The following is a 57671-nucleotide window of genomic DNA, read 5'->3' as shown; positions in this document are numbered from 1 at the left end:
TTGCTGCGGCACGGATGCGGTGTTCACGCGATTCCCCCGAGGCGTGGTAAGTCACTCAGCGAAGAGATGAGTTGACGAGCCATCAGCATAGGGCAACGGTGCGACACCGGCCGGGTTCGCGTACGCACGGGAGCGGCCCCGCTCCGGAGAACCGGAGCGGGGCCGCTCATGCGCACGGCGTCACCGCCGCGGTCGTCCTCAGATGAGGCCGAGACCGCGGACCGCCTCGCGCTCCTCCTCGAGCTCCTTGACGGAGGCGTCGATGCGGGCGCGGGAGAACTCGTTGATGTCCAGGCCCTGGACGATCTCGTACTTGCCGTCCTTGGTGGTGACCGGGAAGGAGGAGATCAGGCCCTCCGGGACGCCGTAGGAGCCGTCCGACGGGATGCCCATGGAGGTCCAGTTGCCCTCTGCGGTGCCGTTGACCCACGTGTACACGTGGTCGATGGCGGCGTTGGCGGCGGAGGCGGCGGACGAGGCGCCACGGGCCTCGATGATCGCGGCGCCGCGCTTGGCGACGGTCGGGATGAAGTCCTCGGCCAGCCACTTCTCGTCGTTCACGACCTCGGCGGCGTTCTTGCCGGCGACCGTGGCGTGGAAGATGTCCGGGTACTGGGTGGCGGAGTGGTTGCCCCAGATGGTCAGGCGCTTGATGTCGGCGACCGTGGTGCCCGTCTTCTTCGCGAGCTGGGTCAGCGCGCGGTTGTGGTCGAGGCGGGTCATCGCGGTGAAGCGCTCGGCCGGTACGTCCGGCGCGGCCGCCTGGGCGATCAGCGCGTTGGTGTTGGCCGGGTTGCCGACGACCAGGACCTTGATGTCGTCCGCGGCGTGGTCGTTGATGGCCTTGCCCTGCGGCTTGAAGATGCCGCCGTTGGCCTCGAGCAGGTCGCCGCGCTCCATGCCCTTGGTGCGGGGGCGGGCACCGACCAGCAGGGCCACGTTGGCGCCGTCGAAGGCGACGTTCGGGTCGTCGCTGATCTCGATGCCCTGGAGGAGCGGGAAGGCGCAGTCGTCCAGCTCCATGGCCGTGCCCTCGGCGGCCTTCAGCGCCGGCGTGATCTCCAGGAGGCGCAGCTTGACCGGCACGTCCGCGCCGAGCAGCTGGCCGGAGGCGATGCGGAAGAGGAGGGCGTAACCGATCTGGCCGGCCGCGCCGGTGACGGTGACGTTCACGGGAGTGCGGGTCATGGCGTTCTCCGTATGACAGCTGGCGGTGGGGCGGCACTGCCCCGGATGATCGATCTCTTGGCGTCAAGAGAATCCAGCGGTCAGGCTATCGCGCATCCGTCATGCGAGACGTCCGGGGCCCTGTGGCCCAGCCCACAAGTCGGGCCGCCGGGTCGCGGGGCGGGGTCACGACGGCACGGGGAGGCGGCCGTCCGTCCGGGAGAGGGGGACGGAGACGGCCGCCGGTGGGGGTGCCGGACTGCCGGACTCCCGTGGGGGTACGGTTCGCGTGCCCGGGATACGGAGGCCCATGCGCCTTGCTCCGGAAATCCACCCGAACGGGTCGTTCCGCTTCCGCACCGGCCGCCGCCCGACCGCCTCCCGCGGCCCGCCACCCTCCGCGACCGGATGCCTCGCGGGGCCCGCTGCCTCGGGGGCAGCCGCCTCGTGAGGCCCGCTGCCTCGTGAGGCCCGCTGCCTCGGGGGGCAGCCGCCTCGTGCGGTCAGCCGCCCCACAGGGTCCGCTACTTCGTGCAGCCCGTCTGTCCGGAGGCGAGGGTCGCGCAGGCCTCGGCGTCGGCCGGGTCCTTCACGGCGACCATCGGCGTGTAGGCGATGGTGTCCCCGGCCGCGGTGATGTCGCCCTTCTGGCGCGCCTTGCCGGCCGAGACCTCGACCTGGTCGCCCGGGACGCCGCCGGTTATCCGTCCCCAGGCCGTGCCGCAGGTCCGGCTGTATCGGACCTCCAGGGTGGTGGCGCCGACGGTGGCCGTCTTCGCGGTGCTCACCAGGCTGCCGCTGCAGCCCATCGCCTCCGCGTCCTTGCCGGTGCAGGCCGCGCCGGCGCACTTGACCCCGGCGGGCAGGCTGGGACGGGTGCTGGCGGCCGGGGAGGGCGCCTTCGCGGCACCCTCGCCCTTGCCGCCGCCCCGGTGCGTGAACAGGAAGACGGCCGCCACGACGACGAGTACGGCGCCGGCACCGGCGAGAAACAACGTCAGCCACCGCCTGCCGCCGGACCCCTGGGCGGAACGGTTGGCCGCGGGGGCCGGCTGCTGCTGAGCGCCGTACGGGGCCGGCGGAACCGGCGGGGTGCCCGCACCGTCCGGCAGCGTCGGGGGACGCGTGCCCGGGCGGCCGCCGGCCCGCGACGGACCCTCGTAGCCCGCGAGGCCCCAGGAGTTGACCTCGGGGGCCGGTGCGCGGCCCGCCGGTTCGCGGTCGTCGGCGTCGGAAGCGGTCGGCTGGGCCGGAACCCGCGGCGGGGCCCCGGCGGGGCCGGCGGCACCCGGGACCGCGGCGGTGCCGGTGCCCCGGTGGGCCGTGCGCGTACCGCCCGCCCCCTGGGCCTCGGCCTCGGCCGCCCCGAACTCCCCGAGCGCGGCGCGTGCCTGGGAGATACGAATCTGCTCCATGGTCCGGTCGTGCCGCATCTCCGCGCGGCTCCAGGCCCGCTCGGCCAGCTCCCACATCGTGGTGAGGTGGACCGGGTGGGTGCCGGTGACCTCGGCGAGCGCAACGATCGCGCCCTTCGGCGCGAGGAGCCGGCCGCCCAGGTAACGCTCCCAGGACGTCTTGCTGTAGCCGGTCCGGTCCGCCAGCGCCGCGATGCTCAGGCCGCTGCGGTCCACGAGCGCCCGCAACTGGCTCGTGAACTCCTTGATCTGCGGATCCAGCTCGTCCGGCAAGGCTTTCCATCGAGGCATCGTGCTTCCCCCTCTTCCCCCCGGTTGGTGCTGTTGGTTCCCTCGCGCCGTTCCCCACGCGTGGCCCTCGCGCCGGTCCGGTCCGTTCCCGGCGCGACATCGTTCTGGCCCACCCACAGGGATGCGCCGACCAAGGATCCCAGTTCCCGGAGCGGGGGCGCACGCGAGCACCGGTTCCACCGGTCGCGCACCCGCCCCCACGGAGCCTTCGTAACGTAGCGCCGATTCCCCGGGGCGGCGACGCGGCCCGCACACATGTGGCAGTGCGCGGACACCGTAGCGGAACGGTCACTTCCGTGCCACAGCGCACGGACAGCCGTTGAACTGGCGGTTCACGGCAGGGAAGGCTTACGTCCTGACGGCGGTCCGTCCTTGCTCGGGGGAGGGGACGGGCCGCCGTTCCACGGCGGCGCCACCGGGCGGCCCGTCAGGGACCGCGCCGAGGACGCTACTTGGCCAGCGTGAAGTGCAATACGTCCTTGAGGAACGGAATGGGTAGCCAGGGGTTGGGCTGCACCGTCATCGCCAGCAGCACGATCGCGAGCCCCAGGACGCCGTAGGTGACGATGTCCGTGAACCGCGAGCGGACGGCGAGCATGCCGACGCTCGGCAGCGCCCAGCGCAGGACGGCCCCCGCCAGCAGGGCGGCGCCGATCAGCAGGGTGCCGTAGCGGAACACGTCGAGCGCGGTCAGCAGCAGACCGAGCGCGACGGTGGACAGCACGACGAGCATCGGCCACTGCCGGGCGGGCGCCGGGGCGTCGCCCGGGGCGGCCCGGCCGCCGCCCTCGGGGCGCGCGGTGTCCCTGGTGAACAGCGGGAAGCGGCGCGTGACGCGCCGCGGGCGCCCCTCGGCGTCGGGGGCGCTGATCGCGTCGCGGGCCGTCGGTCCGGTCACCGTGCGGTCGTCCTCAGCCGGCACTGCGCTCCGCCGCCTCGACCACGTTGACCAGCAGCTGCGCCCGGGTCATGGGACCCACTCCGCCCGGGTTCGGGGAGATCCAGGCGGCCACCCCGGTCACGTCCGGGTGGACGTCGCCGACGATCTTGCCCTCGGCGTTGCGGGAGACACCGACGTCCAGCACGGCCGCGCCCGGCTTGACGTCCTCGGCGCGGATCAGGTGCGGGAAGCCGGCCGCCGCGATGATGATGTCGGCACGCTTGAGGTGGGCGGACAGGTCACGGGTGCCGGTGTGGCACTGGGTCACGGTGGCGTTCTCGCTGCGGCGGGTGAGCAGCAGCGGCATCGGGCGGCCGATGGTCACGCCGCGGCCGACGACCACGACCTCGGCGCCCTTGATCTCGACGCCGTGGGCCCGCAGCAGGCTGATGATGCCGTTGGGGGTGCAGGGCAGCGGCGCCGGCTCGTTCAGCACCAGGCGGCCGAGGTTCATCGGGTGCAGGCCGTCGGCGTCCTTGGCCGGGTCCATCAGCTCGAGGATGCGGTTCTCGTCGATGCCCTTGGGCAGCGGGAGTTGCACGATGTAGCCGGTGCAGGCCGGGTCCTCGTTCAGCTCCCGGACGACCGCCTCGATCTCCTCCTGGGTGGCCGTGGCGGGCAGCTCGCGCTGGATGGAGGCGATGCCGACCTGGGCGCAGTCGCGGTGCTTGCCCGCGACGTACTTCTGGCTGCCGGGGTCCTCCCCCACCAGGATCGTGCCGAGGCCGGGCGTGACGCCCCTCTCCTTCAGCGCCGCCACGCGGGCGGTCAGCTCGGACTTGATCGCGGCTGCGGTGGCCTTGCCATCGAGAATCTGGGCGGTCATGCCCCCATCCTCGCGGATGACCGGCCCCCGGTTCCAATCCGGGTCCCCGCCGTCCGGCAGCTGGGACGGCCCGGGCCGCGGACTCGGATGTCCGGACATGATCGACGATGTTGCACTTGCACAACGCATCGCGAATCCGGCTGGACAAGAACTCGCCTCCCCGACGACGATGAACGGCGCAGTATCGCGGTCCGGTTGGGGGGCAAACCGCTCAGATCCTGACGTACCTCCGTTCCTTCCGCGTCGTCCCCGCAGATACAACGGAGGAAATCCGCCATGAGTTTCGGCTCGCCCAACAACCCCTATGGTCAGCCGCAGGATCCGCAGCAGGGTTACGGTCAGCCGCAGCAGCCGGGCTACCCGCAGGCTCCGCAGGGCGTGCCGCCGCAGCAGGGCTACGGCTACCCCCAGCAGCCCGGCTACCCGCAGGCTCCGCAGGGCGTCCCGCCGCAGCAGGGCTACGGCTACCCCCAGCAGCCCGGCTACCCGGGTTACCCGCAGCAGGGCGGGTACGGGATGCAGCCGCAGTACGCGAACTGGGGCCAGCGGTTCCTCAGCAAGCTGATCGACACGATCATCTACATGGTCGCCTACGTCCCGTTCGCCGTCATCGGCGCCAAGGCGGGTGCCCCGGCGCTGACGCTGGTCGGCTTCCTGCTCGGCATCGGCGTCCTCGTCTGGCAGGTGATCCAGGAGGGCAAGACCGGCCAGACGGTCGGCAAGAAGGCGCTCGGCATCCGCACGCTCAAGGAGGACACCGGCCAGCCGCTCGGCGGCGGCATGGCGTTCGTGCGCCAGCTCGCCCACATCATCGACGGTCTGCCCTGCTACCTCGGCTACCTCTGGCCCGCGTGGGACTCCAAGCGCCAGACGTTCGCCGACAAGATCTGCGGCTCGATCGTGATCCGCAACCCGTGAGCTGAGCGCCCGCACGACGAAGCGGCCTCCGGCCCCCCGCGAAGGGGGCCGGAGGCCGCTTCTCCTAGGGCCTGTCTGACAATTCCCGCCTGCCGCGCGACGCCATGCACGCACTCTCGCCGCACCGGCCCCAGACCCAAGTACGTCCAGTACGCGGCCCTGGAGCCGGCCCGCCGAGAGCACGCACCTGACGCCGCGCGGCCGCCCTTCGGGCGACGACGCGAATTGCCAGACAGGCCCTAGCCCCGCGGGCTCAGTGGAAGAAGTGGCGCGTACCGGTGAAGTACATGGTCACGCCCGCCTTCTTGGCAGCCTCCACGACCTGCTCGTCACGGATCGAGCCGCCCGGCTGGACGATGGCCCGGACGCCGGCGCCGATGAGGATCTCGGGGCCGTCGGGGAAGGGGAAGAAGGCGTCGGAGGCCGCGAAGGCGCCGCGCGCCCGCTCCTCGCCGGCCCGCTCGACCGCCAGCTTGCAGGAGTCGACGCGGTTGACCTGGCCCATGCCGACGCCGACCGAGGCGCCGCCCTTGGCGAGCAGGATCGCGTTGGACTTCACCGCGCGGCAGGCCTTCCAGGCGAAGGCGAGCTCGGCCAGCTCGGCCTCGCTCAGGGCCTCGCCGCTGGCGAGCGTCCAGTTGGCCGGGTCGTCGCCCTCGGCCTGCAGCCGGTCGGTCACCTGGAGCAGCACGCCGCCGTCGACCGCCTTGACCTCGACCGGGTCGGCCGGGCCGTTCGGGGCCTTCAGGACCCGGATGTTCTTCTTCTTGGCGAGGGCCTCCAGGGCCCCCTCCTCGTAGCCGGGCGCGACGATGACCTCGGTGAAGATCTCCGCCACCTGCTCGGCCATCTCCTTGCTGACCGGCCGGTTCACGGCGATCACGCCGCCGTACGCGGAGACCGGGTCGCAGGCGTGCGCCTTGCGGTGGGCCTCGGCGACGTCCGCGCCGACCGCGATGCCGCAGGGGTTGGCGTGCTTGATGATCGCGACGCAGGGCTCGTCGTGGTCGTACGCGGCACGGCGGGCGGCGTCCGTGTCCGTGTAGTTGTTGTACGACATCTCCTTGCCGTGGAGCTGCTCGGCCTGCGCGAGGCCGGCGCCGCCGGCCTCGACGTAGAGGGCGGCCGGCTGGTGCGGGTTCTCGCCGTAGCGCAGGGTGTGCGCGCGCTCCCACGTGGCGCCGAGGAAGTCGGGGAACGACGACTCGTCGACGGGGGCGTAGGAGGAGGCGAACCAGGAGGCGACGGCCACGTCGTAGGCGGCCGTGTGCTGGAAGGCCTCGGCGGCGAGCCGCTTGCGGGTGGCGAGGTCGAAGCCGCCGGCCGAGGCGGCGGCGAGGACGTCGGCGTACCGCTCCGGGCTGGTCACCACGGCCACCGACGGGTGGTTCTTGGCGGCGGCGCGGACCATCGAGGGGCCGCCGATGTCGATCTGCTCCACGCACTCGTCGTCCGAGGCGCCGGAGGCGACGGTCTCGCGGAACGGGTACAGGTTGACGACGACCAGGTCGAACGGCTCCACGCCCAGCTCGGCGAGCTGCTCGCGGTGGCTGTCCAGCCGCAGGTCGGCGAGGATGCCCGCGTGCACCTTGGGGTGCAGCGTCTTCACCCGGCCGTCCAGGCACTCGGGGAAGCCGGTCAGCTCCTCGACCTTGGTGACGGGGACGCCGGCGGCGGCGATACGGCCGGCCGTGGAGCCGGTGGAGACCAGCTCGACACCGGCCTCGTGCAGGCCGCGCGCGAGGTCCTCCAGGCCGGTCTTGTCGTAGACGCTGACGAGCGCCCGGCGAATGGGCCGCTTGGTGCTCTCGGCGGTGGCGGTCACTGGATAACTACCTTTCGTCCCTCAATGCGATAGCCGTTGCGGGCGAGCCGCCCCACGACCTCGACGAGCAGCCTTCGCTCGACTTCCTTGATGCGCTCGTGCAGCGCGCTCTCGTCGTCCTCGTCCCGGACCTCGACCACGCCCTGGGCGATGATCGGTCCGGTGTCGACGCCGTCGTCGACGAAGTGGACGGTGCAGCCGGTGACCCTGGCGCCGTACGCGAGCGCGTCGCGCACGCCGTGGGCCCCGGGAAAACTGGGCAGCAGGGCCGGGTGGGTGTTGACGAACCGCCCGCCGAACCGCGCGAGGAACTCCTTGCCGACGATCTTCATGAAACCGGCGGAGACCACGAGGTCGGGCTGGTGCGCGGCCACGGCCTCGGCGAGGGCCGCGTCCCACTCCTCCCTGGTCGCGTGGTCCTTCACCCGGCACACGAAGGTCGGCAGTCCGGCCCGCTCGGCGCGGGCGAGCCCCTCGACACCGGCGCGGTCGGCCCCGACGGCCACGATCCGCGCCCCGTACTCCTCGGCTCCGGTGCGCTCGATCTCGTCCAGCAGCGCCTGGAGGTTGGTGCCGGATCCGGAGACCAGCACGACGAGGCGCTTGACCGCTCGGCCAGCGGGGGTGGCGGCCACGGCGGGGCCCTTTCTCGGTGAGCGACATGTCCGGCCGGCGGTTTGTGCGTTCGCACCAATGCTTCGCGCCCCGGGATACGGGGAAGTCTACGAAGCGGCCGACCGTCAGCAACGATACCGGCACTCCGGAAGGCCCCCTCGGGACGGGGGCGTGGCCGGAAGGTAGCGTTCGGAGGGAATCACGAAGGAGCAACCCCGGGAACGCGGTCGCCGTGCGGTGCGTTCACGGGGTGGAAGCTCAACGCGGACAGCCGCGCTCACCTAGGGGAAGACGCTCTTTTGATGCCCGATCGCAGCCTGCGACTCCTCACGTTCCCGCCGCTCCGGGCCCAGCGAGGCGAGCGTGCCGGCGTGCTGCTCCGGGAGCGGCCGGCCTCGCCGCCCGAGGCGCCGTCGGGCGGCCGGGACGGCGACGGGCAGGACGGCGGGCGCAAGGACGACAACCCGTTCGCGCCACCCCCGGAGGGCACCCCGGACCAGCCGTGGCGGCCCCGCCGCCCCGAGGGCTCGGACCCGCAGGGCGAGCCCCCGTGGGGCAGTCAGTGGAGCGACCGCCAGCCCGGCCGCTCCCCCGGCGGCTTCGGTGAACGTCCCGGCAGCCGGCCCGAGGGCCCCGGTCCGGGCGGGCCGGCCGGCCCCGGCACGCGCTGGGACCCGACGGACCCGGCCCAGCGCCGCGCGCGCTACGCCCTGCTGTCCGGCATGTGGGCCGTCTTCTTCGCCCTGTTCAGCTGGCCGTACGTGGCGCTGCTGCTGGGTGCGCTGGCCCTGTACTGGGGCATCAGCGCCCTGCGCGCCAGGCCCCGCGACACCGGCCCGGACGCCCCCGCCCCGGGGCCGGGCGCCCGCCCGCAGACCACGGCGGCGATCAGCGGCCTGGTCACGGCGGGCCTGGCCCTGCTCCTGGTGGTCACGACCTTCACGGTCCAGCTCGTCTACAGCGACTACTACACCTGCGTCAGCGACGCCCTGACCCACCAGGCCAAGCAGTCCTGCGACCAGCATCTGCCCAAGGAACTGCGCGGGGTCCTCGGCGTCAGCGACGGCTGAGGCACCCACTGCCGGGCGGTGGCCGGACAATCGTCGCCCGGTGGCTCGGCGGGCCCGGGGTGTCCACCGGCGCCGGTGACATGATCCGGCCTCCGCGAGAGGCGGGCGGCCGCCGGGAGCGGTGCGCGGCTACTCGTCGGCCGGCGGCTCGGTCGGGCCGGGAGGGTCCGGCGGTGTCGCCGGGTGGGGTACGGCCGGCTGGGAGGTTGTCCCGGCGGGCGGCGCCGGTGACGGCGCCGGCTCGTCGGTCCGGGCGGGTGGTTCTTCGGGAGTCGGGTCGCCGGTGGGCCCGGGCGTGTCCGTCGCCGGTGCCGGGGGCGGCAGGGGTGGCCACTCCGTGGCCTGCGGGGGCGTGGCGGCCGCGCGCAGGGCCTCCCACCGGGAGGCCCGGGCGAGGTCGTCGTTCTGCCAGGCCGGCGGGTACGGGCCGTCGGTGGGCAGGAAGTCGTACAGCTCGTCCTCCATCTGCCCCCCACCCGGCGCCTTCGCCGTCTTCACGCCCTTCCCCGACTTCCCCGACTTCCCCGGCTTCCCCGGCTTCCCCGGCCTCGGCGTCGCGTCCTCGGCGGTCTGCTCGGGGGCGCTCTTGGGCGCGGCCTGCGCGAGGGCTCGCCCGGCCCCCGTGTCGTCCGCCGCTCCTCCGGCGGGCTCGGCGTCCCGGACCCGGCCCCTCCACACCCGCCAGGCCCACGAGATCAGCGTCGACGGCAGACCGGTCACCGTGATCCACAGCGCGGCCACCGGACCGCCCTGCCACCACACCGGGCCGAAGTCCGCCAGCGCGGCCGCGCCCAGGCGGCCGCCGGACAGCGCGGCGAGGAGCGCCACGGCCGCCCCGCACAGCAGCGCCGCCAGGACCAGCGCCCCGGCCGTCCGCACGGCGGACCAGGGCGCGGCCCGCCGCCGGGTCTCCCCGGCCCCCGTCCGTCCCCGCTCGCCCGCGGCCGCCCGCGCCAGGAACCAGGCCACCGTCACCCCGGCCGCCACCGGCACCAGGGCGGCGGCCCAGTTCAGCCGCGTCCCGGGGCCGGGATCCGGCACCGCGGCGAGCAGCGGGAACGGGGGCAGGAGCGGGGCGGGGTCGGAGGCGAGGGGGTGCACCAGGTGCCCGGTGCCGAGGACGAAGCCGGGACCGAGGGCGTAGGAGGCCGACCACACCGCCGCGTTCGGGATCAGCGCGATGCCGAGCAGCAGCACGGCGAAGCGGCCGGTCCAGCCCGCCGTGAGCTGGAGGAACGACGCGCGCGCGATGTCGCCGTGCAGCACCAGCGACACCCCGAGCAGCAGCGCCCCGCCCCCGACGAGCACGGCGGTCCCGGCCGCGGCGGCCCGGACCGCCGCGTCCAGCCGGGCCCACGCGTCCGCCCCGGCCAGCAGCCGCCGCACCGGCCCGGGCAGCAGCGGCAGCAGTCCGCGCAGGGGCCCGCGCGGACAGCCGTGCGCCGTCCACACCCCGGCCGCCGCGGGCACCGCGGCGGCCAGTGGCAGGCAGGCCGCCACCCAGCCCCACTGGGGCCGCAGGACGCCGCCGGAGCAGTACAGCGCGGCGGCGACCCCGACCCCGAGGTAGCCGAGCACCACGCCCGTCCACGCCGTACGCGCCGGGACCGGCGGCGGGCCGTCGGGCTCGGGAGAGGCGTCGGTGGCGTCCCGCGCCGCCCGGTACACGAGCCACACCGGGAGCGCGAGGAGGAGCAGCGGGGTCACGCCCACCGGCTGGGGCGCACCGGACAGGGTGTCGGTGCGGACGAGTTCGACGCCGTGTCCCAGCAGCCACAGCGCGGCGGCGACGTGCAGAGCGCCGTCGGGTCCGCTGTCGGGGTACGGCGAGCTGATCCACAGCGCCAGCACGAGTACGGCGAGCGAGCCGAGCCCGAGCGCCGCGGCGACCGCGCCGCCCAGCAGGCCGGCGCCCAGTCCGGGCGATCGGTCGCGCATTCCGTGCAGCAGGGGCGGCAACGACGGTCGGCGATCGGTCATCAGGGTCACGCCCGCCATGCTCCCAACGACACGCGCTTTCCCGTCGTAACAGCAGAACCTCCGATGTGTCGCTCAATATATGTTTATGTACTTTTTCGGCTGAAGGAGTGTTCTGTGACGGAAAGCCCGGCCAGCCAGTTGCCACCACCCAAGGAACGCCGACGCCTGCGGGAGGCCGGATCGCTGACGCAGGCTCAGGTCGCCGAGCGGGTCGGCGTCGCTCGTGCCACGGTCCGCGCCTGGGAGCGCGGCCGCAGCACTCCCGGCGGCCAGGAGGGCGCGGCCTACGCCCGCCTGCTGGCCGCCCTCGCCGGACCCGCCGCCGACCGGACGGACGCGGCCGGCGGGGCGGGATCGCCGTCGGCGCTGACACCCGCTCAGGCCTTCGACGCGCTGTACGCGTTCTGCGCCCCCGCTCTCGCCCGGCAGGCCTACCTGCTCACCGGGCGCCGCGAACTGGCCCGGGAGGCCGTGGAGCACGCCTTCCAGCTCGCCTGGCAGCGCTGGCCCGAAGTGGCCCGCGACCGGGACCCGGCGGGCTGGGTCCGGGCGGTGGCCTACGAGTGGGCCCTCTCCCCCTGGCACCGCTTCCGCCCCCGTCACCGCTCCCCCGAGCCCCCGCCGGCCGACCCCGCCGACCGCGCGCTGCTGACCGCCCTGCTCGAACTGCCGCCGTCCTACCGGCGCACCCTCGTCCTGTACGACGGCGTAGGCCTCGACCTGCCGGAGACGGCGGCGGAGACGGAGGCCAGCACGCCCGCCGCGGCCGGCCGGCTGACCCGCGCCCGGGAGGCCATGGCCGCGCAGGTCCCGCACCTGGCCGACCCGGCCGCACTGCACCGGCGGCTGGTCGAGCTGGCCTCCACGGAGCGGCTGCAGCCGCCGAGACCGACGACGGTACGGACGACCGGCGAACGCCGGAACGTGTTCTGGACCCGCGCGGCCATCGCGTTCACGGTCGCGATCATCGGCTCCACGGCGCTGACCCTGCGCACGGCACCGACCCACTACGAGCCGCCGATCGCCCCGGCCCAGGCGGTGCAGGGGGTGCCGCCACCGGCCGCCCTGGGCCCCTTGTCGCACGAGCAGCAGGCACTGCGCGACAAACTCCGGCACTCCGCGACGAGCGGCCCGGAACGTCTGACGCCCGTGGCCGGATGACCCCGTCGAGCCCTGCGCACGGCCGCGAAAAAGCCGGCAGGCCCGCCCCCGGACGGGGACGGGCCTGCCGGCACTCGGCTACGACGCTCAGGCGCTCAGGATCTCCCGGGCCAGCTTCGCCGTCTCGGTCGGCGTCTTGCCGACCTTGACGCCGGCGGCCTCGAGGGCCTCCTTCTTCGCCTGGGCGGTGCCGGACGAACCGGAGACGATGGCGCCGGCGTGGCCCATGGTCTTGCCCTCGGGCGCGGTGAAGCCCGCGACGTAGCCGACGACCGGCTTGGTCACGTTCTCCGCGATGAACGCGGCCGCGCGCTCCTCGGCGTCGCCACCGATCTCACCGATCATCACGATCAGGTCGGTGTCGGGGTCGTCCTGGAACGCGGCCAGGGCGTCGATGTGGGTGGTGCCGATGATCGGGTCGCCACCGATGCCGACGGCCGTCGAGAAGCCGATGTCACGCAGCTCGTACATCATCTGGTACGTCAGCGTGCCGGACTTCGAGACCAGGCCGATGCGGCCCGGCTTCGTGATGTCGCCCGGGATGATGCCGACGTTCGACTGGCCCGGCGTGATGATGCCGGGGCAGTTCGGGCCGATGATGCGGGTCTTGTTGCCCTTCTTGCCGGCGTACGCCCAGAAGGCGGCCGTGTCGTGCACGGCGATGCCCTCGGTGATCACGACGGCCAGCGGGATCTCGGCGTCGATCGCCTCGACGACCGCGTCCTTGGTGAACTTCTCCGGCACGAAGATGACGGAGACGTCGGCGCCGGTCTTCTCGATGGCTTCCTTGACGGTGCCGAAGACCGGTACCTCGGTGCCTTCGAAGTCCACGGACTGACCCGCCTTGCGCGGGTTCACGCCGCCCACGACGTTGGTGCCGTCCCCGAGCATGAGCTTGGTGTGCTTCATGCCCGTGGAGCCGGTCATGCCCTGGACGATGACCTTGCTGTCCTTGTTGAGCCAGATAGCCATGGTGTGTTGTGTCCTCGTCCTGAGTGCTTACTTGGCGGCGTGGGCCAGCTCGGCGGCCTTGTCGGCCGCGCCGTCCATGGTGTCGACGCGCTGCACCAGCGGGTGGTTGGCGTCGGTGAGGATCTGCCGGCCCAGCTCGGCGTTGTTGCCGTCCAGACGGACGACGAGCGGCTTGCTGACGTTCTCGCCGCGGTCCTCGAGGAGCTTCAGGGCCTGCACGATGCCGTTGGCGACCTCGTCGCAGGCGGTGATGCCGCCGAAGACGTTGACGAAGACCGACTTGACGTCGGGGTCGCCGAGGATGATCTCCAGGCCGTTCGCCATCACCTGGGCGGAGGCGCCACCGCCGATGTCCAGGAAGTTGGCGGGCTTGACGTTGCCGTGCTTCTCACCGGCGTACGCCACGACGTCCAGGGTGCTCATGACGAGACCCGCGCCGTTGCCGATGATGCCGACCTCGCCGTCGAGCTTGACGTAGTTGAGGTTCTTCTCCTTGGCGGCGGCCTCGAGCGGGTTGGCCGCGGCCTTGTCGTGGAGCTCCTCGTACTCGGGGTGGCGGAACTCGGCGTTCTCGTCGAGCGACACCTTGCCGTCGAGGGCGATGACCTCGCCGGAGGCGACCTTCGCCAGCGGGTTGACCTCGACCAGGAGGGCGTCCGACTTGATGAAGGTGTCCCACAGCCTGATGAGGACGTTGACGACCTTGTCCGCGACCTCGGCCGGGAACTTGGCGGCCTCGACGATCTCGCGGGCCTTGGCCTCGTCCACGCCGTCGATGGCGTCGATCGCGATCTTGGCGACGGCCTCCGGGCGGGTGGCCGCGACCTCCTCGATCTCCATGCCGCCCTCGACGGAGGCGATGGAGAGGAAGGTGCGGTTGGCACGGTCGAGGAGGAAGGAGACGTAGTACTCCTCGACGATCTCCGGAGCGGTCTCGGCGATCATGACCTTGTGGACCGTGTGGCCCTTGATGTCCATGCCGAGAATGTCCGTCGCCCGGGCGACGGCCTCGTCCGCGGAGGCGGCCAGCTTGACGCCACCGGCCTTGCCGCGACCACCGACCTTCACCTGCGCCTTGACGACGGACTTGCCGCCCAGCCGCTCGGTGATCTCGCGCGCCGCCTCAGGCGTGTCGATGACTTCACCGGCCAGCACCGGTACATCGTGCTTGGCGAAGAGGTCCCTCGCCTGGTACTCGAACAGGTCCACGCGCTTCCGTCCCTATCAGTGATCTCGCGGTTCGTTGGATGCGTGGGCGTGCCGCGAAGGGCAACGTGACGTCCGCTGTGTCACAAGGGAAGCGCACACGGTGTCCGAGCGCGCGGCATGTCCGTCTCGCAGGTTATCGCCGCTTGCCGGGGGTCCCTAAATCGAGGGTCACACCTGAGCGGTGATACCTGTCACATGATGCCGGTTTTGCTGGCACGGCGTGCCGATGATGAGGGCTTGTGCGGGGTTGTGCGCGGCCTCACCGGGCTGGGGTGAACCCGGTGAGGCCCCCGAACGGGCCGCTGGGGCCCTGGACGGGCGGTCCCCACCCCAATGGGAACCACCCGCCCGGTGCCGTGGAGGGCCGGCCGGACGGGCCGACGGGATTCGGCCGTCCGGGTCCGGTCCGCTCCACGGAGTCGGTCGCGGACCTCAGGCCCGCACGCCGTACTGGTCCGTCAGGTCGTGCGCATACCCCGGAGTGACCGTCTCAGCGGACCGCCCGGCACCGTCCACGGCATGGGCGGCCGGCGGCCCGGCGGTGACCCGCGCGGTCCAGCCGAGGTCCTGGGCGAACGGGCCGACCTGACGCGTGACGGGACCGGCCGCGCCGGCGACGCCGTCCGCGAACGGCACCGCCTCGCCCGCCACACCGTGCGCCAGTCCGCTCGCGCTGCCGCCGACACCGTCGGCGACCGGCCGTACCGCCCCGGTGACCTGGTCCACGACCGGCCGCACGGACCCGGTGACCCCCGCCGCGAACGGCGGCACCTGCCCGGTCACGCCCTGCACGAGGTGACCGGCCTGGCCGGTCACCCCCTGGACGGCCGGCGGCACGGCGCCCACGACACCGGCCGCGAAGGGCGCCACGGCGCCGGTCACCCCGTACGCGAGCGTCCCCGCGTCCGTCACGGCCTGTCCGGCGACCGGCACGACCCCGTGCACGGCGGCACCGGCGACCGGCGGCAGCACGGCGTCCGCGGTGTCGTGGACGACCTGGCCGGCCAGCCCGGTGGCGTACGGCGACACGTCCCCGACGGCACCGCCGGCGACGGGGAGCACGTCGGCCAGGGCACCGGTGGCGGTGCCGTCCACTCCGGCCACGGCGGACCCGGCGGTGCCGTGCACCCCGCCCGCCGCGCCCGTGGCGGTGCCGTCGACGCCGGTCACGGCACCGCCGGTGACGCCGAGCACGCCGGTCGTCGCGTCCGCGGCGAGACCGCGCGCCCGCGCCACGGCGTCCGCCGCCGTGACCCCGACGCCCGCGACCGCGTACCCGGCGGTGGGCAGCACGCCCGACACCGCGCCGGTGGCGGTGCCCCGGACGCCCGTCACCGCGCCCGAGACGGCGCCGTGCACGCCCTCGACCGCGTGCCCGGCGGCCGGTACGGCTCCCGCCACGGCCTGTCCGGCGACCGGCAGCACGCCGTCCACCGCGGCGGAGGCCACCGGCGGGACCGCGGCGGCGGTCGTCTCGTCCACGACCGGCGCGGCCGTCCCCGGCACGGCCCGCACGGTGTCCGTCACTCGCCGCTGGGCGCCGGCGACCGTGCCGGTGACGTGCGCGGGCACTCCGGAGACGGTGGTCCCGGCCCTCAGCCGGGCGTCGGACGCGGTGGTCCTGAGCCCGGTCTGCGCGGCGGCCAGCGCCTCCTCCACCTCGGGGGCGAAGGAGGAGAGCGGGCCGAAGAGGTAGTCGATCTCGCCCTGTGCGGTGGGGGCCGGGAGGGGGGCGGCCACCTCGGCCGCCCTGGCGGGCCGCGCGGTGGTCCCGCCGAGGAGCCCGTCACCCGCCGCCCGCAGGTGCGGGGCGTGCTGGGCGGCCGGCGCGTGCGCCTCGGCCCGGTCCTGTCCGGCGCGGGCCGCCTGTGCGCCCTTGATGGCCTGGTCGCCCCTGATCCGCTTGGCGGCCGGGGTCGCGGTGTCGGCGTCGTGGCGGGCCCGGTCGGCGGTGCCGGTGGCGGTCCCGGCCGTCTTGCGCGCCCCGGCCGCCGTGCCCTGGACGGTGTCGGAGCCCGTGTCGGTGAGCCGGGAGACGGTGCCGGTGACACCGGTGCCGCCGGCGACATCGGTGACGTCGGTGAGGACACCGTCGACGGTGTCGGTGAGCGTGCCGGTCAGGGTGCCGGTGCTGCTGTCGGTGTCCGGTACGGAGACCGAGGGGGACGACAGTTCGTCGGCGCTGGCGGCGGCCGAGCCCAGCGCCCAGGCGCCGGTGACACCGGCGGCGATCACGATGGAACGGCGGATGTTCTTGTTCATTGCGTGCGTCAGTCCTTCGGAAACGGCTGAGGGGTTTCCGTCCGGGATCTCCGAGAGGATCGGGAAGGGGGCCCGGACGGGCGGGCAGACCTGCTGCGCCCCGCGCGACAGGTCGGTGGCGGGGTGGTCGGCCCTGAGCCCTAGCCGGGGAAGAGGGGGATGTCCCGGTGCCGTTCCCGGGTCCCGGGCGCGTCGACGCGCGCGGTGGTGCCGGGCAGGAGCCGCAGCGGCGCCCGGCCGTCGAGGGCGATCGCGTGCGCGTCGCCGTGCCGGGACGCGGTGCCGTCGGTCGCCTGCTTGCCGAGGGCGCCGTCCGGGTCCGCGGGCGGCGTGGGCCGCTGGGCCGGGGCACCGGCCGCGGCGGTGGCACGGCGCGCCGGGACGTGTGCCGGGGCCTGCGCGGCGGCGGGCCCGGCGTCCGGTCCGTAGGTGACCGCCGACGGGCGCGCGGGGGCCGCGGCACGGTGGCCGGGGTGCTTGGCGCTCTCGGCGCCGGGCCGCTCGGCCTGTCCGGCGGCCGGTGCCATGCCGCCGTGCCGGTCCGGCCGGGGTCCCGGCGTGACCGGCGCGGGCGGCTGCTGCACGGGCAGCCGATCGGAGATTCCGGGGAACTGCGGCACGGACAGCGAGGACGATCCGGGCAGCGCCGTGGCCCGTGCCGTGTCGAGGGTGCCGGCCGTCTCGCGCACGACGGTGCGCACCGGGGCGACGACGCGTTCGGTGACCGCCCCCACCGAGGTGACGGCCCGTTCGACGACGGTGCCGTCGGTGACCCCTCGCACGGAGGTGACGGCCCGTTCGGCGACGGGTCCGGCCTCGACGTCCGATGCGATGACGGAACTCGCCGCGGCGGCCGGAGCGGTGACGGACCTCGCCGTGGCGGTGACGGTCCTCGTCGTGGCGGTCGTGGTGCCGGCCGCATCCGCCTCGGTGGTCGGCGCCTTGATGGTCGGCGCCTTACCGATCAGCGCCTTGATGGTCGGCGCCTCGGCGGTCGTCGCGTTCTCGTGCCCGGTCCTGGGTTGTGCCGAACTCACCGGGACCGCGGGCGTGCCCTCCGCCGCGTGGGCCTGCTCCCCGCAGAGGAAGCCGAGAGCGAGCAGTCCGCCGAGCAGCAGCGCCAGTTGGAGCGCACGCCGCCCGGCCGCGGTGCGCAGCGTGCGCACCGCGGTCCCGAACGGAGCTGCTGTCAGGGTCAAGAGGCGAGAGCTTCCTCGGGTCGGTGGGGGGAAGGCGGCGTAGATACTCGCACGCACGGCCCGAGGTAGCGCAAGCCCCCTGTTACCAATGAGTAGCCATGTCCCTTTTTCCCTGCCACGTCAGGCGGTTTCCGGTATCGGCAGCGGCCGTTTCTCGATCGCCGCCGCCATCACCTCCGGGAACAGGTCGGGCGTGCAGGCGAACGCAGGCGCGCCGAGCGCCGCGAGCGCCGCCGCGTGGTCCCGGTCGTACGCCGGCGCCCCTTCGTCCGACAGCGCGAGCAGGGTGACGAACTGGACCCCGGACGCCTTCATCGCGGCGACCCGTTTGAGCATCTCGTCGCGTATGCCGCCCTCGTACAGGTCGCTGATCAGCACCACCACCGTCTCGGCGGGCCGGGTGATCCGCTCCTGGCAGTAGGCGAGCGCCCGGTTGATGTCCGTGCCGCCGCCGAGCTGGGTGCCGAAGAGCACGTCGACCGGGTCGTCGAGCTGGTCGGTGAGGTCCACGACGGCCGTGTCGAACACGACGAGCCGGGTGTCGATGGACCGCATCGAGGCCAGCACCGCCCCGAAGACGGACGCGTAGACGACGGACGCCGCCATCGAGCCCGACTGGTCGATGCAGAGGACGACCTCCTTCTTCACGGACTGCGCGGCCCGCCCGTATCCGATGAGCCGTTCCGGCACGATCGTGCGGTACTCCGGCAGGTAGTGCTTGAGGTTGGCCGCGACGGTGCGGTTCCAGTCGATGTCGTGGTGGCGCGGCCGGGTGACGCGCGCGCTGCGGTCGAGGGCGCCGGTGAGGGTGGCCCGGGTCCGGGCGGCGAGCCGCTTCTCCAGATCCTCGACCACCTTGCGCACCACCGCCCGCGCCGTCTCCTTCGTCGTCTCCGGCATGGCCTTGTTGAGCGAGAGCAGTGTGCCGACGAGGTGCACGTCGGCCTCGACCGCCGCCAGCATCTCCGGCTCCAGCAGCAGGGACGCGAGCCCGAGCCGGTCGATGGCGTCGCGCTGCATGACCTGGACGACGGAGGAGGGGAAGTAGGTGCGGATGTCGCCGAGCCAGCGGGCCACGGAGGGCGCCGAGGCACCCAGGCCCGCCGAACGCTCCCGCCCGCCCTGCGGTCTGTCGCCCTTGCCGTACAGCGCGGCGAGCGTCCCGTCCATCGCCGCGTCCCGGCCGGACAGCGCGCAGCCCGTGCCGTCGGCCTGGTCGCCGCCGAGCACCAGCCGCCAGCGCCGCAGCCGCTCCCGCGCCGGGTCGGCGGTATCCGTCGGCAGGGGTTCGCCGGTCATGCGCCCACTCCTGTCAGGCAGTCGTCGTCGGTCGTCGTGGTCCCGGCCTTCGGGTCCGGGCCGAGGAGCAGCCGCAGCACCGGCAGCACGGCGTCGGCGCGCGCGGTGTCCGGCTCGGCGGCGAAGCCGGGGACGGCCGCCGCCCGGGCCGTCCGGGCGGTGTCCGCTCCGGGGCCGCGCCGCACCAGTTCCCCGAGGGTTCTGCGCACGCCGGGCTCGTACGCCGAGAACGTGCGCCGCAGCAGCGGGAGTACGTCGGTGAAGGCGTCCGCCGGGACCGCGGTCAGCCAGGTGTCGACCAGACCGAGCAGCCGTTCGTCGTGGACCAGCAGCATGCCGCCCCCGCCCCCGGCGAAGCCCTCGATCCAGGCCGCCGCGTCGGCGGGCGGGGTGCCCGGGGAGAGCACCAGGCCCATCAGCCGGGCGGCCTCCCCGGGTTCCAGCTCGCCGTCGTCCAGCAGCAGCCGCACGGCCCGCCCGCGGACGACGCCGGGCACGGTGTCCCGCGTGGCCAGGGTCCGCAGTACGGCCCGCCACCGGGCGCGCAGGTCCCCGTGCCCGGCGGCCGGGGTACCGGCCAGGGTCTCCGCGAGCAGGCCCACGGCCGTGTGCACGGCGTCCACATGGCCGCGCATCTCCTGCGCCGCGTCCGCGTCCAGGGCGGCGCAGGCCGGCGGCAGACCGACGAAGACCCGCTCGGCGAGGCCCGCCGCGACGTCGGACAGGGCTCCGGTGTCGGTACCGCGCACGTCGCCGTAGCGCAGCGAGCGGACCAGGGCCGGCAGGGCCTGGGCGAGGTGGCCGACGTCCGTGTCGAGGGCCGCCCGGTCGGCGAGCACCCGCATCACCACGGGCAGCGCGTCCGGCAGCCCGGCGAGCAGGCAGTGCTCGGCGAGGGCGGTGACGTCGGCGAGGGCCCGCGCGGCGAGCGCGTCGGCCTCGGCCTTCGCCGTGGCCGCGCCGAGCACGGTCGTCCCCCACACCCCCGCCTCGGCGACCCGCACCGACAGCTCCGGCTCCCAGCGCAGCCGCCAGGTCTCCCGGAAGGTCCCGGTGCTCCCCCGGGACTCGGCCGGCTCGCCCCAGCCGACGCCGAGCAGCCGCAGCCGGTGCAGGAGCCTGCCGCGGCCGGCGTCGGTGTCCCTGCGCAGGTCGAGCTCCAGCTCCCGCTCCGGTGCCTCCGGCTTCAGCCGCAGTCTGCGCTGCTCCCGGGCCAGGTCGCGCTGCAGGGGCACCGCGGGCGCCGTCTCCGGCACCTCGCCCAGCAGGTCGCCGACCACCAGCCGGTCGTGCACCAGCGCCAACGGTACGTCGGACCCGTCGCACATCACCGCGCGCACCGCGTCGGTGGTCTCGCTCAGGCCGGGCAGCGGGCGGCCGCGCATCGCCGCGAGGGTGCCGGCGAGCCGGACCGCCTCGATGACGTGCGCGGACGACACCATCCGGTCCTCCGCGCGCAGCAGCCCCGCCACCTTGGTCAGCCAGCGCTCGACCGGTCGGTCCGGCGCCCGGAACAGATGGCCGTACCAGCCGGGCGAGTCGATCCCGGCGCCGTAGCCGCTCGACCGGGCCAGCCGGCGGTGCGTCCACGGCACCCAGGTCAGGTCGGCCCTGATCCTGGGCAGCCCCTTGAGCAGTGCCCGGTCGGCGGTGACGGTGGTCCGCTCGCGCAGCGCGGGCACGTGCCACGCGCCGCACACGACGGCCACCTCGGCGCCGAACTCCTTGCGCGCGGCCCGCACCTGAAGCCGCATATGGGCCTCCCGCACCAGGTCGCGGGGTCTGCCCCCGGCGCCGTACCGCTCCCGCAGCGCGGCCATGGCCTCCTCCAGGGCGGCGAACGGCGCGAAGGGGTCGCTGGGCCCGGCGCCCCGGTGCTCGACGACGTCCTCCCACCAGCGCTCGGGATCGTCGTGACCGGCGGCCCCGGCGAGCGCCGCGAGCGGGTCGACGCGCGGGTCGGTCCCCGGACCCTCCCCGTCGCCGGCACCGGCCGGGGTCTGCGCCTCGGTGTCCCAGGCCAGCGTGTGCGCGGCCGGCAGGTCGATGAAGCGGGCCGGGACGTCGTGCTCCAGGGCCCAGCGGATCGCCACCCACTCGGGGCTGAACTCCGCCATGGGCCAGAAAGAGGAGCGTCCGGGCTCGTCCACGGCGTGGGCGAGCAGGGCGACCGGGGGCCGTAGGCCCGGGTCGGCGGCCAGCGGGATCAGCGGGTCGGCCTCGGGCGGCCCCTCGACGAGCACCGCGCCGGGCCGGGCGGCGTCCAGGGCGGTCCGTACCGCGCGCGCCGAGCCGGGCCCGTGGTGCCGCACGCCCAGCAGCAGCGGCCCGGGGGCGAGGGCGCCGCCCCGGGCGGCGGTGTCGCTCACGCGCTCACCTCCCGGCAGGCCCGGTAGAAGTCCTTCCAGCCGTCCCGCTCGCGCACGACCGTCTCCAGGTACTCCTGCCAGACCACCCGGTCGGCCGCCGGGTCGCGGACCACGGCGCCGAGGATGCCGGCGGCGATGTCGCCGGCGCGCAGCACGCCGTCACCGAAGTGGGCCGCCAGGGCCAGGCCGTTGGTCACGACGGAGATCGCCTCGGCCGTGGAGAGCGTGCCGCTGGGCGACTTCAGCTTGGTGCGGCCGTCGGCGGTCAACCCGTCGCGCAGCTCACGGAAGACGGTCACCACCCGGCGGATCTCGTCGATGCCGTCGGGCGCGGCGGGCAGGTCGAGGGAGCGGCCGATCTGCGCCACGCGCCGGGTGACGATGTCGACCTCGGCGTCGGCGCTCTCCGGCAGCGGCAGCACCACGGTGTTGAAGCGGCGGCGCAGGGCGCTGGAGAGGTCGTTGACGCCGCGGTCGCGGTCGTTGGCGGTGGCGATGAGGTTGAACCCCCGGACCGCCTGCACCTCCTGGCCCAGCTCCGGGATCGGCAGCGTCTTCTCGGACAGGATCGTGATCAGGGTGTCCTGGACGTCGGCCGGGATACGGGTCAGCTCCTCCACCCGGGCCGTCATGCCCTCGGCCATGGCCCGCATGACGGGGCTGGGCACGAGGGCGTCCCGGCTGGGGCCGTGGGCGAGGAGCCGCGCGTAGTTCCAGCCGTAGCGGATCGCCTCCTCCGGCGTGCCCGCCGTGCCCTGCACCAGGAGGGTCGAGTCGCCGCTCACGGCGGCCGCCAGATGCTCCGACACCCAGGTCTTGGCCGTCCCGGGCACGCCGAGCAGGAGCAGGGCGCGGTCGGTGGCGAGGGTGGTGACGGCGACCTCGACGATTCGGCGCGGGCCCACGTACTTGGGCGTGATCACGGTGCCGTCCGGCAGGGTGCCGCCGAGCAGGTAGGTCGCCACCGCCCACGGCGACAGTCTCCAGCGGGCCGGGCGCGGGCGGTCGTCCTGGGCTGCGAGCGCGGCGAGTTCGGCGGCGAAGGCGTGCTCGGCGTGCGGTCGCAACGCCTGCGCGCCCTGGTCTCCGCTCGTGTCTACGGACATCGGTTCCACGGACACAGACATGGCTGAGGCCCCCTCCAGCTCGGCCGGTTCGGATCTGGCACCCACCGTGCACCACACCACTGACAATCGCTCTGACCTGCACGAACGTGCTCGCGAGGCCGATTGTCAGTGGGGGGACCTACCGTCGTTTCCATGACTGAGCAGGGGGTGCGCTGGACCGCGGACCAGGTGCTGGCACTGGCGCCTGACGCCGCGTCACGCAAGGCGGGAAGCAGACTGGGCACGGCCGGGCCGTGGTCCGGCGCGGGGAGCGGAGAGGGGACGGTGTGGGGGCTGTGCAAGGGCAGCGGCAGCAGGCCGTACCAGACGGTGGTGGACCTCGCGGACGCCACCGGCCCCGGCTACAGGTGCAGTTGTCCGAGCCGTAAGTTCCCCTGCAAGCACGCCCTCGGCCTGCTCCTGCTCTGGGCGGAGGGGGACGGCTCGGTACCGGTGGCCGCAGAGCCGCCGGACTGGGCGGGGCAGTGGCTGGCGGGCCGGCGCGAGCGCGCCGAGGGCAGGCGCGACGGGGCCGACGGCGGTGCCGCGTCCGGCTCCCCCGATCCCGAGGCGGCGCGGCGGCGGGCGGAGCGCCGCGCCGAGCGGGTCACGGCGGGCGCGACGGAGCTGGAGCAGCGCCTGGCGGACCTGCTGCGCGGCGGTCTGGCCGCCGCCGAGCAGGCGGGGTACGGGCTGTGGGAGGAGACGGCGGCCCGCATGGTCGACGCGCAGGCGCCGGGACTCGCGGCGCGTGTGCGGGAACTGGGGGCGGTACCGGCCTCCGGTCCGGGCTGGCCGGCCCGGCTGCTGGAGGAGAGCGCCCTGCTGCACCTCCTCGTCCAGGGCTGGCTGCGCCGCGACCGGCTGCCGGACGCCCTCGCGGCCACGGTCCGCTCCCGGCTCGGCCTGCCCGCGACGCCCGACGGACCGCCGCTGCGCGACCGCTGGCTGGTCCTGGCGCAGTACGACACGTCCGACGCGAAACTGACGACGCGCCGCATATGGCTGCACGGCGCGGATTCCGGCCTGACCCGGCTGCTCCTCTCCTACGGCGCGGCCGGCCGGGCCCCGGAGCTGTCGCTGCCGGTCGGTCTCGCGCTGGACGCGGACCTGTCCGTGTTCCCCGGTGCCGGCCAGGTCCGGGCGGCGCTGGGCGAGCAGCACGCCCCGCCCGCGCCCGCCGCGCTGCGCCCGCCCGGTGGGACCACCACCGAGGCCGCGGCGCACTACGGCGAGGCGCTGCGCGGGGACCCCTGGCTGGAGTCGGTCCCGGTCACGCTGGACCGGGTCGTACCCGCCCAGGACGCGGAGGCGGGCGGCGCCTGGCAACTGGCCGACGCGGAGGCCGACTCGGCGCTGCCGCTCACCGAGGCGTTCCGTTCGCGGCCGGGCCTGTGGCGCCTGGTCGCCCTGTCCGGCGGCGCCCCGGTGCGGGTCTTCGGCGAGTGCGGCCACCGCGGCTTCACCCCGCTGACGGCGTGGCCCGAGGGCCCGGGAGATCCGGTGACGCTGTGCTGACCGGACCCGGCCGGCGAGGGAGGAACGGGGCAGCGCGCCCGGCGACGGAAGGAGAAGGGGACGTCATGGACGGAACACCGGCAACGCGCAACGGCGAGGCCTCCTGGGAGGAACTGGTCACCACCGCCCTGCTCGGCACCGGCCGGCGCCCTCCGGCGGCCGCCGTCGGCCGGGAGGCCCCCGTGGCGCTGCTGGACGACGCCGCCGTGGCGACCGTGCGGCGGCGGGCGGGCCTGCGGCCCGGGCGGGCCGCGCGGCGGCCGGAGCCCGCCCCCGGGGACCCGCGTCCGACGCTGCCCGCGGCCGCGGCCCGCAGACTCGCCACGTTGCTGGCCGACCGCTCCGGCGGCACGGGCGGCGGCCGGCGGGGCAGCTCGCCGGACCTCATGGAGCTGCTCCCGCAGTGGCTGGCGGCGGCGGACGCCCATGGCTACGCCGCGCCCGCCCAGGCGCTGCCCGCACTGCTGGACGCCGCCCGGGGCCGTACCGATCTGCGGCCGGCTGCGCTGGCGTTCGCCGGGCCGCGGGCGCTGTGGCTGGCCCGGCTCAACCCCGACTGGCGGTTCGCCCTGCGCGCGGCGCCCGGCGGCGGCGCGGCACTGCCCGACGCCGGGGACGACGAGGCGGTGCGACGGCTGTGGCAGGAGGGGCTGTTCGCCGAGCGGGTCGCGCTGCTGGGCGCGCTGCGGGCCGGCGCGCCCGCCGTCGCACGGGAACTGCTGGAGGGGACCTGGCCGACGGAGCGGGCGGAGGACCGTCTGATGTTCCTGGACTCGCTGCGCGCGGGTCTGTCGGCCGATGACGAGCCGTTCCTGGAGCAGGCGTTGGGCGACCGCAGCCGCAACGTCCGGGCGACGGCGGCGGAACTGCTCTCGTCGCTGCCCGGTTCGGCGCTCGCCGGGCGCATGGCGGGGCGGGCCGCGGCCTGCGTGGCCGTGGACCGGACTGCGGCCTCGCCCACGCTCGTCGTGGAGGCGCCGCACGAGTGCGACCCGGGCATGGAACGGGACGGTGTGGCGGCCAAGCCGCTTACCGGCAGAGGGGAACGGTCCTGGTGGCTGGCCCAGTTGGTGGAGGCGGCACCGCTGCGGACCTGGCCGGGTCGGCTCGGTGGGCGCACCCCGGAGCAGATCGTGGCGCTGCCGGTGGCCGACGGCTGGCAGGGCGAGCTGCATGCCGCGTGGTGCCGGGCGGCGGTGCGGCAGCGGGACGCCGAGTGGTCGAAGGTGCTGCTCGGCTCGCCGTCGGCGCCCGAGGCCGGCGGGCCCGGGGCGGTGTCCCTGGCGGAGCGGGCGAAGCTGCTGGCGGCGCTCGACGCCGGCGAACGGGCCGACTGGGTCGCGGGTTTCATCGCGACACACGGTCTGTCGGAGGCCTTCCAGCTGCTCGGGGTGTGCGCGGTCCCCTGGGCCGCCCCGCTCGGCCGGGCCGTGGTGGACGCCCTCGACATCGCGCGGGACGCGGGCAGTTACCCCTGGAGCTTCAGCGGGGTGATGGGACTGGCCGAACGGTGCCTGGATCCGGCGGAGGCCGCCCGCCTGGACGGCCTGCTGGCGATACCCGACGAGCGGGAGGACGCCTCACCGGGCGCCGGGGGGTACTGGGCGGAGGCGTTCCAGCGGCTCGTCACCACCCTGCGGCTGCGGGCGGCGATGGCCGCGGAGCTGGCCCCGGACACGGCTCCCGGCCCGTCCGGAGCCTGAGAAAGGGAGCCGTTTACGTGCGAAAGGCTCCGGGGCGAAGGCCTTGGAGCCGTACGGCACCCGCGTCCGCGGAGGTCCGGGTTCAGGAAGCGGCCGGCTGGCGCACGTTCTCCCGTACCCACTCCACGATCTCCACGGTCGTCGCTCCCGGTGTGAAGATGCCCGCGACGCCCTTCTCCTTCAGCGGCGCGATGTCCTCCTCCGGGATGATCCCGCCGCCGAAGACGATGATGTCCTCGGCGTCGCGCTCCTTGAGGAGATCGATGACGGCGGCGAAGAGGGTGTTGTGGGCACCCGAGAGGATCGACAGGCCGATCGCGTCGGCGTCCTCCTGGATCGCCGTGTCGACGATCTGCTCCGGCGTCTGGTGGAGCCCGGTGTAGATGACCTCCATGCCGGCGTCGCGCAGCGCACGCGCGATGACCTTGGCCCCGCGATCGTGGCCGTCGAGCCCCGGCTTGGCCACAACCACGCGGATCGGACCGGCTGCCACACCCATCACTGCCTCCATCAGACGACCCCGGAAGCGATCGCTTCCGTCCGTAAACGACAAGTACCGCACTTTTGGCGCGTCCCGCCACCCGTCGCGAAGTGAACGAACGTTATCTCCAGCATCCCGCAACCGGCAGTTTTACGGCGCGCGGGGAGGGGGAAATCACATGATGGGACATGAGGGCACGCGGGGGACCGAGCCGCCCCCCACGTGCCGACTGGAGGTCGGCCAATGAAGGTCACCGGGGTACTGCCGCTCGTCCTCCCGCTCTACCGGCGCCTGTGGCCCGGCAGACTGGTCGATCTCTCGATGACCCTGCTCAAGGCGACCGCACTGGAAGCGGCGATCCTGGCCGGGCACCTGCTGCTGTACCCGACCGGCCTCACCCAGGAGCGCCGCGGCCCCGCGTCCTCCGCCCAGGACCAGGACGGCACCACCCGGCTGCCGGACAGGCCCGGGCCGCCGGTCGTGCTGCTGCACGGCTTCATCGACAACCGCTCGGTCTTCGTCCTGCTGCGCCGCAGCCTCGCGCGCAGCGGAAGGCAGCGCGTGGAGTCACTCAACTACTCTCCGTTGACCTGCGACATACGCATCGCCGCCGAACTGCTGGGCCGGCACGTCGAGGAGATCTGCGAGCGCACCGGCAGTACCCAGGTGGACATCGTGGGTCACAGCCTCGGCGGCCTCATCGCGCGCTACTACACACAGTGTCTGGGCGGCGACCTCAGGGTGCGCACGCTCGTCACCCTCGGCACCCCGCACTCCGGCACCCGGGCGGTGCCCCTGGCGAGCGCGCACCCGATCGTGCGGCAGATGCGGCCCGGCTCCGAGGTGATCGAGGAGCTGACGAGGCCGGCACCCGGCTGCCGTACGCGGTTCGTCAGCTTCTGGAGCGACCTGGACTCCGTGATGGACCCGCTGGAATCGGCCTGTATCGACCATCCCGACCTGGAGGTGCGCAACGTCCGGGTGACGGGTATCGGGCACCTCGCCCTGCCGGTGCATCCCGCCGTGGCGTCCGGGATACGCGAGGCCCTCGAGGACACGCCCGCGGTGACCCCGCTCGCCGACGGCGTGACGGTGGCGTGAAACGGACGGCCTTCCGAGGGGTGGGCCGGGGCCGCACACGGGCGTGACACAGTCGGTCCGCAGATGACACAGCGTCATCCGAGATCGAACATTTCTCGAACACAAAGCCAAGCTCGCGTTCACGGTCCCCCGAATCACGGGCGAATGCCCGTTTCCGGCCCACACGAAACCGGCCGACGATTGTCGTGCCCGTGTACCGCCGGGTACAGTCGCCGCACTGCTCTGGCAGCCACCGTTGTCGAGGCGAAAGAGAAGTTGGTGAACGACCGTCACCCGTCGGGGATCATGACCACCCCGGCCCCGGCTTCCGACGCCTCCACCGGGCACCACGCGTACGGAACGCAGGAAGCCCAGTACGACGACCTCACCACGTACGGCGGATACGACGCCACCGGTTTCACGGCCGGCACCGGCGGTACCGGCGCCTTCGCCGCCGACCCGCTCTTCGGCAGCCTCCCGGGCGACGAGCAGCACACGGGCGCCTACGACAGCACGCAGTGGCAGACCGGTACGGGCCAGTTCACGCAGTACGACCCGTACACGGCCCAGCACCACACGGCCTACGACACGGGCGCGTACGACACGACCGCCTGGACGGTTCCGGCGCAGGCCACGGGCAACGACGTCAGCGGCCAGTGGGACGCGAACGCCTGGCTGCGGCACGACCAGTCCGCCGGCGCCGACCCCACCCAGCAGTGGCAGTGGGGCACCCAGACCTATGACACCGGCGTGTACGACGCCACGCAGTGGAACTCCGACGGCACGCCCGTCCAGCACGACCAGCTCGCGGCGCAGCACGACCAGCTCGCCGAGCCGTTCGACCAGGTCGCCGAGGGTGTCGAGTACACCGAGGCCGGCGAGTACGCGGACACCGGCGAGTACCCAGGTGCCCCGGACTTCGCCGACTACGCCGAGACCGGTGAATTCGGTGAGCACGCCGAGGCCGGTGAGTTCACGGAAGCGGTCGCCGGGGACGTCGAGCCGGGCGACACGGGCGAACTGCCCGCCGTACCGGCACTGCTCGACGACCAGGAGGAGTCCGCTCCGGTCCCGGCTCCCCGCGCGGGCTCCCGCAGCGCGTCGCGTTCACGCCGCCGTACGCCCCCGAAGCGCTCCGCGCTGCTGACCATCGCCGTGCCCTCGGCCTGTGTGATGGGGGTCGCCGGCATCGCCGCCGCCTCCGTCGGCGGCCTGACCGACGACGGCAAGGAGACCTCGGCCGCCGCCTCGGACGCGCAGACGGTGAAGCCGTCCATCGCCAACAGCAAGCTGGACACACAGCTCAAGACGCTCTCCGCCGGAGCCGACGACTTCGCCGACCGGGCCAGCCGTACGCAGGAACGCATCGACCTCAGGAACCAGCAGGAACTGCAGAAGAAGAAGGCCGCCGCCGAGGCCGCGCTCAAGGAGCGGCTGCGGCCCAAGTTCGCGATCCCGGTGACCCAGAAGGGGCTCAGCGCCTACTTCGGCCAGGCCGGCGTGAACTGGATGTCCGTGCACACGGGCATCGACTTCCCGGTCTCGTACGGCACCACGGTGATGGCCGCGACCGACGGCGTCGTCTCCACCAAGTGGAACAGCGCCTACGGCAACATGATGATCATCACGGCGAAGGACGGCACGGAGACCTGGTACTGCCACCTCTCCAGCTACCGCGTCGCCTCCGGTACGGCCGTCAAGGCCGGCCAGCCGGTCGCCTACTCCGGCAACTCCGGCAACTCCACCGGCCCGCACCTGCACTTCGAGGTCCGGCCGGCCGGCGGGGCGGCCATAGACCCGCTGCCGTGGCTGCGCAGCCACGGGCTGGACCCCAGCTGAACCCCACGGAAACCCACGAATGACGCGAGCCCCGCCGGATCCGGCGGGGCTCCTGTCGTCCGGGGCTGCCCGGCGGTCGTCTAGAGCTTCTCGACGGGCGCGTACCGCAGCAGCAGCCGCTTCGGCTTGGCGTCCCCGAAGTCGATGGTCGCCTCGGCGTTGTCACCGGTGCCCTTGACCCCGACGACCGTGCCGAGACCGAACTGGTCGTGCGTGACCCGGTCCCCGACGGTCAGGGCGACCACCGGTTTCCCGGTCGAGCGCCGGGTGGCGAACCCGGACGCGCCCGATGCCGCGGAGCGGGAACGGGAGGAGGACAGGGACGCGGCGACCCCGGCGGCCGGTCCGGAGGACACCGGCGCGGTCCTTCCGGTCCGCTTCCACTCCATGTGGGCGGCCGGGATCTCCTCCAGGAAGCGGGAGGGCGGGTTGTACGACGGCTGGCCCCAGGCGCTGCGCATCGCGGACCGGGTGAGGTACAGCCGCTCCCGCGCGCGGGTGATGCCCACGTACGCCAGCCGCCGTTCCTCCTCCAGTTCCTTGTTCTGGCCGAGGGCGCGCATGTGCGGGAAGACACCGTCCTCCATGCCGGTCAGGAAGACCACCGGGAACTCGAGGCCCTTGGCGGTGTGCAGGGTCATCAGGGTGATGACGCCGTCGCCGTCCTCCTCGTCCGGGATCTGGTCGGAGTCGGCGACCAGCGCGACCTGCTCCAGGAAGTCGGCGAGCGTGCCCGCCTCCCCTTCCGCGCGCTCCTGCTCGAACTCCAGGGCCACCGCCGCGAGTTCCTGGAGGTTCTCGATGCGGGTCTCGTCCTGCGGGTCGGTGGAGTTCTGCAACTCGGCCAGGTAGCCGGTGCGTTCGAGTATGGCCTCCAGCACGGTCGCCGGTCCGGCGCCGGACTCCACGATGGTCCGCAGGTCCTCCATCAGCGTGTTGAACCGCTTGACCGCGTTGGTGGAGCGCGCGGCCATGCCGTAGGCCTCGTCCACCCGCTTGAGCGCCTGCGGGAAGCTGATCTTCTCGCGCTGGGAGAGGGCGTCGATCATCGCCTCGGCCCGGTCGCCGATACCGCGCTTGGGCACGTTGAGGATGCGGCGCAGCGGCACCGAGTCCTCGGGGTTGGCGAGGACACGCAGGTAGGCCAGGACGTCCCGGACCTCCTTGCGCTCGTAGAAGCGGACGCCGCCGACGACCTTGTACGGCAGGCCGACGCGGATGAAGATCTCCTCGAAGACACGGGACTGGGCGTTGGTGCGGTAGAAGACGGCGACGTCCCCGGCCTTCGCCTCGCCCGCGTCGGTGAGGCGGTCTATCTCCTCGGCGACGAACTGTGCCTCGTCGTGCTCGGTGTCGGCGACGTAGCCGGTGATCCGCGCACCCTGGCCGGCGTTGGTCCACAGGTTCTTCGGGCGGCGGGACTCGTTGCGCTCGATGACCGCGTTGGCGGCGGACAGGATGGTCTGCGTGGAGCGGTAGTTCTGCTCCAGCAGGATCGTCGTCGCGTTCGGGTAGTCCTCCTCGAACTGGAGGATGTTGCGGATCGTCGCACCCCGGAAGGCGTAGATCGACTGGTCCGCGTCACCGACCACGCAGAGTTCGGCGGGCGGCAGGTCGAACTCGCCGGGCGGTACGTCCTCGTCGTGCTGCCCGGTGCCCACCAGTTCCCGCACCAGGGCGTACTGGGCGTGGTTCGTGTCCTGGTACTCGTCGACCATGACGTGCCGGAAGCGGCGGCGGTAGTGCTCGGAGACGTCCGGGAAGGCGCGCAGCAGGTTGACCGTCGTCATGATCAGGTCGTCGAAGTCCAGCGCGTTGGCCTCGCGCAGCCGTGACTGGTAGAGCGCGTAGGCCTGGGCGAGGGTCTTCTCGAAGCCGTCGGTGGCCTGGGCGGCGAAGTCCTCCTCGTCGATCAGCTCGTTCTTCAGGTTGCTGATCTTGGCGCTGAAGGACTTCGGCGGGAAGCGTTTGGGGTCGAGGTCGAGGTCGCGGCAGACCAGGGCCATCAGGCGCTTGGAGTCGGCGGCGTCGTAGATCGAGAAGGACGACGTGAAGCCGAGCCTCTTGGACTCGCGCCGCAGGATGCGCACGCACGCGCTGTGGAAGGTCATCACCCACATCGCGCCGGCGCGCGGGCCGACGAGCTGCTCGACCCGCTCCTTCATCTCGCCCGCGGCCTTGTTGGTGAAGGTGATCGCGAGGATCTGGCCCGGGTGCACGTTCCGCGCGGCGAGCAGGTGGGCGATGCGGTGGGTGAGCACGCGCGTCTTGCCGGAGCCCGCGCCGGCCACGATGAGCAGCGGCGAGCCGGCGTGGACGACCGCGGCGCGCTGGTTGTCGTTCAGCCCCCGCAGCAGCGCGTCCGGGTCGATCACGGGACGCGGGGCGCCGTCACGGTAGTGGGTGTCCCGGTCCGGCGGCACGTCGAACTTCCCGCCGAACAGATCGTCCGGGAGGGGCTCCGGAGCGTGATCGTCCTCGGGCGGCGGCGGGGGCTCCTCCGCGTGCCCGCGAGGGGCCTGGAGGTCCGCCAGGAAGCTGTCGTCAAAGAGGCTGCTCATCGCTCTACGAGTCTAGGGGGCCGCACCGACAACCGGTCCCGGCAACTGAAAGTCGGCGCCCGTGAGGTCCGCGACAGAACACGGTGGCGGCGCGTCGGCCATCGCGCCACGGGCGGGGCCGAACCCCTCACCCAGCGGAAGCGCCTTGTCACGCCCGTATGAAACCGGCCCCGGGTCACGGAAATGTATCGGACATATGGCACAGCAACCTTCACAGGAGTCACACGAGTTGGCTAGGTTGCCGTCAGGCCGTACGACCTCTACCGGCGAACCTCGCCGGGCCGCGCGGCCTCCGCCGAGTCCGGTGCGCCCCGATGTGGCGGCCGGAGCCGGGGACCCACCGATCCCGGGGTGAATCGGCCGACTCCCGCCCGGGACGACGCCGTAGGGCAACCCTTCCGAACCACCCGCCCGAACCCGACAGCTAACCCGGTAGGCGGCACGCTGGAAGGAGTCGCCACCCTTGGCGTCGCACCGCAAGCCGGGTCCCCCGGGGACCCGCGGGACGGGCACCCGCACCCCCGTCCTGGCCACCGCCGCCCTCACCTCCGTCGCCGTCCTGTCCCAGACGGCCGGTACCGCTTCGGCCGCCGCCTCCTCCCCGGGCGACGGCAGGCCGAGCGTGGAGGAGATCGAGAAGAAGATCGACGAGCTGTACCGCAGGGCGGACCCGGAGGAGGAGCCCGGGGCCGTGCAGCGGGCTCGCGCCGAGGCCCCGCGCGCGGAGGCCGCCGCCCGGCGTCCGGGCCTGTTCACGAAGGCCCGCGAGGGGCTGGCCCCGTTCGCCGCCGCTCCCGAACCGGCCGGCTCGCTGCTCGCGGAGTACCCGGAGGACCACTTCGCCCAGAACCGGCTGATGAACCGGCTGGCCTCCCGGGTGAAGGGCGCGGCCGAGCGCGGGAAGGCCCCCAGGGCTCCCGAGGCGCCGGCCGTCGCGCAGTACGACGTGAAGTCCGCCAAGGCGGCCGTCCAGCACAAGCTCGCCACCGCGCGCGAGCTGCTGTCCCGGTTGACCGCACCTGCCGCGGAACCGGCTTCGGCCCCTCCATCGGTGCCGGCCCCGGTCCCCGCTCCGGCTTCGGCCCCCGCCCCGGCTCCGGTCCCCCTCCCGGCTTCCGTCCCCCTCCCGGCTCCGGTTTCGGTCCCCGCCCCGGCTCCCGATCCGCTTCGCGCTCCGGATCCGGCTCCCGCCTCGTCCGCGGCCCCGTCCCCGGTCCCGGCTCCGCCTTCCGTTCCGCCCCGGGTCCAGGCTCCGGAGCGGCAGTGGTCCGCGCCGATGCCGGTGAACGTGCCGCCCGTCGCCCCGGCGGCCCCCGTCACCAAGGCCGAGAAGGCGATCGCCTTCGCCCGCGCCCAGATCGGCAAGCCGTACGTCTCGGGTGCCAGCGGTCCCGGCTCCTACGACTGCTCCGGCCTCACCCAGGCTGCCTGGAGGGCCGCCGGCGTCACCCTGCCGCGTGCCGCGCGTGACCAGGCCGCCATGGGCACCGCGGTCCCGCTCACCGACGCGCGCCCCGGTGACCTGGTCTTCTTCCACGACGACAGCAGACACGTCGGCCTGTGCACGGGCGACGGCACGATGATCCACGCCCCGCGCCCCGGTGCGTACGTGCGCGAGGAGCCGGTCCACCTGGCGGGAGAGTCGGTCGTCCACCGGGTGGTGCGGCCGGCCTGACGGTGCTCTTTTCGGGCCCCACGCGCGCGTGCCCGGCGAGCGTGGGCGCCGCCGCTCCCTAGCAACGGGCGCATGCCCATGCCCGGCTTCTGTGGTCTGCGTACGTGGTGGGCGGGGCGTCCGCCGGCGGCGGGGGCCGCCGTCATGGCGAGCGGCATCGTGTCGGTGGGTCTGCATCTGACCGGTTCCGAGACGATGTCGCTGGTCTTCATGTCGCTGGCCTGCCTCGCCTGGGTGACGCTCGCCGCCGACTTCGCCGTGCGGCTGATGCGGCAGCGGCCCCGGTGGCTGGCCGAGGCGAAGGGTCCCGGCGCGCTCGCCGCCGTCGCCGCCACGGCGGTGCTCGGCACACGGATCTCACAGCTCGGCCGGCAGACCCTGGCCGAGGCCGCCCTGGCACTGGCGGTCCTGCTGTGGCCGGTGCTGTTGCTTCTCGTCGTACGGCACTGGGAGCGGCGCATGCCGGGGGCGGTGTTCCTGTGCTGTGTGGCCACCCAGGGGCTGGCGGTGCTGGCGGCCACCCTGGCCGCGGCGGAGACGACGGCGTGGCTCGCGCACGCCGCGCTGGTGCTGTTCTGGCTGGGCCTGGTCCTCTACTGCCTGACGCTGGCCCGCTTCGATCCGCGGCAGGTGCTGGAGGGTGCCGGGGACCACTGGATGGCGGGCGGAGCGCTCGCCATCTCGGCGCTGGCCGGGGCGAAGCTGCTGGCCGCCGACAGTGCGCGGCTGTACCTGTGGAACGACGACGACCGGGGCGTGCTGCGCAACGTGACGGTCGCGCTGCTGGCACTGGACCTGGCCTGCTGCGTGGTCCTGCTGGCCGCGGAGGTGGCCCGGCCGCGACTGCGCTTCGACGTGCGTCGGTGGTCGACGGTGTTCCCGCTGGGCATGACGGCGGCCGCAACCCTGTCGGTCGCGGCGGCCCTGGACATCGGCCGGCTGCGGACGCCCGGCCAGGCGCTGGTGTGGCTGGCGGTGGCGGCGTGGCTGGCGGTCGCGGCCGGCGCCGTGCTCGCCGCCCGCGCCGGCCTGGTCAGGGCGCGCTGAGCCTCACGTCCACAGCACGGCGATGAAGATGTTCGCCATGGTCAGCAGGCCGACGAGCCCGAAGACGCGCTTGTCCACCTTCTCCTCGTCGCGCTGGACGTAGACCAGCCCGAGGATCACGATCAGCAGGGCCAGTTTCACACCGATCTTGAAGGTGTTGACGTGGTGGCCGTCGGCCTCGTTGAGCCCGACCAGGGCCACGCCGGTGACCAGCATGGTGAACGCGCCGTGCAGCATCCCGGGGACGAACCGGGCCGTGCCCCGGCCCATCGCCTTCATCTGGGTGAGGAAACCGCCGAGCAGCGCGGCGATGCCGATGATGTGCAGGCCGACGAGGAGATGGATGAGTACGTCCATGCCCCGGAGCCTATGAGGGGGCTCCGGGCGGCCGGTCACCGGGCCCGTCCACCCGGCCGCGGCCCGTGCGGAAGATCTTGCATATATGCGCCGCATAGCACCACACGGTCCCCGTGGGTCCCTCAATACGCGCTTCGGTCACTACGCAGCGTGAAGGCGACAGCATGGGCCCGGCGATGCGATCACGGTCGTATACGACTCGGTCCGCCTCGGCCACTTCCGTACAGTGCGTTACCAACCTGTCACAATCCGGCCTAGCGTCCTCCCCCAGGTGACCGGCTTTCCACCGCCGCCCGGGCCAGGGGCGGCCGCCGGCCACCTCCGCCGAGAAAGGTCCGGCGGCGGCCCGTTCCCCTGTGCGGGCGGCCGCCGGACTGCCCTACCGCTCGGCCGCGGAGATCCATGGAAGGACGTGACGGTCCAGGTGGCAGCGCACCGCAAGCCCCGGCAGCGCCCGCTCGTCGGCAGCACGGCCCGCACGGCCGTGACCCTCGCCCTGGCGGGGGCGGCCACCGCGACGGCCTTCGAGGGCACGGGCAGCGCCGAGCCGCAGCCGACGCCGGCCCAGGTGAAGGCCAAGGTCGACAAGCTGTACCAGGAGGCCGAGACCGCCACCGAGAAGTACAACGGGTCGAAGGAGAAGGCGGACGCGGCCCAGCGGCGGCTGAACTCGCTGCGGGACGAGGCCGCCCGCAGGCAGCAGAAGCTCAACACCGCTCGGGACGCGCTCGGTTCACTGGCCGCGGCGCAGTACCGCGACGGCGCGATCGACCCCTCCTGGCAGCTCGCGCTGTCCAGCGACCCGGACCGGTACCTGGACGGGGCCGCGTTCGCGGAGCGGGCGGGCGACCGGCAGGCCGGGACGGTGGCGCGGGTGCGTGAACAGCTCCGCGAGATCGAGCAGTTGCGCGGCGCCTCCCGCGTCGAGCTGAAGTCGCTGCGTTCGCGGCAGGCGGAGGTTCGACGGCACAAGCAGAAGGTCACCGCGAAACTCGGTGAGGCGCGCAGGCTGCTGGCACGGCTCACTCCCGCGGACCGCTCAGGGATCGCCGGCGACGGCACCGCCGCCGGGCACGCCTCGCGTTCCGCCTCGGACACCCGGGCGGCTCTGGAGCAGGCGGGGTCCGTCGCCGCCTCCGGCTCCAGGGCGGCCGCGGCCGTCGCCTACGCCTACCAGAAGCTCGGCAGCCCCTACGTGTGGGGCGCGACCGGGCCCAGCGCCTTCGACTGCTCGGGGCTGGTGCAGGCCGCCTACCGCTCCGCGGGCGTCTCCCTGCCCCGCACCACCTACGCCCAGATCAACGCGGGCCGGCGGGTGACCCGCTCCCAGCTCCAGCCCGGCGACCTGGTCTTCTTCTACTCCGGCATCAGCCATGTCGGCATCTACATCGGCAACGGCCGGATGATCCACGCCCCGAACCCGTCGGCCCCGGTCCGGGTGGCCCCCGTCGACGAGATGCCGTTCGCGGGGGCGACCCGGGTGGCGTGACGTGCCGCGGCGGTCAGACCAGCCGGCGTGCCGTGGCCCAGCGGGTCAGCTCGTGGCGGTTGGAGAGCTGGAGCTTGCGCAGGACCGCCGAGACATGGGACTCGACCGTCTTGACCGAGATGAAGAGCTGCTTGGCGATCTCCTTGTAGGCGTAACCGCGGGCGATCAGGCGCAGCACCTCGCGTTCCCGCTGGGTGAGGCGGTCCAGGTCCTCGTCGACCGGCGGGGCGTCGGTGGAGGCGAAGGCGTCCAGGACGAACCCGGCCAGGCGCGGCGAGAAGACGGCGTCGCCCTCCTGGACCCGGAAGACCGAGCCGACCAGGTCGCTGCCGGTGATGGTCTTGGTGACGTAGCCGCGGGCGCCGCCGCGGATCACACCGATCACGTCCTCCGCGGCGTCGGAGACGGACAGGGCGAGGAAGCGGACAGGGCGCTCGGGGTCCGCCATCAACGCGGCGCACCGGCGCAGCACTTCGACGCCGCCGCCGCCCGGCAGGTGGACGTCGAGCAGGACCACCTCGGGCCGGGTCGATGTGATGACCGAGACCGCCTGGTCGACGTCCGCCGCCTCGCCGACCACCTCGACCCCGGTCTCGGCGGTCTGCCCGATCTCGGCCTGGACGCCGGTGCGGAACATACGGTGGTCGTCCACGAGCACCACGCGCACATGCCGCTGTCCGGCCGGGCCGGTTCCGGCCGGCTCCGCCGCCCCCGCCGTGCCGTTCGCCTCGGTCGCGTCGCTCATGACGTCTTCTCCGCCCTCTCCATCTCCAGTTCGACCTCCGTGCCGCCGTCCGGCACCGCCCGCAGCCGGGCCGTGCCGCCGTTGCGCTCCATGCGGCCGATGATCGATTCTCTGACACCCATGCGGTCGGCGGGTATCGAGTCGAGGTCGAAACCCGGGCCGCGGTCGCGGACCGACACGAACACCGTCCTCCCCTCGACCTCGGCGTACACCTGTACGGCACCGCCCTCGCCACCGTACTTGGCGGCGTTGACCATCGCCTCGCGCGCGGCCTGCATCTGCGCGGCGGTCCGTTCGTCGAGCGGGCAGTCCCCGACCACGACCACCTCGATGGGCACGCCGTGCTTGTCCTCCACCTCGGCGGCGCTGCGCCGCACCGCCTCGGCGACCGTGTCGGGCTCCTCCGCCTCGTCCTTGCCCGTGCCCTCGGGCTTGTACAGCCATGTGCGCAGGTCCCGCTCCTGGGCCCGGGCCAGGCGGCGCACCTCGCCGGCGTTGTCGGCGTTGCGCTGGATCAGGGTGAGGGTGTGCAGCACGGAGTCGTGGACGTGGGCGGCGACCTCGGCGCGCTCCTGGGCGCGGATGCGCATCAGGCGTTCCTCGGACAGGTCCTGGGTCATCCGGACCAGATAGGGGCCGGCGAGCAGGGTGATGCCGACGAGGACGGCGAGCGCGGCTTGGAGGACCGCGCCGAGGTGGGCGGCCGAGCCCTGCATGACGAAGATGGCGGAGACGCCGGCGGTGACCAGCAGGACCCCGACGCCCGCGCGGAGCAGGGTGAGTGTGCGCCGGCGGCTGCCGACCTCGACCCAGCGGGCCCGCCGGGCGTTGTCCGCCTGGCGCCAGACGAGGGCGACACCGGCCGCGACAAGCACGGCGGGCAGCAGATACGCCTTGGCCCCGTTGGTCAGGTTGACGCTGCCCACGAAGACCATGGAAACGATGACCATGAGGAGCAGCGCGACGATCTGCCCCTTGTCCGGCTTGCGGGCCACCAGTCTGCGGCGGCCCTCCGGCGAGGTCTCGGTGCCGACCAGGGGCGGTTTGTGGCCGCCGACGCCGCCGACGCCGAGCGGGACGAAGAACCAGAACGCCGCGTACAGCAGCGCGCCCAGTCCGTTGGCCATGAACAGGCCGACGAAGGCGAGCCGGACCCAGATGACGGGCAGGCCGAGGTGCCCGGCGAGGCCCCGCGCCACTCCGCCGAGCCAGCGGCCGTCGCTGCTGCGGTAGAGCTTGCGCGGCGGCCGCGGGTCGTCGAGGGGCAGTGCTGCGGCTTCCGGCATGCCATCGATGGTCACACGGCCACGGTGGCGGAGCATCAGGGTCCGCCCCCTAGACTCCCCTGATCTCCGGGCCGGAGGTCCGCGGCGGCCCGCCGGCCCGTACCGAACGCCTCCCCGCCGTCCCGCCGGCCCGTACCCAACGCCTCCCCGCCGTCCCGCCGGCCCGTACCCAACGCCTCCCCGCCGTCCCCCCGCCCTCCCTCCGAAGGCCCTCCGGGCCGATCTCAGGGTTCGCCCAGGGTCATCCCGACTCCCGTCGCGGCGGACGGACCGTCACCATGGACACATGACCGATCACGAGCACGCCGCGACGGGTCCGGGACCCGGCCCCGGCCCGCGCCCCGCCCCGGGCACCGGGCCGTCGGATGCCGCGCCCGCCGCGGCGGGAGGGACAGGAGCGCCCGGAGCGGAGGGAGCCGCCGGCACCGGCACCGCGGGACGGACGGGTAGGGCGGAGCGGGACACGGGGCGGAGCGCGGCGGAGCAGGACACCGCCGACGCCCCCGGCCGCTTCCGGCGCGACCGCCGGCACAAGGTGATCGCGGGCGTGTGCGCGGGGCTCGGACGGCAGGCCGACATGGACCCGGTGATCTTCCGGATCACCCTGGCCGTGCTGGCCGCGACCGGCGGCATCGGCATCATCTTCTACGGCTTCGTCTGGCTGCTCGTGCCGTACGAGGAGGACGAGGAGAACGAGGTCCGCAAGCTGCTGACCGGGCGGGTCGACGGGCAGGCGCTGGCCGCCGTGCTGTTCGCGCTGGTCGGCTGCGGGATCTTCCTGACGATGCTGAGGAACGGCGGGGTGCTCGCCTTCGCCGTGGTGCTCTCCCTGCTGCTGGCGGGCGCCGGGTACTGGTCACGGCACCGCAGTGCCCCCGACCCCGATCCGCTCGCGGCGCAGGCCGCCGCCGACGCCCCGCCGGAGGCCAAGGCACCGCCGGTCATCACCATTCACCACCCCTCCTGGTGGCGTGACCCGATCGTCAAGGACGGCACCCATGTCGGCGGCACCGGGTATCTGTGGGGTCCTTCCGACACCCGCGACCGGGACCTCACCCCGGCCGTGGACCTCGGTATCGACCTCCCCTGGACCCACCCCGGCGCCGCTCGGCCGACGCGGACGGCGCCGCCGAGACCGCGCGGCCCGCGCTGGATCGGCGGCTGGGTGTTCCTGTCCGCCCTGCTGGCCGGCGCAGCGGGCACCGGGCTGACCTGGGACACGCACCCGCTGGGCACCAGCCTCCAGACCGGCCTGGCCTGGGCGCTCGTGGTCTTCGGCCTCGGCATAGCGGTCAGCGCGTTCCTGGGCCGGACGGGGGCCGGATCGGTGCTCCTGGCGATCGTCACCGCGGGACTGCTGGCGGGCGCCACGGCCCTGCCGAAGGACATGGCGACGCACTGGGACCGGACGTCCTGGAGACCGGCGGCGACGGCGGACGTGCGGCCCGCCTACGCCGTGGGCACCGGTGTCGGCACCCTGGACCTGACCCGGGTGCACCCCGGCAGGGGACGGACGGTGTCCACCGACGCGGAGGTGGGCGCGGGGCAGCTGAAGGTGATCGTGCCGCGGGACGCGACCGTGCGGTTGAGCATCGACGTGGGCGTGGGCGACATCCGGTTGCCCGGTGACAGCAGGAAGGACGTGGACGTGAAGCCGGGCAGGCACGAGGAGGTGGTCCTGTCACCGGCCGGGTCCGGGAAGCGGGCCGGAACGGTCGAGCTGGATCTCCGGGTGGGCGTCGGACAGGTGGAGGTCAGCCGTGCTGCGTCATGAGTTCCAGCCGGGGAAGCTGGTCGCCGGCCTCTTCCTCGCCGCCGCCGGCGCGGTCTACGCCGGTGACGCGGCCGGGCTGTGGGACGCCCCGTGGTTCCTGATCGTCCCGCTGGTGGTGGGCGGCCTCTGCCTGGCCGGCGTCAGTACGGCGGCGGCGCGGGGCGTCCGCAGACGGCAGGCCGCGCGCGGCGGTCAGAGGTAGCCGCCCGCCCGGGCTCGCCGTCGCGACCTGAGGGCCGCGTCGAGGGAGAGGTAGGGCGCTCCGGCGAGGACGAGGGGCAGCCAGGCCATCAGGTAGGCGAGGTCGTTGCCGTAGTAGTACGGCGTCGAGGCCCAGCTGACGGTCAGCCACAGGCTGAGCGAGATCAGCGCGCCGCCGAGGGCGGCCAGCCGGCCGAGCAGTCCGAGCAGGGTGCCGATGCCGACGGCCAGTTCACCGAGGGCGATGGCGAAGCCGAAGCCCACGGGGTTCTTCAGCGCCAGGTCGATCAGGGCCGGAAGGGCCGCGGAGCCACGGGCCGCGCGCATGGTGTCGCCGATCGACCCGGCTCCGGCGGACTTGAGGAAGGCGCTGTCGGTGATCTTGTTGAGGCCGGCGTAGATGAAGGTCACACCGAGGTAGACGCGAAGCGGAAGAAGGGCGTACCGGGTGGCCGTGGCCCGCCAGCCGCGTACACCGTTCAGATCGGAGGTGTAGGTGTCCGTCCGAATACCCTGAGTCATCACTGCCAGCCGCCTCTCACCCGTGCCGGACCCCTCAATCGACGATACGTATGACGAACGGCGAGGGTTCAATCCTCTGCGAGACGCTTTCACCGCTTTTACCGACTTCCAACCTTCGGATCCGGGCGGCGGCCGGACCGGGCACGGGGCCGGCCCGGCGTCTCACTCCTCGCTCGGAACGTCCCTCACTCCGTGATCTGGACGGTGCACCGGTTGGTCGCCGCACCGCCCGCGGTGATCACCTGCACCTCCACCGCGCCGGGTTCCACCTCGACCGGCACCGGGACGGTCAGGACGGTGTCGGTGGGGTTGCGGAAGCCGCCGGTGACGGGGACCAGGGGGACATGGACGTCCACCGCGCCGACGCGCACGACCGTGCGGGAGAGGCGGTCGGCGCCGTGGGCGCCGGGCGGGACGAAGCCGGTGCCGCGGATCTCGATGTCGTCGCCGGTACGGATCGGTCCGTCCAGGTCGCCGGGTTCGCGGGCGCGGACCACGGAGAGGATCACCGGGCGGCCGCCCTCCGCGTACTTGCCGGCCAGGTAGGTCGCGGCGGAGACGAGGACCAGCACCGCGAGCCCCCACGGCAGGTCGGGGAGCTGGTCGGGGCGGCGGGCCAGCCGGACGGCGGCGAACAGCAGGGCGACGGCGTTCACGGCGACGTACTGGATGTCGGCGAAGGCACCCCGGCCGGAGTCGTCGGTCAGCAGGTCGGCCGCGCGCGGCCGGTGGGCCGGCACCTTCTGCAGCCGCTGGGCGAGGATGCGCAGGCCGACCACCCGGCGGACCAGGACGGCGATGCCGCACAGCACACCGAGGACGGACACCAGGCCCGCGCCGCGCGCGAGGTCCAGGCCGGTCAGCAGGGCGTCGCGTTCGGCGTGATCGGAGGCGGCGGCCAGTCGGCCCGCCAGCAGCAGGACGGCGTAGACGACGAGGAGGATCCAGCTCGCGGCCACGGTGCGGGAGGTGGACATGCGGTTGTCCTCGCCGATGAGCGGGGCCAGCACCCCGCCGCGCGCCCGGTGCCACCAGGAGGCGGCGGCCAGCCCGCCTCCGACGGCGAGGGCGGCGAGCAGGGCGGCGGTCCGGGCGCTGCTCCAGCCCGCGCCGATCGCGGTGAGCGACTCGGTGAGCAGCAGGGCGAGGACCACGCCGCCCACCACGCACACCGTCCGCAGCCAGAGCCGCGCGAGCCATGCCTGGCCTTCGGCGCGGCCGCGCTCGGCGACCTCCTCGGCCCGCTGGGTCAGCTCCTCGGAGACCCACTGGCGGGAGGCGGAGGCGGAGTGGGCCACGGCCGGCGGCAGGCCCTGCCCGGCCGCGAACTCGTCACGGACGCGCAGGAACGCCGCGACGGCCCGCCGGTGACCCTGCCTGGCCCCGTGCGGGCAGTCCCCGCACGCACAGCCGCCCTCATGGGTGCCGTCGGCACCCGTGCTCTGTCTGGCCTCCTGCACCGCCACGCCCGACGCCCGCCTTCCGCACGACCTCTCGATACGACCGAAGCAACCCATAGTGCGCATTTCCGGCCGTGCAACTCCCCTGCGACGAAAGCGAATTGTGCCCTACCCCGGGTGGTCCGGGCCCGCCGGTCCGAGTCATGTCGGGTGAACTCCCGGCCGCCGTGTTGACGCGGCCCCCGGCACCCCTAGCCGAGCAGGTCGGGTTCGCGGCGGCTGATCTCCTGCCACAGGGGCTGGTAGTTGATCCAGGCCACCAGGTCGCCGCCGAGCTGTTCGCGGGTGGCCACGGCCAGCTTGTGGTCGATGAGGACCGGCCGGCCGGCGGCCTTGGCCATCAGCTGCACCTGACAGGACCGTTCCAGGGACAGAAACCACCAGGCCGCCGCGTCCACCGAGTTCCCGACGGTCAGCAGGCCGTGGTTGCGCAGCACCAGCGCCTTGCGGGACCCCAGCGTGTCGGCGATACGGCGGCCCTCCTCGGCGTCGACGTTGACGCCGGTGTAGGCGTCGTAGAGGGCCAGGTCCTCGTAGAAGGCGCAGCTCTCCTGGGTGATGGGGTCGATGAGGTCGCCGAGCGCGGCGACGGCCCGGCCGTGCACGGAGTGGCAGTGCGCGACGGCGACGACGTCAGGCCGGGCGGCGTGCACCTGGGCGTGCACGGTGAACGCGGCCTGGTTGACGTGGTAGCGGCCGTCGACGACCTGTCCGTCCTGGTTCACGAGTACGAGATCGCCGACGGTGACGTGCTGGAAGGGCATGCCGAACGGGTTGACCCAGAAGCAGTCGCTGTATTCCGGGTCGCGCGCGGTGATGTGCCCGGACACCCCGTCCTCTAGTCCGGAGCGCCCGAAGATCCGCAGGGCACCCGCGAGCCGCTCCTTGCGGTGCCGGCGTTCGTCCTCGACCGAGTCGTGCATCGGCGGCATGGCGAACTTCAGCTGATCGGTGGGCAGCGGAGGGGGCGGCGTGGGCCCGTGCATGGGTCCTCCAGCGTGGGGGTTTGCGGTACGGGCGGGAAGTTACCGCCGGTCGGCGCAAAAGGGCAGCGCTGGTTGGTAAAGATGACGTGCGCGGCGAATATCAGACAGAGGGTGTCCGGTTTGCCGGTGAGACTGGCCGGCATGAACTGGGCAGCCTTCACCACCGCCGCACCCGAGCTGGCGGCGATCACCGAGCGGCGCTTCGGCGCCTTCCGCCACCACGTCCTCGCCACCCTGCGCCGGGACGGCTCCCCGCGCACCTCCGGCCTGGAGGCCGGCATCCGGGGCGGCGAGCTGTGGCTGGGCATGATGGCCGGCTCGCTGAAGGCCCTCGATCTGCGCCGCGATCCGCGCTTCGCGCTGCAGGCGAACCCGGGCGAGGGCACCGGGATGGGCGGCGGGGACGTACGGATCGCCGGACGGGCGTACGAGGTCGAGGAGGGCGAGGCCAGGGACGCGTACGTGAGAGAGGTGGAACCGCCGCAGCCGTTCCACCTCTTCCGCACCGAGTTGACGGAGGTCGTGCGGACCTGCGTCGAGGACGACACGTATCTGGTCGTCCAGGTCTGGCGGCCCGGCGCGCCGGTGCGCACGCTCAGGCGGACCTGATCCTCAGCGGGAGAGGATCACTCCCACTCGATGGTGCCCGGGGGCTTGGAGGTCACGTCGAGGACGACGCGGTTGACGTCCCGGACCTCGTTGGTGATCCGGGTCGAGATACGGGCGAGGACGTCGTACGGCAGCCGCGACCAGTCGGCGGTCATGGCGTCCTCGGAGGAGACCGGGCGCAGCACGATCGGGTGACCGTAGGTGCGGCCGTCGCCCTGGACGCCGACGCTGCGGACGTCCGCGAGCAGGACCACCGGGCACTGCCAAATGTCCCGGTCCAGGCCGGCCGCGGTCAGCTCCTCGCGGGCGATGGCGTCGGCGTCCCGCAGCAGGTCGAGACGCTCCTTGGTGACCTCGCCGACGATGCGGATGCCGAGGCCGGGGCCCGGGAAGGGCTGGCGCTGCACGATCTCCTCCGGCAGGCCCAGCTCCTGGCCGACCATCCGGACCTCGTCCTTGAACAGCTTGCGCAGCGGCTCGATCAGCTTGAACTCGAGGTCCTCGGGCAGGCCGCCGACGTTGTGGTGCGACTTGATGTTGGCGGTGCCGGTGCCGCCGCCGGACTCGACCACGTCCGGGTACAGGGTGCCCTGGACCAGGAACTCCACGGCCGGACCCTCGTCCGCGATGATCTCGGCCTGCGCCTGCTCGAAGACGCGGATGAACTCGCGGCCGATGATCTTGCGCTTCTCCTCCGGGTCGGAAACGCCCTTGAGGGCGGTCAGGAAGCGCTCCTCGGCGTCCACGACGACCAGCTTGACGCCGGTCGCGGCCACGAAGTCCTTCTCGACCTGCTCGGTCTCGCCCTTGCGCATCAGGCCGTGGTCGACGTAGACGCAGGTCAGCTGGTCGCCGATGGCCCGAGCGACGAGCGCGGCGGCGACGGCGGAGTCCACGCCGCCGGACAGACCGCAGATGGCGCGCCGGTCGCCGACCTGCTCGCGGATCGCGGTGACCTGCTCCTCGATCACGTTGCCGGTGGTCCAGGACGGGGTCAGGCCCGCGCCCCGGTACAGGAAGTGCTCCAGCACCTGCTGGCCGTGCGTGGAGTGCATGACCTCGGGGTGGTACTGGACCCCGTACAGCTTCTTCTCGTCGTTCTCGAAGGCGGCGACCGGGACGACGTCGGTGGACGCGGTGACGGCGAAGCCCTCGGGGGCGGCGGAGCAGGCGTCGCCGTGCGACATCCACACGTGCTGCTCGTCCGGGGTGCCCTCGAAGAGGGTGGAGCCCGACTTGGAGACGTGCAGGTCGGTGCGGCCGTACTCACGGGCGCCGGTGTTGTCGACGGTGCCGCCGAGGACCTGCGCCATGAGCTGGAAGCCGTAGCACATGCCGAAGACGGGGACGCCGGCCTCGAAGAGGGCGCCGTCGAGCCGGGGGGCACCCTCCTCGTAGACGGACGAGGGGCCGCCGGAGAGGATGATCGCCGCGGGGTTCTTGGCGAGCATCTCCTCGACCGGCATGGTGCTCGGCACGATCTCGCTGTAGACCCGCGCCTCGCGGACGCGACGGGCGATGAGCTGGGCGTACTGCGCGCCGAAGTCGACGACCAGGACGGTGTCGGGGGAGGCGGCAGTTGAAGTCGCTGATGACACGGGGTGCCTTCTGGTGGTCGGGCGGGGTCTGTGCTAACGAGTCTAACGGTGCGGGCGGGCACGCCTCCCCCGGACGGGACCGTGGCATACTGGGCCCATGCTCGCGCACTCGACCTTCCTCTTTACCTATGGCACCCGGCCCGCCGGCTGCCATGGTCGTGCTGCTTGAGCGAACCGCCAAGCGACTTACCAGGCGCCCCGGGCCGACAAGGCCCGGGGCGCCTGTCGTTTCTCCGGGTTCTGCCGTTCCGGGGCCTCCGCCAGCCACCTTCACGAGGAGCCCCCGACATGACCACTCTCACCGCGGAACAGACCATCGACGACGCCCGTACCCGCATCGACGCGCTGGACGACCGGATCATCGGGCTCATCCAGGAGCGGATGGCCGTGTCCACCGTCGTCCAGGAGACCCGGATCGCCTCCGGCGGCCGGCGGGTGAACCTCTCCCGTGAGATGGAGATCCTCGGCCGCTACCGCGAGGCGCTCGGCAAGCCGGGCACCGCGCTCGCGATGACCATGCTGGAGCTGTGCCGGGGTCGTATCTGAGTTCGGTCCGGGTCTCACCCGTACGGCGCGTGACCGGTCCCCGCACCGCTTCGTTGTACTTGTTGTCCGTGCCAGCCAGGGGCGGGCCCGACAGAACCACGCGTGGCTCACCGGAGCGATGAGGCGTACGGGTCGTGCCGTACACCGTGGGACCTCGCTCCGGAGAAGTGACCGGACGGCAGGGGACAGCAGCCCGGTCATCCAAGAGAACGGCTGGCTCCGGGGACGCCCGGGGCCGGCCGGCGGAAATACATGGTCAGGACCACAGAGCAGGCGGCGCGACCCCCCGGCGCCGCTCCCGGGTACCGGCGCGCCCTCGCGCCTGGTACCGACGAAAAGAGGGCCCCGCGGCTCGAGTCCCGCGGGGCCCTTCGTCGCGCCCGGCCCCGCCCCGGACCCGACCTCAGGCCGATGTGAGCCACGCCACACGAATTCCGGCGAATCCGGAAGCAACCATTCATCGCCCTCGCGGATCAAACCTGCTGCCGGATCAAGACGACGGTAAACGCGAGGGACCTGCGTTCGGAGGGGGATGCAGGTCCTTCGGCGTCCTCGGGGTCCGGCTCTTCAGGTCCGGCCGCCTCGGGTCTCGCTACTTCTTCGGCGGCACCGCCGGGATGCCCAGGAACGGCAGCCTGAGCGCGCCGAACGCGTCCGCCGGGACCGCCGGCTCGCGCGGCTCCACCGGCTTCAGCCGCTCGTACGCCGCCCCCTGCGCGGGGCGCGGGTCCTCCTCGCCCTTGTTCGGCCAGTACGACATGGCCCGCTCGGCCTGCGCGGTGATCGTCAGCGACGGGTTGACGCCCAGGTTGGCCGAGACGGCGGCGCCGTCCACCACCGAGATGCCGGAGTGGCCGTAGAGCCGGTGGTAGGGATCGATCACACCCGTCTCCGGGGAGTCGCCGATGGGGCAGCCGCCGAGGAAGTGCGCGGTCAGCGGGGTACCCATCAGCTCGCCGACATTGCTGCCGGGGAAGCCGTTGATCTCCTCGGCGAGCACGGTGGCGGCCTGCGAGGCGGCCTTGATCTGCTTGGGGTTCGGGGCGCCGTGCCCCTGCCGCGCGGTGAGCAGGCCCTTGCCGACCCCGCCGGGCTTCAGATAGGTCGTCAGCGAGTTGTCCAGCGACTGCATCACCAGCCCGATGATGGTCCGCTCCGACCAGCGCCGGTTGGACAGCGAGCGGGCGACGAGCAGGGGGTGGCGGGCGGCGTTGGCCAGCCAGGCCAGGACGCGCGAGGAACCCTCGGCGTAGGGGACCTGGAGGATGGACAGACCGCCCATCGAGTTGGAGCCCTTGCCGTAGCGGACCGGTTCGATGTGGGTGCTGTCGTCGGGGTGGATCGAGGACGTGATGGCGACCCCGCGCGTGAAGTCGGCCCTCTGCTCACCGGTCGCCTTGCGGTAGCGGCGGTTGTCGGTCTGCGCGCCCACCAGGGCCTCGGAGTTGGTGCGGGTCAGATCGCCCAGCCGGGCGGAGATCCCGGGCAGCTGCCCGCCCGCCTTCATGCGGTGCAGCAGGGTCTGGGTGCCGTACGTGCCGGCCGCGACCACGACCTTCCGCGCGGTGAACAGCCGTCCCTCGCCCTTCTTCTTCTCGTCCGTGGGCAGCGTCGCGATCGCGTACCCGCCGCGCGAGTCGTCCGTGACGGACACCACCGTCGTCATCGGGTGGACCACCGCACCGGCCTTCTCGGCGAGGTACAGGTAGTTCTCGTTGAGGGTGTTCTTCGCGCCGTGCCGGCAGCCGGTCATGCACTCCCCGCACTCGGTGCAGGCCTTGCGGGCGGGCCCGGCACCGCCGAAATACGGGTCGTCCACCTGCTCGCCGGGCCTGCCCTGCGCCGTGCCGTCGGCGTCCTTGCCGTCACCGAAGAACACGCCGACCGGCGCCAGGTGGAAGGTGTCGCCGACGCCCATCCGCTCGGCCGCCGCCTTCAGGTGCACGTCGGACGGGGTCATGGTCGGGTTGAGCCGCACGCCGAGCATGCGCTGCGCCTGGTCGTAGTACGGCTTCAGCTCCTGCTGCCAGTCGGTGATGCCGCGCCACTGCGGGTCGTCGAAGAACGCCTTCGGCGGCACGTAGAGGGTGTTGGCGTAGTTCAGCGAACCGCCGCCCACGCCCGCGCCGGCCAGCACCATCACGTTGCCCAGCAGATGGATGCGCTGGATGCCGTACATGCCGAGCCGCGGGGCCCAGAGGTAGTTCTTCAGGTCCCAGGAGTTCCTGGGCAGGGACTCCCGGGTGAAGCGGCGGCCGGCCTCCAGCACGCCCACCCGGTAGCCCTTCTCGGTGAGGCGCAGGGCGGAGACCGAGCCGCCGAACCCCGAACCGATCACGATGACGTCGTAGTCGTACCCGTCCTCGTCCCGGGTCTGGACAGACTTCTCCTGCGACACGTGCTCTCCTCGTCGAGAACGGGGGTTGGTGGCTGTGGGGTGGGAGGTGACTAGCGGAAGCGGAAGGCCTTCATCAGGCGCAGGCTGCTGCTCATGAACCGGGCGTACTGCGCGTCGTCCATGCCCAGCGACGGCGCCATCGGCAGCAGCCGCTGCCGGGCCACCGTCTGGGCCTCGGTGTACTTGAGGATGCCCTCGGAGCCGTGGCGGCGGCCGAGGCCGGAGTCCTTCATGCCGCCCATCGGGGACTGGACGCTGCCGTAGGCGGGCGCGTAGCCCTCGTTGACGTTGACCGTGCCGGTGCGCAGCCGGGAGGCGACGTCCAGGCCGCGCCGTGCGGACTTCGTCCACACGGACGCGTTCAGGCCGTACGGAGTGGCGTTGGCACGCTCGACCGCCTCGTCCTCGGTCTTGAAGCGGTACAGCGAGACGACGGGACCGAAGGTCTCCTCCTCGCAGACGGCCATGGAGTCCTCGACGCCGTCCAGGATGGTCGGCTCGAAGAAGTACGGGCCGATGTCGGGGCGGGCCACGCCGCCCGTGACCACCACGGCGCCCTTGGCGACGGCCTCCTGGACGTGCCGTTCGACGGTCTCGAGCTGCCGCTCCCCGACCAGAGAGCCCATGTCGGCCCCGTAGGCGAGGGAGTTGCCGAGCCGCATGGCCCGGGTGCGGGCTGCGAAGCGCTCCAGGAAGGCGTCGGCGACGGACTCGTGGACGTACAGCCGCTCGATGGAGATGCAGAGCTGGCCGGCCGAGGAGAAGCAGGCGCGGACGGCCCCCGCGGCGGCCTTCTCGACGTCGGCGTCCTCCAGGACCAGCATGGCGTTCTTGCCGCCGAGTTCCAGGGAGACGCCGACCAGACGGGCGGCGGCGCCCTGCGCGACCTCGCGGCCGGTGCGGGTGGAGCCGGTGAAGGAGACGTAGTCGGCGTGCTTGACCAGCTCGGGTCCGACGACCGGGCCCTCGCCGAGCACGACCTGGAAGACGCCCTCGGGCAGCCCCGCCTCGATGAGCAGGTCACGGGCCCAGAGCGCGGTGAGGCAGGTCTCGGTGTCCGGCTTCATGACGACCGCGTTGCCGGCGGCGAAGGCGGGCAGCGCGTCGCCCACGGACAGCTCGAGGGGGTAGTTCCAGGGGGCGATCTGGCCGACGACCCCGCGCGGGTGGCGCAGTTCGCTGACCTTCGTCAGGGTCGGCACGGCGCCGGTGTGCCGCTTGGGCCGCAGGTACCCGGGGGCCTTGCGGCCGTAGTGGCGGGCCGCGACGGCGACGGCCTGCACCTCCTCGTGCGCGTGCAGCCGGGCCTTGCCGGTCTCGAGCTGGATGAGGTCGAGCACCTCGGCCTGACGCTCGAGCACCAGGTCGTGGAAGCGGAGCAGCACGGCGGCCCGCTGCCGCACCGGGGTCCTCTCCCACACGGCCTGGGCGGCGCGGGCGGCCGCGAAGGCCTGGCGCACGTCCTCGGGCGTGGACTCGGGCAGGTCGGCCAGCTTCTCGCCGGTGAAGGGGGTGTGGTTGGCGGTACGGCCGGAGCCGACGACACCCTTGGTGAGCTGGGCCACCAGCGTCGGGGTGACCACGTCGGCGGCGGTGCGGACGCCCTCGGGGGCGGGCGCGAGCGGGTTGGTACCGGTGATGTCCGGGGCCTGCGAGTCCGTCATGACGCGCAGGGTATGCCGCGGCGGAGCCTTTGGGTACCCGTCGGTAACGGGGATTCACCGAGTGCTCACACGGCGCCAGTGATCACTGGCAGCAAATGCGCTGATCAGCGCGTTGTCAGGTGACGATCATGACAGGCCGGGTTTTTCCGGCTCGCGGGCCGGGTTCTCCCGGCCGGCAGGGGGCGGAAGGCGGCGGGAAGGGCGGCCCGGCCCGGGTCAGGAGTGGGGTTCGGGTGCCAGGGCGCGCGGCCGCTCCGCGGGCGCCGGGCGGGCGGCGGGGATGGTCGCGCAGGCCTCCAGGGCCGCCGCGACCTCCTCCGCGGTCGGCCGCGCGCCCGGGTCCGGGGCGTGCAGGCGGGCCAGGAGCGGTCGCAGCGGGCCGGCGTCGCCGCCCTCCACCGCGGTGGCGAGCAGCGCGCCGAGGGACCACAGGTCGGAGGCGGGTCCGGCACCGCGCCCCGAGGCCCGTTCGGGGGCGGCGAACCCGGCGGGGACGTCCGCGGCGGGCCCGTCCCCGATCCCGAAGTCGGTGACGACGACCCGGCCGGTACCGGACTCGATCAGGACGTTGGCCGGCTTGAGGTCACGGTGCACGATGCCCACGGCGTGCGCGGCCCGGAGCGCCCCGAGGACGGCGAGCCCGACACGGGCGGTCTCGGCGGGCGGCAGCGGCCCCCGCCGCACGATCTCCCGGAGCGACTCGCCCTGCACCAACTCCATCACGATCCAAGGCAGTTCGCCGTCCAGGACGACATCGTGCAGGGCGACGGCGGAGGGATGCCGTACCCGGGCGGCGGTCCGCGCCTCCCGGTGGAGCCGGTGCGCGAACCGGCGGCTCTCCTCGTCACCGGCCGAACGTCCGGGCAGCACGGGCTCCTTGACGGCGACGTCCCGCTGCTCCTGCTCGTCCCGGGCCCGCCAGACGGTCCCGGACGGCCCGGCGCCCAGGCGCTCGAGAAGCCGGTAGCGTCCACCGATCAGCCGTGCGCCGGGCGGGTGTTCGCCGTCTCCACTCATGTCACATCAGTACCGTGCGCACCACGCCCTTGTCGAAGGGGTACCGGGGCCGGCGGACACCGGGCAGCCGTCGCTCAGGGCTTCTGGATCTCCAGGTTGGCGATCGCGGTCCTGGCGACCTCCCGGCCCCGGGCGGTGAAGTCGCCCCTGCCCGGGTAGCCGACGGTGAGCCGGTACAGGTCGCCGGAGCCGGTGCGGTAGTAGAAGATCCGCAGTTCGCGCGGGCGCGGGTTCTGCGAGTCGTCGGTCGTGTACTCGACGGTGTTCGTGGCGGCCTGTCTGCCGTGGTACTCGGTGCCGTCGTCCGGGTGCGTCTTGGCGCCCTTGGGCATGTCGAGGGTGTACTCGCCGTCGTTCTTGAACTTCTCGTCGTCGGCGTGCATCTGGGCCACCGCGTTGCTCTTGATCGTGCCGAGCGAGTCCTCCGACTTCCGGGTCAGGTCCAGCACGACCGAGATGGCACCGCTCGGGTCCGTGTACGACACCCAGCTCCGGTCGGGGTCGGTCTTGGCCGGAAGGGCGCGCTGGTAGTACGCGGGGACAGCGACGGTGGCGCCCAGCCCGGCGTCGGAGTGCTTGGTCCAGCCGTCCGGCAGCGGTCCCGCGAAGGGATCGGCGACGACGAGGTACGCGGCCACCACCGCCGCGACCACGGCGGCCCCCACGCCCAGCCAGGCCCTGCGGCCCAGGCGGGGCACGCGGCCGGCGGGCGGGGCGGGAGGGGCGACCGCCACGCGCTGGGTGGGCTCCGGCGCCGGGGGGTTGGCGGCCGCCTCCAGCAGCACCCGGACCTGGGCCGCCGTCGGACGGCGGGCGGGGTCCTTCTGGAGCAGGCTGTTGACGGCCTCCGCCAGCGGGCCGCGCGCGGCGGCGGGCGCGGCCGGGGTGGCGTTGAGGACGGACTGCAGGGTGGCGGGGGTGTTGCTGCGGCGGAACGGGGAGACGCCCTCGGTGGCGGTGTAGAGCACGACGCCCAGGGACCACAGGTCGCTCGCCGGACCGGGGCGCTGCCCGAGCACCCGCTCGGGCGCGATGTACTCGGGCGAACCGACGAAGCCGCCGGTGTCGGTCAGGTTCGTCTCGCCCTCGATCTGCGCGATGCCGAAGTCGGTGAGGACGACCCGGCCGTACCGGCCGAGCAGCACGTTGTCCGGCTTGACGTCCCGGTGCAGGACGCCCGCCGCGTGCGCGGCCTCCAGCGCGCCGAGCACCTCCAGGCCGATCCGGGCAGCCTCGCGCGCGTCCAGCGTGCCCTCCTGGAGCGCGCCGCCCAGCGAGCGGCCGTGCACCAGCTCCATCACGATCCACGGCCGGCCGTCCACCACCGCGACGTCGTGCACGTTGACGACGGCGGGATGGTCGAGCCGGGCCGCCGCGCGGGCCTCGCGGCGCATCCGCTCGAAGGCGTTGGCGCGTTCGCGCTCGGGAAGGTGGTCGGGCACGCGGGGTTCCTTCACCGCGACCTCGCGGTCCACCGTCTCGTCCTTGGCCCGCCACACGGTGCCCATGCCGCCGTGCCCGAGCTTGGCGAGCAGCCGGTACCGGCCGGCGATCAGCCGTCCGGTGCCCGGTTCGGGAGCGGCGGGAGCGGGGCCCTGCTCCGGGTCCGGCCGTGCCGGTCGCTGTTCCGCCTGCCGGGGCGCCGCACCGGGCCGCGCACCCGGCACCGGGTTGGGCGGTTGCAGCACAAAACTCGTCGTGTCGTCGGCCGCACGGCCGGCTCCCCCGTCACTGCTCATGGACCATCCATATCGCGCCACCGGCGTCCGCCACCACAGCGCACACGAACCGGTCACGAAGCCGTGACCGGGCGGGAATCAACGTTCCGTGACCGAGAAGGTGTCCACGGCCACGTCGAAGTACTCCCGGGCCTCCCGGACCCGTCCGACCGGCGCCGACACCCACACGTCGTACATCCGGCCGCCCTCCTCCCAGCACAGGTCGTAGGTGTGGCGCGGGCCCTCGGCGGCGCTGAAGCCGTCCCAGGTGAACTCCCAGAGCGCGGCGGGGTGTCCGGAGTGCGTGGTCCCGACGACCCGGCCGTCGTGATAGCCCGGGTTGGTGCCGGCCCCCTCCGCTGCCGCCCGGCTCATCACCGCGGCGGGACCGCCGGCGTCGGGCGGGGAGACCTTGACTCCGAGGCGGAAGGTCTGCCCCGGGGAGAGGTAGAAGACGCGCTCTCCCTGCCGTTCGCGGTCGAAGTCCTCCGGCACGGCGAGCGAGAAGCCGTCGGGGTCCCGGGCGGTGCGGTAACCCGAGGGGGCGGTGTGGGACCGGGAGGCGGCGGGCGCGCTGCTCGCGGTGACCGCGGACGACGGCGAGACGCTGCCGTCCGGCGGGGAGGCCGGGTGGCTGGTCGGCGTCGCCGGGCTGCTCGTGGTGCCGCCGGGCGCGCCGCCGCCCTCGCCCTGGTGCAGCAGCAGTGCCGCCGCCGAGACGCCGGCCCCCGCCACCGCGGCGACCAGCAGGGCGGCGATCAGCACCCCGCGCGAGGACTGCCTTACGGGCGGGGACTGTTCGGGCGTCGGGGTGTCGGAGGGTGCCCGCGGCACGTCGGGCTCGGTCGGCGGGTGACCGGCTCCGGCCGCGCGGGCGGCGAGGGCGACGATCCTGGGGGTGCGGCCCGTCGCAGGCGGTTCCGGGGCGGCCGGTGTACGGCCCGTCTCCAGGAACGACCGCAGCATCCGCTCGGCGTCCGCCGCGTCCAGCCGGCGGTCGGGATCGCGCTCCAGCAGGCCGCGTACGACGGGCAGCAGCGGCTCGGCCTCGGCGGGTGGCCGGATCTCGGCGGCGACGACGGCGTGCAGGATGCCGCCGAGCGAGTCCCGCCGGAACGGGGACTCACCGCTGAGCACGGTGCACAGCAGCGCGCCCAGCGACCACAGGTCGGACTCCGGCCCCGTCCTGGTGCCCGCCATCCGCTCCGGGGCGGTGTACTCGGGCGAGCCGACGAAGGAGCCGGTCTCGGTGAGCGTGGTGGCGCCCGCGACCTGCGCGATGCCGAAGTCGGTGAGGACCACCCGGCCGGTGCCGGACTCCAGCAGCACGTTCGCGGGCTTGATGTCGCGGTGCAGCACACCGGCCGCGTGCGCGACGCGCAGCGCGCTCAGCAGGTCGACGCCGATCCGGGCGGCCTCGGCGGCGTCGACCGGGCCGCCCCTGGCGATGCGGTCGGCGAGGGAGCCGCCGTCGATCAGCTCCATGACGAGGTACGGACGCTCGTCCTGCTCGATGACGTCGTGCACGACGATGATGTGCGGGTGCCGCAACTGCGCGACCGCCCGCGCCTCCCGGAAGGTGCGGTCGCGCCGGCGGCGGGCGTCGTCGTCCGGGAGGGAGTCGTCGGCCGCCAGTTCCTTGACCGCCACCAGCCGGCCCAGCACCTGGTCGCTCGCCCGCCAAACGACGCCCATGCCGCCGCGTCCGATCCGCTCCTGGAGGCGGTAACGGCCCGCGATCACGCGGAAGTCGTCCCCGTCGATCCCCATGCGCCCCATCATGCCGTATCGAACGGACGCCTTCCGGGACGGCGATCGGCCAAGTGTGCCACCGCCCCGGTACAACTGGCCGCGCAGTGAAAGGAAGTCAGCCTTTGGCACGGCGCACCCTGGGCCGAATCGACGACCATCGCGATGGAACGCACCCTAGAGGCCATCTCAGTTGGTGCAATGGCGGTAGCACATGAGGATGCAGGCGATGCCGACGAGGGCGAGGGCAGCGGCATCCGTTGGGTCAGACATGGCCTGTTCCACGAACCAGCGATGCTGGCCCTGGCGGCTGGGCGGTTAGGCGCCGCAGCGAGCGACGCGGGGCGCGATCTGGCGGCCGCGCAGCCAGCTGCATAGTCAGTCGAAGTCGTAGCCCTTGTTGGCAAGGAGCTTGGCCGGGCGGACGCGCCTTAGCCCGTAGCGGGACCAGATCGGTGGATGCCGCTCATCAGCGGGATCATGGCCTGACTTTCGTGCAGGTTGACACCGGAGATACCGACCGAGATTGGCAGGCAGTGCGATCACAGATGACATGGGTCTTCGACCCGAAGTCACCCCGATCGGTCGGATTCGGTCCGGTCAGGGCCCCCTTGTGCCGCCGGGGGGAGAACGACCGAGTCGATCACGCACCGGGCTCGCCGTTCACGCCAAACCGATACAGCACTGCGCGGTACATCTCCGCCAATACCCAAATACTTCCGTGCTAGTACGAGACCACAGAGAGGAGAGCCTCCGACAAGTTCCCGTTCACCCGTGAACCGAAAAAGTGATCACCCAGGCTGCGATCTGCGCCGGTCACACGAACGCTCGCCGGTTGCCGAAGGCCCTGCGCCAGGCTCATTCTGACTTCGCCCTGCCGGAAGGCACCCTCGCGGGGTGCGACCTGGGTCACGACGAATGAGCCGCGCTTTTCCACAAGGAGCGACTATTTTCGGCCACATCATGTTTTCAAATAGTTGCAAAGCATGGCAAATACGCGAAAGAGGCGTGCCATATAGGACATAAAGGGTGGCGCGAATCACACTGTCACACGGACCATAGAACCCCTTACATTTCCCTTATGGGAAACATGTTGAAGCGTCTCTCCGTTACGAGCGTCGCGGCAGTGGCGATATTCGCTACGGCCACTGTGACGAATGCCAGCGCGGCAAGCGGCGGCGCCTCCTGCTCCACGAGCGGCGCCACGGGGAGTCTGACCTTCACCAACTGGTCTGACAATTACGTGGACATAAGCGGCTGGGTTAAAGACACCGCAGCCGATGGCCACCATGTAGCCATTCAGCTTATCTCTTCCCAGGGTGGCGAAACCATCCTGAGCTGGCCTTGGCGTCACGAGTACGACGGAAACGGATCGACCCTCTCCTTCACCACCCATGCCTCGACCACCGACAACTGGGTCCGCCACGTAGGCGTGCACGTGGCGGTCTGGGAAGGGGACAAGATAGTCGGCGGACACACTTGCGCGGATTGGGCCTGATCTCCGTACGGCAATCTGGGCCTAGTTGCGGCCCGTTCGGCGGAGCTCCTGCACGGGGTTCCGCCGAAGGCATGCCGCAGTAACGAGTGAATTTACGGAGAGCACGCCTGAGATCGCGAACCGCCCCACCTGGCGGAACCTGCTCGCTTGCTCACTCCTTGACTTCGCCTTCTCGCCAGCTCCGCAGCACCCACTGGAACTGCTTGCTCGTCCGCGGCCAGTCGGCCTCCGGCGTCGACATGTAGATCGCGTACTCGGTGCCCTCGCGCGAGAAGTACGTCTCCTCGATGGCGTGCCGCGGCCCGGCCACATAGGGCGGGTCCTTCGCGAGCGCGTCCCAGGTCATCTCCCACAGCGCGCCCTGGCGATCGCGATAGGTGTTCGCCTTCATGGTCACCCGGTGGTAGTTGACCAGCGATTCTATCTGCCCTTCGAGGTTCTTCTGGTGCTCGAGGGCGTTGGCGAAGTCCGAGCTGGTGTCCATGGAGATGCGCAGGAAGTGCTTTCCGCCGTCAGGTGTGTAGTCGACCTGCCGAAGGTCCGGGTCGGCCGCGCCGTCCTTCGCCTCAACGACCCGGCGCGACCAGCCCTTGGGCAGGTAGACGGTGAAGCCCAACGGGTCTGGGTACGCCTGCCAGGAGGCAGGCAGGACACCCCCGGGGCCCGGCGTCGCGCTGCCGCCGGGGCTGGTGGAGGGCGACGGCGTGAGACCGTTCGTGCCCCCGTTCGCGCCGGAGCCGCGCTCCGATGCGCCCCACTGCTGGAAGGCGACGGCCGCGCCGCCGCCGAGCACGGCCGCGGCGGCGACGACCAGCGCGAGGGTGCGCAGCCGGCGCCGGGGCCGGGCCGGGGTGCCCGCGGGCGCGGGGGCCACGGCCGTGGACCCGGTCATGGCACGGTTGCCGGCCGTCGGTGCGCCGGGGACGTGGCCGCGCGTGGTCCCTTCGGGGGCGTGACGGGGCCGGCCGTAGCCGGTGGGGGCCGTACCGCCACCGTGCGTGCCCGTGCCCTGCGCCGGTACGAACGCCCGCGTGGTGTGCGGCCGGCGGCCCTGCGCCGCCTCGGCGAGCATGCGCTCCGCGTCCTCCGCGCCCGGCCGCTGGGCCGGTTCCTTGCACAGCAGGGCGGCGATGACGGGGCCGAGGGGGCCGGCGTTGCGGGGCTCCTCCACCTCTTCCTCGACGACCGCCTGCATGGTGCTCAGCGGCGAGGTGCGGCGGAACGGCGAGCGTCCCTCGACCGCCGTGTACAGCGTGGCCCCGAGCGCCCACAGGTCCGAGGACGGGCCCGGATCGTGGCCGCGCACCCGCTCGGGCGCGAGGTAGTCGACCGATCCGACGACCTCCCCGGTACGGGTGATGGTGGAGTCGCCCTCGATCTGGGCGATGCCGAAGTCGGTGAGCAGGACCCGGCCGTCCCGGCCGAGGAGGACGTTGCCGGGCTTGACGTCACGGTGCAGCACACCGGCCGAGTGCGCGGCGCGCAGGGCCCGCAGCACCCACAGGCCGATCCGCGCGGCCTCGGCG

At 73.3% G+C, this 57671-nt stretch carries 45 protein-coding genes and 1 riboswitch (2 of these 46 only partly in view); of the genes, 15 read left to right on the top strand and 30 right to left on the bottom strand.

Features of this window, described 5'->3' with window-relative positions; all coding sequences use genetic code 11:
* From ACWCPN_RS21105 to ACWCPN_RS21085, 5 genes are all read right to left on the bottom strand, one after another.
* On the bottom strand, positions 1–27 hold the beginning of the coding sequence (locus tag ACWCPN_RS21105; protein ID WP_451208243.1) for a hypothetical protein. 1749 nt of this gene lie to the left of the window's left edge; the window shows 27 of its 1776 coding nt (coding positions 1–27); its start codon is at positions 25–27; the stop codon falls past the left edge of the window.
* Between the two features lie 171 nt (positions 28–198).
* Positions 199–1188, bottom strand: coding sequence for a malate dehydrogenase (locus ACWCPN_RS21100; protein ID WP_365120794.1), 990 nt, complete (start codon positions 1186–1188; stop codon positions 199–201).
* Positions 1189–1691: 503 nt separating this feature from the next.
* Entirely contained in the window at positions 1692–2873 is a 1182-nt protein-coding gene (locus tag ACWCPN_RS21095; RefSeq protein ID WP_451208240.1) for a DUF2690 domain-containing protein, read from the bottom strand.
* Positions 2874–3321: 448 nt separating this feature from the next.
* Positions 3322–3795, bottom strand: coding sequence for a DUF3017 domain-containing protein (locus tag ACWCPN_RS21090; RefSeq protein ID WP_451208237.1), 474 nt, complete (start codon positions 3793–3795; stop codon positions 3322–3324).
* The gene (locus ACWCPN_RS21085; RefSeq protein WP_392402850.1) at positions 3785–4639 is read right to left on the bottom strand and encodes a bifunctional methylenetetrahydrofolate dehydrogenase/methenyltetrahydrofolate cyclohydrolase; all 855 of its coding nucleotides are present in this window, start codon (positions 4637–4639) and stop codon (positions 3785–3787) included. The genes ACWCPN_RS21090 and ACWCPN_RS21085 overlap by 11 nt, the downstream gene beginning before the upstream one ends.
* 276 nt (positions 4640–4915) lie before the next feature.
* Here ACWCPN_RS21085 and ACWCPN_RS21080 point away from each other — a divergent pair, with 276 nt between their 5' ends.
* Positions 4916–5557 (top strand): RDD family protein, encoded by a 642-nt coding sequence (locus ACWCPN_RS21080; RefSeq protein ID WP_392292022.1) that lies wholly within the window; start codon positions 4916–4918, stop codon positions 5555–5557.
* A 253-nt stretch (positions 5558–5810) separates the two neighbouring features.
* Here ACWCPN_RS21080 and purH read toward each other — a convergent pair whose 3' ends face one another.
* Both purH and purN read right to left on the bottom strand, forming a co-directional pair.
* Positions 5811–7382, bottom strand: a complete 1572-nt coding sequence (purH, locus tag ACWCPN_RS21075; RefSeq protein ID WP_451208234.1) for a bifunctional phosphoribosylaminoimidazolecarboxamide formyltransferase/IMP cyclohydrolase — start codon at positions 7380–7382, stop codon at positions 5811–5813.
* Positions 7379–8017: a phosphoribosylglycinamide formyltransferase gene (gene purN / locus ACWCPN_RS21070; RefSeq protein WP_199211666.1), complete on the bottom strand. Its 639-nt coding sequence runs from the start codon at positions 8015–8017 to the stop codon at positions 7379–7381. Before purN ends, purH begins: the two co-directional genes overlap by 4 nt.
* A gap of 282 nt (positions 8018–8299) precedes the next feature.
* Between purN and ACWCPN_RS21065 the strand changes: the two genes are divergently transcribed.
* Entirely contained in the window at positions 8300–9067 is a 768-nt protein-coding gene (locus ACWCPN_RS21065; RefSeq protein ID WP_451208231.1) for a hypothetical protein, read from the top strand.
* A gap of 129 nt (positions 9068–9196) precedes the next feature.
* On the opposite strand, the gene ACWCPN_RS21060 is transcribed toward ACWCPN_RS21065, so the two are convergent.
* Positions 9197–11065, bottom strand: coding sequence for a cell division protein PerM (locus tag ACWCPN_RS21060; protein ID WP_451208228.1), 1869 nt, complete (start codon positions 11063–11065; stop codon positions 9197–9199).
* A gap of 96 nt (positions 11066–11161) precedes the next feature.
* Here ACWCPN_RS21060 and ACWCPN_RS21055 point away from each other — a divergent pair, with 96 nt between their 5' ends.
* Entirely contained in the window at positions 11162–12208 is a 1047-nt protein-coding gene (locus tag ACWCPN_RS21055; RefSeq protein ID WP_451208225.1) for a sigma factor-like helix-turn-helix DNA-binding protein, read from the top strand.
* A gap of 87 nt (positions 12209–12295) precedes the next feature.
* Here the strand turns inward: ACWCPN_RS21055 and sucD are convergent, their stop codons facing one another.
* The 7 genes from sucD to ACWCPN_RS21020 all read right to left on the bottom strand — a co-directional run bounded on the left by sucD (position 12296) and on the right by ACWCPN_RS21020 (position 22645).
* Entirely contained in the window at positions 12296–13180 is an 885-nt protein-coding gene (sucD, locus tag ACWCPN_RS21050) for a succinate--CoA ligase subunit alpha (RefSeq protein WP_451208222.1), read from the bottom strand.
* Positions 13181–13207: 27 nt separating this feature from the next.
* Entirely contained in the window at positions 13208–14389 is a 1182-nt protein-coding gene (gene sucC, locus ACWCPN_RS21045; protein WP_365120813.1) for an ADP-forming succinate--CoA ligase subunit beta, read from the bottom strand.
* 432 nt (positions 14390–14821) lie between these two features.
* On the bottom strand, positions 14822–16651 hold the full coding sequence (locus tag ACWCPN_RS21040) for a hypothetical protein (RefSeq protein WP_451208219.1): 1830 nt from the start codon (positions 16649–16651) through the stop codon (positions 14822–14824).
* A gap of 140 nt (positions 16652–16791) precedes the next feature.
* Positions 16792–17850 carry a hypothetical protein gene (locus tag ACWCPN_RS21035; protein WP_451208217.1) on the bottom strand — a complete coding sequence of 353 codons (1059 nt, stop codon included), beginning with the start codon at positions 17848–17850 and terminating at the stop codon, positions 16792–16794.
* 120 nt (positions 17851–17970) lie between these two features.
* On the bottom strand, positions 17971–19149 hold the full coding sequence (locus tag ACWCPN_RS21030; protein ID WP_199211661.1) for a VWA domain-containing protein: 1179 nt from the start codon (positions 19147–19149) through the stop codon (positions 17971–17973).
* Positions 19146–21518: a DUF5682 family protein gene (locus tag ACWCPN_RS21025; protein WP_451208214.1), complete on the bottom strand. Its 2373-nt coding sequence runs from the start codon at positions 21516–21518 to the stop codon at positions 19146–19148. Before ACWCPN_RS21025 ends, ACWCPN_RS21030 begins: the two co-directional genes overlap by 4 nt.
* On the bottom strand, positions 21515–22645 hold the full coding sequence (locus tag ACWCPN_RS21020) for an ATP-binding protein (protein WP_451208211.1): 1131 nt from the start codon (positions 22643–22645) through the stop codon (positions 21515–21517). Before ACWCPN_RS21020 ends, ACWCPN_RS21025 begins: the two co-directional genes overlap by 4 nt.
* 132 nt (positions 22646–22777) lie before the next feature.
* Between ACWCPN_RS21020 and ACWCPN_RS21015 the strand changes: the two genes are divergently transcribed.
* Positions 22778–24142, top strand: coding sequence for an SWIM zinc finger family protein (locus ACWCPN_RS21015; RefSeq protein ID WP_451208209.1), 1365 nt, complete (start codon positions 22778–22780; stop codon positions 24140–24142).
* Between the two features lie 65 nt (positions 24143–24207).
* A complete protein-coding gene (locus ACWCPN_RS21010; RefSeq protein ID WP_451208206.1) occupies positions 24208–25845 on the top strand; it encodes a DUF5691 domain-containing protein in 1638 nt (545 codons plus the stop codon).
* Positions 25846–25927: 82 nt separating this feature from the next.
* Here the strand turns inward: ACWCPN_RS21010 and ACWCPN_RS21005 are convergent, their stop codons facing one another.
* On the bottom strand, positions 25928–26344 hold the full coding sequence (locus tag ACWCPN_RS21005) for a cobalamin B12-binding domain-containing protein (RefSeq protein ID WP_199211658.1): 417 nt from the start codon (positions 26342–26344) through the stop codon (positions 25928–25930).
* A gap of 225 nt (positions 26345–26569) precedes the next feature.
* On the opposite strand from ACWCPN_RS21005, the gene ACWCPN_RS21000 reads away from it, so the two are divergent.
* Positions 26570–27427, top strand: coding sequence for an alpha/beta fold hydrolase (locus ACWCPN_RS21000; RefSeq protein ID WP_451208203.1), 858 nt, complete (start codon positions 26570–26572; stop codon positions 27425–27427).
* Positions 27428–27685: 258 nt separating this feature from the next.
* The gene (locus tag ACWCPN_RS20995) at positions 27686–29245 is read left to right on the top strand and encodes a M23 family metallopeptidase (protein WP_451208200.1); all 1560 of its coding nucleotides are present in this window, start codon (positions 27686–27688) and stop codon (positions 29243–29245) included.
* Between the two features lie 80 nt (positions 29246–29325).
* Here the strand turns inward: ACWCPN_RS20995 and pcrA are convergent, their stop codons facing one another.
* The gene (gene pcrA / locus ACWCPN_RS20990; RefSeq protein WP_451208197.1) at positions 29326–31806 is read right to left on the bottom strand and encodes a DNA helicase PcrA; all 2481 of its coding nucleotides are present in this window, start codon (positions 31804–31806) and stop codon (positions 29326–29328) included.
* 283 nt (positions 31807–32089) lie between these two features.
* Positions 32090–32261: riboswitch (cyclic di-AMP (ydaO/yuaA leader) on the top strand.
* 8 nt (positions 32262–32269) lie between these two features.
* Here pcrA and ACWCPN_RS20985 point away from each other — a divergent pair.
* Both ACWCPN_RS20985 and ACWCPN_RS20980 read left to right on the top strand, forming a co-directional pair.
* Entirely contained in the window at positions 32270–33481 is a 1212-nt protein-coding gene (locus ACWCPN_RS20985; protein ID WP_451208195.1) for a C40 family peptidase, read from the top strand.
* Between the two features lie 78 nt (positions 33482–33559).
* Positions 33560–34528 (top strand): SLAC1 family transporter, encoded by a 969-nt coding sequence (locus tag ACWCPN_RS20980; protein ID WP_451208678.1) that lies wholly within the window; start codon positions 33560–33562, stop codon positions 34526–34528.
* Positions 34529–34531: 3 nt separating this feature from the next.
* Here the strand turns inward: ACWCPN_RS20980 and ACWCPN_RS20975 are convergent, their stop codons facing one another.
* Positions 34532–34885, bottom strand: coding sequence for a hypothetical protein (locus ACWCPN_RS20975; RefSeq protein WP_451208192.1), 354 nt, complete (start codon positions 34883–34885; stop codon positions 34532–34534).
* Positions 34886–35309: 424 nt separating this feature from the next.
* On the opposite strand from ACWCPN_RS20975, the gene ACWCPN_RS20970 reads away from it, so the two are divergent.
* Positions 35310–36374, top strand: coding sequence for an NlpC/P60 family protein (locus ACWCPN_RS20970; RefSeq protein WP_451208675.1), 1065 nt, complete (start codon positions 35310–35312; stop codon positions 36372–36374).
* Between the two features lie 13 nt (positions 36375–36387).
* Here ACWCPN_RS20970 and ACWCPN_RS20965 read toward each other — a convergent pair whose 3' ends face one another.
* The gene (locus ACWCPN_RS20965; RefSeq protein WP_451208189.1) at positions 36388–37119 is read right to left on the bottom strand and encodes a LuxR C-terminal-related transcriptional regulator; all 732 of its coding nucleotides are present in this window, start codon (positions 37117–37119) and stop codon (positions 36388–36390) included.
* On the bottom strand, positions 37116–38441 hold the full coding sequence (locus ACWCPN_RS20960) for an ATP-binding protein (protein WP_451208186.1): 1326 nt from the start codon (positions 38439–38441) through the stop codon (positions 37116–37118). Before ACWCPN_RS20960 ends, ACWCPN_RS20965 begins: the two co-directional genes overlap by 4 nt.
* Before the next feature lie 250 nt (positions 38442–38691).
* Between ACWCPN_RS20960 and ACWCPN_RS20955 the strand changes: the two genes are divergently transcribed.
* Entirely contained in the window at positions 38692–40179 is a 1488-nt protein-coding gene (locus ACWCPN_RS20955; protein ID WP_451208183.1) for a PspC domain-containing protein, read from the top strand.
* Entirely contained in the window at positions 40166–40381 is a 216-nt protein-coding gene (locus ACWCPN_RS20950; RefSeq protein WP_451208181.1) for a hypothetical protein, read from the top strand. Before ACWCPN_RS20955 ends, ACWCPN_RS20950 begins: the two co-directional genes overlap by 14 nt.
* Here ACWCPN_RS20950 and ACWCPN_RS20945 read toward each other — a convergent pair.
* From ACWCPN_RS20945 to ACWCPN_RS20935, 3 genes are all read right to left on the bottom strand, one after another.
* Complete coding sequence (locus ACWCPN_RS20945) at positions 40372–40902, bottom strand: TQO small subunit DoxD (protein WP_365120855.1); 531 nt, start codon at positions 40900–40902, stop codon at positions 40372–40374. The two genes, ACWCPN_RS20950 and ACWCPN_RS20945, sit on opposite strands and share 10 nt — an antisense overlap.
* A gap of 185 nt (positions 40903–41087) precedes the next feature.
* The gene (locus tag ACWCPN_RS20940) at positions 41088–42368 is read right to left on the bottom strand and encodes a hypothetical protein (RefSeq protein ID WP_451208177.1); all 1281 of its coding nucleotides are present in this window, start codon (positions 42366–42368) and stop codon (positions 41088–41090) included.
* Positions 42369–42553: 185 nt separating this feature from the next.
* On the bottom strand, positions 42554–43348 hold the full coding sequence (locus ACWCPN_RS20935; RefSeq protein ID WP_199211649.1) for a class II aldolase/adducin family protein: 795 nt from the start codon (positions 43346–43348) through the stop codon (positions 42554–42556).
* A gap of 141 nt (positions 43349–43489) precedes the next feature.
* Between ACWCPN_RS20935 and ACWCPN_RS20930 the strand changes: the two genes are divergently transcribed.
* Positions 43490–43957: a pyridoxamine 5'-phosphate oxidase family protein gene (locus ACWCPN_RS20930; RefSeq protein WP_451208175.1), complete on the top strand. Its 468-nt coding sequence runs from the start codon at positions 43490–43492 to the stop codon at positions 43955–43957.
* A 17-nt stretch (positions 43958–43974) separates the two neighbouring features.
* Here the strand turns inward: ACWCPN_RS20930 and guaA are convergent, their stop codons facing one another.
* Positions 43975–45555, bottom strand: coding sequence for a glutamine-hydrolyzing GMP synthase (gene guaA, locus ACWCPN_RS20925; RefSeq protein ID WP_451208172.1), 1581 nt, complete (start codon positions 45553–45555; stop codon positions 43975–43977).
* A gap of 288 nt (positions 45556–45843) precedes the next feature.
* On the opposite strand from guaA, the gene ACWCPN_RS20920 reads away from it, so the two are divergent.
* A complete protein-coding gene (locus tag ACWCPN_RS20920) occupies positions 45844–46101 on the top strand; it encodes a chorismate mutase (protein WP_199211648.1) in 258 nt (85 codons plus the stop codon).
* A gap of 592 nt (positions 46102–46693) precedes the next feature.
* On the opposite strand, the gene ACWCPN_RS20915 is transcribed toward ACWCPN_RS20920, so the two are convergent.
* The 5 genes from ACWCPN_RS20915 to ACWCPN_RS20895 all read right to left on the bottom strand — a co-directional run bounded on the left by ACWCPN_RS20915 (position 46694) and on the right by ACWCPN_RS20895 (position 54668).
* The gene (locus ACWCPN_RS20915; protein WP_365120865.1) at positions 46694–48499 is read right to left on the bottom strand and encodes a GMC family oxidoreductase; all 1806 of its coding nucleotides are present in this window, start codon (positions 48497–48499) and stop codon (positions 46694–46696) included.
* 50 nt (positions 48500–48549) lie between these two features.
* Positions 48550–50163, bottom strand: coding sequence for a succinic semialdehyde dehydrogenase (locus ACWCPN_RS20910; protein WP_451208168.1), 1614 nt, complete (start codon positions 50161–50163; stop codon positions 48550–48552).
* Between the two features lie 216 nt (positions 50164–50379).
* Entirely contained in the window at positions 50380–51180 is an 801-nt protein-coding gene (locus ACWCPN_RS20905; RefSeq protein ID WP_451208165.1) for a serine/threonine-protein kinase, read from the bottom strand.
* A 74-nt stretch (positions 51181–51254) separates the two neighbouring features.
* Positions 51255–52919, bottom strand: coding sequence for a serine/threonine-protein kinase (locus tag ACWCPN_RS20900; RefSeq protein WP_451208162.1), 1665 nt, complete (start codon positions 52917–52919; stop codon positions 51255–51257).
* 78 nt (positions 52920–52997) lie between these two features.
* Positions 52998–54668 (bottom strand): serine/threonine-protein kinase, encoded by a 1671-nt coding sequence (locus tag ACWCPN_RS20895; protein WP_451208160.1) that lies wholly within the window; start codon positions 54666–54668, stop codon positions 52998–53000.
* Positions 54669–55728: 1060 nt separating this feature from the next.
* Between ACWCPN_RS20895 and ACWCPN_RS20890 the strand changes: the two genes are divergently transcribed.
* Positions 55729–56145: a hypothetical protein gene (locus ACWCPN_RS20890; RefSeq protein ID WP_451208157.1), complete on the top strand. Its 417-nt coding sequence runs from the start codon at positions 55729–55731 to the stop codon at positions 56143–56145.
* Between the two features lie 151 nt (positions 56146–56296).
* Here the strand turns inward: ACWCPN_RS20890 and ACWCPN_RS20885 are convergent, their stop codons facing one another.
* Positions 56297–57671: the 3' portion of a serine/threonine-protein kinase gene (locus tag ACWCPN_RS20885; RefSeq protein WP_451208673.1), read on the bottom strand. Its footprint extends 332 nt past the window's final position; 1375 of the gene's 1707 nt are visible here — the last part of the coding sequence; the start codon falls outside the window, past its right edge; it ends in the stop codon at positions 56297–56299.

The organism is Streptomyces sp. NPDC002386, from assembly GCF_053593175.1.
This window is presented reverse-complemented; position numbering and strand designations above follow the sequence as displayed.

Excerpts from the sequence above, each read along its gene's own strand:
- ACWCPN_RS20955 (WP_451208183.1), top strand. The coding sequence starts at position 38,692 with ATGACCGATCACGAGCACGCCGCGACGGGTCCGGGACCCGGCCCCGGC.
- ACWCPN_RS21065 (WP_451208231.1), top strand. The coding sequence starts at position 8,300 with ATGCCCGATCGCAGCCTGCGACTCCTCACGTTCCCGCCGCTCCGGGCC.
- ACWCPN_RS21000 (WP_451208203.1), top strand. The coding sequence starts at position 26,570 with ATGAAGGTCACCGGGGTACTGCCGCTCGTCCTCCCGCTCTACCGGCGC.
- ACWCPN_RS21030 (WP_199211661.1), bottom strand. The coding sequence starts at position 19,149 with ATGACCGGCGAACCCCTGCCGACGGATACCGCCGACCCGGCGCGGGAG.
- ACWCPN_RS20965 (WP_451208189.1), bottom strand. The coding sequence starts at position 37,119 with ATGAGCGACGCGACCGAGGCGAACGGCACGGCGGGGGCGGCGGAGCCG.
- ACWCPN_RS21020 (WP_451208211.1), bottom strand. The coding sequence starts at position 22,645 with ATGTCTGTGTCCGTGGAACCGATGTCCGTAGACACGAGCGGAGACCAG.
- ACWCPN_RS21010 (WP_451208206.1), top strand. The coding sequence starts at position 24,208 with ATGGACGGAACACCGGCAACGCGCAACGGCGAGGCCTCCTGGGAGGAA.
- ACWCPN_RS20980 (WP_451208678.1), top strand. The coding sequence starts at position 33,560 with ATGCCCGGCTTCTGTGGTCTGCGTACGTGGTGGGCGGGGCGTCCGCCG.
- ACWCPN_RS20920 (WP_199211648.1), top strand. The coding sequence starts at position 45,844 with ATGACCACTCTCACCGCGGAACAGACCATCGACGACGCCCGTACCCGC.
- ACWCPN_RS20935 (WP_199211649.1), bottom strand. The coding sequence starts at position 43,348 with ATGCACGGGCCCACGCCGCCCCCTCCGCTGCCCACCGATCAGCTGAAG.
- ACWCPN_RS21095 (WP_451208240.1), bottom strand. The coding sequence starts at position 2,873 with ATGCCTCGATGGAAAGCCTTGCCGGACGAGCTGGATCCGCAGATCAAG.
- ACWCPN_RS21100 (WP_365120794.1), bottom strand. The coding sequence starts at position 1,188 with ATGACCCGCACTCCCGTGAACGTCACCGTCACCGGCGCGGCCGGCCAG.
- ACWCPN_RS20890 (WP_451208157.1), top strand. The coding sequence starts at position 55,729 with ATGGGAAACATGTTGAAGCGTCTCTCCGTTACGAGCGTCGCGGCAGTG.
- ACWCPN_RS21040 (WP_451208219.1), bottom strand. The coding sequence starts at position 16,651 with ATGAACAAGAACATCCGCCGTTCCATCGTGATCGCCGCCGGTGTCACC.
- ACWCPN_RS20895 (WP_451208160.1), bottom strand. The coding sequence starts at position 54,668 with ATGGGGATCGACGGGGACGACTTCCGCGTGATCGCGGGCCGTTACCGC.
- ACWCPN_RS21080 (WP_392292022.1), top strand. The coding sequence starts at position 4,916 with ATGAGTTTCGGCTCGCCCAACAACCCCTATGGTCAGCCGCAGGATCCG.
- sucD (WP_451208222.1), bottom strand. The coding sequence starts at position 13,180 with ATGGCTATCTGGCTCAACAAGGACAGCAAGGTCATCGTCCAGGGCATG.
- ACWCPN_RS20945 (WP_365120855.1), bottom strand. The coding sequence starts at position 40,902 with ATGACTCAGGGTATTCGGACGGACACCTACACCTCCGATCTGAACGGT.
- ACWCPN_RS20975 (WP_451208192.1), bottom strand. The coding sequence starts at position 34,885 with ATGGACGTACTCATCCATCTCCTCGTCGGCCTGCACATCATCGGCATC.
- ACWCPN_RS20960 (WP_451208186.1), bottom strand. The coding sequence starts at position 38,441 with ATGCTCCGCCACCGTGGCCGTGTGACCATCGATGGCATGCCGGAAGCC.
- ACWCPN_RS21005 (WP_199211658.1), bottom strand. The coding sequence starts at position 26,344 with ATGGGTGTGGCAGCCGGTCCGATCCGCGTGGTTGTGGCCAAGCCGGGG.
- ACWCPN_RS20930 (WP_451208175.1), top strand. The coding sequence starts at position 43,490 with ATGAACTGGGCAGCCTTCACCACCGCCGCACCCGAGCTGGCGGCGATC.
- ACWCPN_RS20910 (WP_451208168.1), bottom strand. The coding sequence starts at position 50,163 with ATGACGGACTCGCAGGCCCCGGACATCACCGGTACCAACCCGCTCGCG.
- ACWCPN_RS21085 (WP_392402850.1), bottom strand. The coding sequence starts at position 4,639 with ATGACCGCCCAGATTCTCGATGGCAAGGCCACCGCAGCCGCGATCAAG.
- ACWCPN_RS21060 (WP_451208228.1), bottom strand. The coding sequence starts at position 11,065 with ATGGCGGGCGTGACCCTGATGACCGATCGCCGACCGTCGTTGCCGCCC.
- ACWCPN_RS21015 (WP_451208209.1), top strand. The coding sequence starts at position 22,778 with ATGACTGAGCAGGGGGTGCGCTGGACCGCGGACCAGGTGCTGGCACTG.
- ACWCPN_RS20905 (WP_451208165.1), bottom strand. The coding sequence starts at position 51,180 with ATGAGTGGAGACGGCGAACACCCGCCCGGCGCACGGCTGATCGGTGGA.
- ACWCPN_RS20900 (WP_451208162.1), bottom strand. The coding sequence starts at position 52,919 with ATGAGCAGTGACGGGGGAGCCGGCCGTGCGGCCGACGACACGACGAGT.
- pcrA (WP_451208197.1), bottom strand. The coding sequence starts at position 31,806 with ATGAGCAGCCTCTTTGACGACAGCTTCCTGGCGGACCTCCAGGCCCCT.